Source organism: Streptomyces sp. NPDC093065 (assembly GCF_044754585.1).
Taxonomy (GTDB): Bacteria; Actinomycetota; Actinomycetes; order Streptomycetales; family Streptomycetaceae; genus Streptomyces.
This window is the reverse complement of record NZ_JBIVPJ010000016.1, coordinates 1-57,671: the sequence shown is the minus strand read 5'-3', so window position 1 is coordinate 57,671 and position 57,671 is coordinate 1. Positions and strand designations below refer to the sequence as shown.

The following is a 57,671-nucleotide window of genomic DNA, read 5'->3' as shown; positions in this document are numbered from 1 at the left end:
CGAGGCCGTGGCCGAGAACCTGTGTCCGGGACATCTGCCCGATTCGCTGCTGCGGCTGCGCGAGCGCGGGGTGACCGTCGTGCCGCACGGGGTCTCGCTCGGGCTCGGGGGCGCGGACCGGCCGGACGCGGGGCGGCTCGCGGCGCTGGCCGGGCGGGCGGAGGTCCTGGGGTCGCCGCTGGTCACCGAGCACATCGCGTTCGTCCGCGCGGGCGGGGCGCTGACCGCCTCGCAGTCGCTGGAGGCGGGGCACCTGCTGCCCGTGCCGCGCACCCGTGACGCGCTGGACGTGCTGTGCGAGAACGTGCGCGTCGCGCAGGACGCGCTGCCCGTGCCGCTCGCCGTGGAGAACATCGCCGCGCTCGTCGCCTGGCCGGACGAGGAGCTGACGGAGGGGCAGTTCCTGTACGAGCTGGCCGACCGGACCGGGGTGCGGCTGCTGATCGACGTGGCGAACCTGCACACCAACCACGTCAACCTCGGCGCGGACCCGGCCGAGGCGCTCGCCGAACTGCCTCTGGAGGCCATCGCCTACGTCCATGTCGCGGGCGGTTTCGAGCGGGACGGCGTCTGGCACGACAGCCACGCCCACCCCGTTCCGCGGCCGGTGCTGGACATCCTGACCGACCTCGCCTCGCGTGTCGCACCGCCGGGCGTGCTGCTGGAGCGGGACGAGAACTTCCCCGACGGCGACGAGTTGCGCGGTGAGGTGGAGGCGATCCGCACCGCCGTCGCGAAGGGGCGGGCGGGGAGTACGGCAGCCGTCGGGACCGGGTCGGCGGCGCGCACCTCGGGCGTCGGGCCCGGGTCCCGGTCCAGTTCCGGTCCCGGGTCCGGGTCCGGTTCCGGTTCCGGTTCCGGCGACGCCGTACGGCAGCGGCTCGGGCTGGCGCAGGCCGCGCTGCTGTCCGCGCTGGTCGCGGGGACGCCGGTGCCCGAGGGATTCGACCGGGTGCGGCTGGGGGTGCAGGCACGGGCGCTCGCCGGGAAGCGGGCCGACGTGGTCGGGAAGGTCGCGCCCGAGTTGCCGGTGATCCTGGGCGCGCGGTACCGGCCTGCCTTCCTCGCCTACGCGCAGGGCTCCCCGATGACCGGCGGCTACCGGCGGGACGCCCTCGGCTTCGTCGAGCACGTGCTGCGGACGGCGCCGGGGGACGCGGACCCGGCCGTGCTGCGGGAGTTGCGGGAGTGGTGGCTGGACCGGTCGGGGCCGGTGCCCCGCTCCAGGCGTCCCGGGGCCCGTCTGGCCCGTGCGACCAGGCGCGTTCTGCTGCGCCGCTGAACCGGGACGGCGTCGGGGGACAGCACCGAACGGAACGTCACATACCCACGACACTGCGTCCCGGAATGTGAACAGGGCATGGCGCCGGCGCAGGCCTTTGGCATAGAAGTACGGCATGTTCTGGGTCCTTTTCCTCCTGTCGGCCTGGGTCGTCGCGGGCCTCGCGTGTCTGCGGCTGTGCCTGGCCGCCGTGCGCGCGGCGGACGTCGGCCCGCGCGCCGCGGCTCCCGCGCACACGCTGACGCTGTACGAGGCGGCGTTCCTGTCCGGCGGCCCGCGGCGGGTGGCCGACCTGACCCTCGTCTCGATGGCGCGCCAGCGGCGGCTGCTGCTCGCGCACACCGGCTGGGCGACGGTCGTGGACCCCGACGGCCGGGACGACATGGAGCGGTCGGTCATAGGGGCGATAGGGCCCCAGGGACAGTCCCGGATAGCGCCGGTGCGGGCCGCCGCGGCCGCCGCCGACGCGGTACGGAGCCTGGCCGACCGGCTGGTCGGAGCGGGCCTCGCGGTACCCGACGGCGGCACCGGCGGTGTCGCGGCCGGGGTGCGGCGGGTGCGGGTCGCCGCGGTGACCGTGTGCGCGCTCGGCCTGGTCGCCCTGGCGCTGCCGCTGCCCGCCACCGAGCCGCGGCTGCTCATCGCCCTCTGGTTCGCGCTGCCGCTCGCCCTGACGCTCGGGTGCCTCGCCATCACGCGCATGGAGATCCACCCGTACGCCCGCTGGGCCTCTCCGGCCGGGCAACGGCTGGTCGGTGCCCTCGTCCGGCAGGCCGACGGCACGGCGGACGACCGGACCTTCCTCACCTCGGTCGCCGTGCGGGGCGTCCACGCGATCGGCGAGCCGGACCTGCGTGCGGCCTTCGCCCACCGCGAGAAGTACGCCGGCGACCACTGGGAGCGCCGGGCCTGACGCGCCGGGGGCGTACGGGGGCACTCGGCGCCGACACCCGCCGGCGGTGCTTGCCCCGCACGGCCGCCGCACCAAACATCCCTTGTGTCACACCGTGCACCGAAGGGATACGCGATGCGAGCTGCCGCCCTCTACTCGGCCGCCGGGTCCTTGCTGCTGAGCACCCTCGCCGCCGCCCCGGCCCAGGCGCTGCCCGCGGCAGGACCCGGGTCCGCCGAGGCGCACGGTACCGCCGTGGCCGCCCGGCGTGCGGCGGCGGCCGGGATCGAGTTCGGGGCGTGCCCGAAGGCGGAGGAGCTGCCGGGCGCCATGCGCTGCGGCACGGTCTCCGTGCCCCTGGACTACGCCCACCCCGACGGGAAGCGGATCGAGCTCACCGTCAGCCGGGTGCGGGCCACCCACAAGGACCCGGACGACGCCGGGCGCGAGGTCCCCGGACAGGGCGCCCTCCTCTACAACCCGGGCGGACCCGGCGCCTCCGGGCTGTACTTCCCGCTGGTCGGCATGGTGCCCGAGTGGAAGCGGCTCGCCGCCGCCTACGACCTCGTCGGCTACGCCCCGCGCGGTGTCGCGCCCTCCGCGCCGCTGTCCTGCCAGGACCCCGGCGACTTCTTCAAGGGCCCGCGGCCCGCCCCGACGCAGCCCTCGGCCGCGTACAAGAGGCAGCGCGCCGCCGAGGCCGAGGCGTACGCGCGCGACTGCGCGGAACGGGGCGGGGACGCCCTGCGGCACTACCACTCCCTCAACAACGCCCGGGACCTGGAGGTCGTCCGCGCCGCGCTGGGCGAGCGGCGGCTCACCTTCATGGGCGCGTCGTACGGCACCTACCTCGGCGCGCTGTACGCCGAGCTGTTCCCCTCGCACGTACGGCGGATGGTGTTCGACGCGGTGGTGGATCCGGACCCCGAGCAGGTCTGGTACCGCAACAACCTGGAGCAGTCGGAGGCGTTCGAGGACCGCTGGGACGACTTCAAGGAGTGGGTCGCCGAGCACGACGACGTGTACGGGCTCGGGGACCGGCCGCGGAAGGTGCAGGACGCCTACGAGGAGGCGAGCGCGCGGCTGGCGGCGGAGCCGGCGGGCGGGACGGTGGGCCCCGCGCAGTTGCAGGGGGCGTTCCTGAAGGCCGGGTACTACGACGACTACTGGCCGCACCGGGCCGAGGCGCTGTCGGCGTATCTGAAGGGTGACCCGCAGCCGCTGATCGACCAGGCGGGCACGCGGACCGAGGAGGGCGCGGTCCAGTCGGAGAACTCCAACGCCGTGTACACGGCCGTCGAGTGCAACGACGCGCCCTGGCCGGCCGACTTCGAGGTCTGGGACCGGGACAACACCCGGCTGGCCCGCCGGGCGCCCTTCGAGACCTGGGACAACGTGTGGACCAACCTGCCGTGCGCCTACTGGCGGGCGCCCCGGCAGAAGCCGCTCGACGTGCGCACCGCACCGGGTGAGCTGCCGCCGACGCTGATCCTGGCCGCCGAACGGGACGCGGCGACCCCGTACGAGGGCGCGCTGGAGCTGCGGCGGCGGCTGTCGGGCTCGGTACTGGTGACCGAGCGGGACTCGGGGACGCACGGCATCGCGGGCGGGCCGAACGCCTGCGTCAACGAACACCTGGAGGCGTACCTGCTGGACGGCCGCCTCCCGGCGCGGGACACGTCGTGCGCCCCGCGCCCGGAACCGAAGCCGAGGGCCTGACGGATCAGGCGGGATCGACCGGGCCGTCGACTAGGCGAGCCCGGCGACCAGCTCGCCGAGGTCCTTGCGGCGCCCGGTGAAGAACGGGATCTCCTCGCGGACGTGGCGGCGGGCCTCGGAGCCGCGCAGGTGGCGCATGAGGTCGACGATGCGGTGCAGCTCGTCGGCCTCGAAGGCGAGGATCCACTCGTAGTCGCCCAGCGAGAACGAAGCGACCGTGTTGGCGCGCACGTCCGGGTAGCCGCGGGCCATCTTGCCGTGGTCGGCGAGCATGCGGCGGCGGTCCTCGTCGGGCAGCAGGTACCAGTCGTAGGAGCGCACGAACGGGTAGACGCTGATGTAGTTGCGCGGCGTCTCGTCGGCCAGGAAGGCCGGGATGTGCGAGCGGTTGAACTCGGCGGGGCGGTGCAGCGCCATGTTCGACCAGACCGGCTCCAGCGCACGGCCGAGCTTCGTGCGGCGGAAGAGATTGTACGCCTCCTGGAGCTGGTCGGCGGTCTCGGCGTGCCACCAGATCATCAGGTCGGCGTCGGCGCGGAGACCGGAGAGGTCGTAGGTGCCGCGGATCGTCACGTCCTTCGCGGCGAGCTGGTCGAACAGCTCCTGGACCTCGTCGGCGTACCCGGCGCGGTCCTCGGGGAGGGTGTCCTTGAGCTTGAAGACGGACCAGAGGGTGTAGCGGATGACCTCGTTGAGGTCCTTGGCCAGCTTGCCCTTGTTCGGGATCCGCTCGGCGGCGGGGGTGGAGGCGTCGTCACTCATGGCCCTATTCTCCCGCTCCGCCGTGCGGACTCTGCACCGGGTGGGCCGTGAGCTGCTGCACACCGCCGAGGTCGCCCCGGATCCGGTCGACGGCCGCGTAGGCGCTCGCGATGCTCGCCGGGATGCCGACGCCGTCGTACGCCGCACCGCACACCGCGAGGCCGGGGAGCTCCGCGACGTGTTCGCGGGCGCGGGCCACGCGCGCGTGGTGGCCGACGGGGTACTGCGGCAGGCCGTCCCGCCAGCGGGTGACGCGGGTGGCGACCGGCGCGGCGGTCAGGCCGGTGGCCTCGCCCAGGTCGTGCCGGGAGACGTCGACGAGGCCCGCGTCGTCGCGGCCGAGGATCTCCGTGTCGCCGTACCGGCCCACCGAGGTGCGCAGGACGACCAGGTCCGGGTCCTCGTCGGCGATCCAGCCCCACTTGCAGGAGGCGAAGGTGGACGCCTTGATGGTGTGTCCGTCGACCGGCGGCACGAGGAAGCCGCTGCCCTCGGGGAGCTCGGCGGCGTCCGAGCGGCGGTAGGCGAGGGTGATCAGGGCCATCGAGGCGTACTCGACGGCGGACAGCTCGGCCGCGGCGGCGGGCGCCTCGGCGCGCAGCAGCTGGGCGGCGGGCCCGGCCGGGACGGCGACGACGACCGCGCCGGCGTGCAGCACCCGGTCGCCGGCGACGATCCGCCAGCCGTCGGACGCGGTGCGGCGCAGCTCGGTGACGGGCGCGCGGGTGACGATCTCACCACCGAGCGCGCGGACGGAGTCGGCGACGGCGGGCGGGAGGGTGCCGATGCCGCCCTCGATGCCCATGAACACCGGGCCGCTCGGAGGGGAGGTGGCCGCGCGGCCCTGGAGGGCGCGGACCGCCTCGGTGAGGGAGGTGTGGGTGCGGGCGGCCTCGAAGAGCTGCGGCACGGCGGAGCGCAGGGAGATGCGGTAGGCGTCGCCCGCGTAGACGCCGCCCAGCAGAGGCTCCACGAGCCGGTCGACGACCTCGCGGCCCAGGCGCGCGGCGACGTACTCCCCCACGGCCACGTCGTCGCCGACCTCGGTGCGGGGCAGTTCGGCGTCGCGCTCGATGCGGGCGAGGCCCTTCTCGGAGAGCACGCCGGACAGGGCGGCGGCGGTGCCGGGGACGCCCATGACGTGGCCCTTGGGCATGGGGCGCAGGGCGCCGCGGGTCCACAGGGAGGCCGTCGCGGTGGACGGCGGCTGGAGGCGGTCGGCGAGCCCGGCGGCGCGGGCCAGGCCGACGGCCTCGGGGCGGCGGGCCAGCATCGACTCGGCGCCGAGGTCGACGCGTACGCCGGCGATCTCGCCGGGCAGCAGCTTGCCGCCGACCCGGTCGGACGCCTCCAGGACGGTCACCCGGGCGCCGCCCTCCAGCAGGCGGTGGGCGGCAGCCAGTCCGGCGATGCCGGCTCCTACGACGACTACGTGTCCGGGTCCCTGTTCCGGGGGGAACTCGCCCGCTGAGGTCTCGCTTGCGCTCATGACCCCAGCGTCTCAGACCCCGCCGGCGCCTCTCCGGGGCCGGGTGGCCCCGGCCCCGGGCCCACAGGTCCCGCGCAATCCGTGCGGGCCCCGCGCAATCGGTGCGGCCGTGCGGCCGCCTCCGGCCCGCGAGTCCGGACCGTGATCTCTTCGGAACCGTTCCGCGCCGTCGTACGCGGCCCCTCGCGCGTCGTAGAGACATCAGTTGCCACAACCCCGGGGGGACCCACGATGCAGGCACGACGACGACAGGCGACAGGACGACCGGCGGCCCGGAGGTCCGCTCCACCCGCCCGTGCCCTGGCCGGCCTGCTGCTGGTCACGGCGCTCGCCCTCACCGGCTGCAACGCCTCGGACGGGGGCTCAGACGCGGGCGGCAAGGCGGCCGCGCCGCAGAGGGACTCGCAGGCGGAGGGTTCGAAGGCGGAGGGCTCGCAGGCCGACGGCAAGCCCGGCGCGGCCGGTGAGGCAGGTGAGGCCGGGGCCGACGGCGCCGGCGCGAGCGCGCCGCCGAAGATCGCCCCGGCGCACATCATCCGCACCGTCTCCCTGAGCGTCCAGGTCAAGGACACGTCGAAGGCGCTCGACGCGGCCCGCACCGCGACCGAGAACGCCGGCGGTTACGTCGGTGACGAGAACACCACCCGGGACACGGAGGGCCACGAACAGACCCAGGTGACGCTGCGGGTGCCGGTGGAGCGTTACGAGGACGTCCTCGACAAACTGGAGGGCGCCGGGAAGCTGCTCCAGCGCAACGCGACCGCCGAGGACGTCACCGACCAGGTGGTCGACGTGGAAAGCCGCGTGAAGTCCCAGCGCGCCAGTGTGGCCCGGGTGCGCGAGCTGATGGACCGGGCGACGGAGCTGGACGACGTGGTGACCCTGGAGGGCGAGCTGAGCACCCGTCAGGCGGAGCTTGAGGCGCTGCTCGCCCGGCAGGCCTCCCTGAAGGACCGCACGAGCCTGGCCACCGTCACCCTCTCCCTGACCGAGACGCCGGCGAAGCCGGCCGAGAAGAAGGAGGAGGAGGACGGGGACCCGGGCTTCACGGACGCCCTGGCCGGCGGCTGGAACGCCTTCGTGACGATGCTGCGCTGGGTGGCGGTGGTGCTCGGCGCGCTGCTGCCGTTCGCCGCGGTGGCGGCGCTGCTCGGGCTGCTGTGGCTGCGGGTCGTACGCCCCCGGCTGCCGCGTCGCCGGACCCCGGCCCCTGCACCGGTGCCGGCACCGGCACCGGCACCGGCAACCGCGACGCCGCGTGCGACGACGGCACACGGCGAGCAGGGCGGCGGGCAGGACTGAAAAGCCCCGCCCACGTAGCGTGTTCGCATGAGCATGAGCATGAGCGAGGGCGCCGCGGGCGGTACGAGGGAACGGCTGGTCGTCGTCGGCGGCGACGCCGCGGGGATGTCCGCGGCGTCGCAGGCGCGCCGGCTGAAGGGCCCGGACGAGCTGGAGATCGTGGCGTTCGAACGCGGTCACTTCAGCTCGTTCTCGGCGTGCGGTATCCCGTACTGGGTCGGCGGCGACGTCACCGAGCGGGAGGCGCTGATCGCGCGCACGCCCGAGGAGCACCGCGCCCGGGACATCGACCTCAGGATGCGCACCGAGGTCACGGAGATCGACGTGGCCGGCGGGCGGGTACGCGCGCGTGACGTCGATTCCGGGGCGGAGTCCTGGACGTCGTACGACAAGCTCGTGCTCGGGACCGGGGCGCGGCCGATCCGGCCCGAGCTGCCGGGCATCGACGCGCCCGGCGTGCACGGGGTGCAGACACTGGACGACGGGCAGGCCCTGCTCGACACGCTGGCACGCACGCGTGGCCGTCGCGCGGTGGTCGTCGGCGCCGGGTACATCGGCGTGGAGATGGCCGAGGCGCTGATCAACCGCGGCTACGAGGTGACGGTCGTCAACCGCGGCCGGGAGCCGATGTCGACGCTCGATCCCGACATGGGCCGCATGGTGCGCACGGCCATGGAGGGTCTCGGCATCACCATGGTGAACGGCGCCGAGGTCACCGAGGTGCTGACCGGGGACGACGGCCGGGTCGCGGCGGTGGCCACCCGGGACGCCGAGTTCCCGGCGGACGTGGTGGTGCTCGGCGTCGGTGTGCGTCCCGAGACGGGGCTCGCCCGGGCCGCGGGGCTGCCGCTCGGCGCGCACGGCGGGCTGCTGACCGACCTGGCGATGCGGGTGCGCGGCCACGAGAACATCTGGGCGGGCGGCGACTGCGTGGAGGTGCTCGACCTGGTCTCCGGTCAGGAGCGGCACATTCCGCTGGGCACGCACGCCAACAAGCACGGGCAGGTCATCGGCACCAACGTGGGCGGCGGCTACGCCACGTTCCCGGGTGTGGTCGGCACGGCGGTCAGCAAGGTGTGCGACCTGGAGATCGCGCGGACCGGTCTCAGGGAGAAGGACGCGCTGCGGGCGGGGCTGCGGTTCGTGACGGCGACCATCGAGTCCACCAGCCGCGCGGGCTACTACCCGAACGCCTCCCCCATGACGGTGAAGATGCTGGCGGAGCGGCGCACCGGGCGGCTGCTCGGCGTGCAGATCGTCGGCCGTGAGGGCGCGGGCAAGCGGGTCGACATCGCCGCGGTGGCCCTCACGGCCGGAATGACGGTCGAACAGATGACGGCCCTGGACCTCGGTTACGCGCCGCCCTTCTCCCCCGTGTGGGACCCGGTGCTGGTGGCCGCCCGCAAGACGGTGCGGGCGGTCGAGCAGCGGGGCTGAGGGGGGCGCCGGGCCGCTGGTGCACGGGCCGGGCCCTACGCCGTCCCGTTGATGCGGTCGATGGCTTGGCGCGCCTGCTCGGCCGGGGGTCTGGCCGGCAGGGAGGACACCGAGGCCGGAGCGGTCGCCGGCACCGGGGCGCCCACCGCTGGCGGCTGCTCACCGGCCGGCCGGGCGTGCGTCGCGGACCGCGTGGAGCGCAGCCGGTGGCTCACCGCCTCGTCCAGTGTCACCGGCCGCTGTGTCTGCGCGGCCAGCCGCCCCGCCTCCTGGCCGAGGCGGGCGACGTCCTCCCAGGGCAGCCGAAGCACGAGGGCGACCTCGGCCTCGCCGTCGGGCAGGGCGTGCAGCGCCGGAGCCGGTGTGACCCGTTCGTTCATCGCCTGTTCCTCACGTCGTCCCCGCGCCCCGCCTTCCCCGGGAAACGGGCGGTTGAGAGGGCATACGTACACACGGACGGGGGCGTTCAACGGGCGAACCGATTCACCGCCCGCCGGGCGGGCAGTAGTCTCCCGTGGTCATCCCCGTCCATGACGTGAACCCGGCGCGCCGCACCCCGTGGGTGACGTACGCCCTGATCCTCGCGAACGTCCTGGTGTTCGTGTTCACCCCCGGCATGACCGGGTCGGCGGCGGGTGACGGCAGCCTGGCGCAGATGTGCGACCTCCAGGCGTTCCTGGACCACTGGGCGGCGGTGCCGCGGGAACTGCTCCAGCACCGGATGCCGCACCTGGTGCCCACGGGCGCCGTCGGGATCGGCCCGCGGGGCCCAGGCTGCGTGGTCGCCCCGCCCGGTTACGACAAGTCGCCGGAGCTGAGCGTCCTGACCGCGATGTTCCTGCACGGCGGCTGGCTGCACCTGCTGGGCAACATGCTGTTCCTGTGGATCTTCGGCAACAACGTCGAGGACCGGATGGGCCACGTCCCCTTCCTGCTCTTCTACGGCGTCTGCGGCTACGCGGCGACCTACGGCTTCGCGCTTGTCGACGCCGACTCGGGCGCCCCGCTCATCGGCGCGTCGGGCGCGATCGCCGGGGTGCTCGGCGCCTATCTGGTGCTGTATCCGAGGGCCCGCGTCTGGGTCCTGGTGCCCTTCCTGATCTTCCTGCCGCTGCGGCTCCCGGCCTGGCTGGTGCTGGGCTTCTGGTTCGGGCTCCAGGCGGTCTACTCCTCCGGCGGCGCCGTGTCCGACGCGGGCACGGTGGCGTACGCGGCCCACGTCGTCGGCTTCGTCGTCGGCATGCTGATCGCGTGGCCGCTGAGGCGGGGCACCCCTCCCCCGCCGGAGCCGCGCGGGCTGCTGTTCGGCAGGCGGGCGCGGCCCGGGTGGTGAGCGGTGCCCGCGGTCCGCTCAGGCAGGAGCCGCCTCGCTGCGCGCGGCGGGGGCCGGGTCGGTCCAGCGGATGCGGGTGCTGCACAGCGCGACGGCACCCGCCGAGGCGGCCACGGCTCCCATGCCCCAGGCCAGGCTGCTCGCACCGGCGATGAAGCCGATGAGCGGCGGGCCGGCCAGCAGCCCCGTGGTGCCCATGGCGGCGACCAGCGTCAGCGCGTCCGAGCCCTGCCGGGCGGCGGCGGCGTAGACGCAGGGGGTCACGGCCGCGATGCCGAGGCCCATGCAGGCGAAGCCCGCGAGGGCCGGTGCGACGCCGCCGCTGACCAGGGCGACGGCGAGACCGGTACCGGCCACGGCGCTGCCCAGCAGGACGACCCGGCCGTCGCCCCAGCGGCTGCGCCAGCCGTCGGCGAACAGGCGGGCGAGGACCATCATCCCGGACACCACGGCGATGCCGAGCGGGGCGAGTTCCGCCGACGCCTCGGCGACGTCCTTGAGGTAGAGGGCGGACCAGTCGTTCATCGCGCCCTCGGCGACCGTGCCGAAGACCATGGCGCAGCACATCCACAGGGTCAGCCGGGAAGGGACGGTCCAGCGACGGCGGGCGGGCTTCGGGTCGGCGGGGGTCTCCGCGGCGGCCGGGTCCGTCCCGTCGGGCGCGGCCCCCTCGTCGAGCAGTCCGGTGCGGGCCGTCGCGCCCAGTACGACGAGCAGGGCCACGGCGACCGCGAAGTGCGCCGCGACCGATCCGGTGGCGGCGGTCATGCCGGAGGCGAGCAGGGCCGCGAGCAGGGAGCCGGCGCTGAAGACGGCGTGCAGCCTCGCCATCGTGTTGCGTTCGTGCCGCGCCTCCAGGGCCGCCCCCTGCGCGTTCATGGCCACGTTCAGGCAGCCGACGAGGACGCCGTCGACGCACATCACCAGCAGGGCAACGGGGTAGTCGGGTGCCGCCGCCAGGGCGAGCAGCAGCAGGGCCAGGCCCAGTTGGGACAGCAGGGACAGCCGGCGCGAGCCCATGCGGCGCATCAGCCAGGCGACCGCGGGGAAGGACACCGCCGCGCCGACGCCCGCGGCCATCAGGAGCACCCCCACCTCGGCCGCGCTCAGGTCGAGGTCGGACTTGATGGCGGGGATCCGAGCGGCCCAGGTGGCGTACTGGAAGCCGAGGGACAGGAACAGCGCACCGATCGCCAACTGGCCGCGCAGGAAGGGGTCGTTCGGACGGGACACGCGCAATCAGCTCACTTCGCGCAGGGTGGGGGCGGGCGGGGAGGGGGACGGACGGGCGCGGGTCTTCCGGACGGGCGCCACCGGCTTGGACATGTACACGGCTCCGCCGCCGTACTCGCCGGCCGGCACCACCCCCGGCTCGGGCACGAAGCCGCGCGCCGACCAGAAGGGTTCGGTGCCGCCCACGGCGACCAGGGAGATCCGCTCGTCGCCGCGCGCCCGGGCGGTGCCGGTGAGGCGGTGCAGGAGGTGCCGTGCGAGTCCCCTGCGGCGCAGACCCGGTGCGACGACGATGTCGTGGAGGTGGAGGTTGCCCGGTGGGCAGGCGGGCGCGGCCGGCTCCTCGGCCCGCGTCAGGTCCGGGTAGCGGTGCGGCGGGCAGGGCAGCGCGAGCAGGTAGCCGGCCGTGCGGGCGCCGACGTCCACGACGAAGCAGGTGCCCGGCGACGCCGCCGCCCTGGACTGCAGCGCGGCCCGGCCCTCCGACAGGCCGAGGCCGGTGTAGGCGTCCCGCTCCAGCGCGACGACCGCGTCCCAGTCCCCGTCGCCGAGGGGGCGTACGCGCACGGTGTCAGCCATCGGCGCCGGTCCCTTCCGGGCGGCCCGCGAAGGCGTACGGGAGCGGGGCGAAGCCGTTGAAGCCCAGGGTCGTGTAGCTGGTCGCGTAGGCGCCGCAGGACAGCACCCAGACCGGGTCGCCCGAGGCCAGTGCCTTGGGCACCGGGACCAGTCCCTCCTCGTGGGAGTAGGCGTCGTCGCTGTCGCAGGTGGGTCCGGCGACGACGGCCGGGACGTACGGGCCGCCGGTGTGCCCGGGGAAGACCAGCCGGTACTGCAGGGCGTCCATCTCGTACAGGCCGTTGAACTTGCCGCAGCTCAGGTACAGCCAGTGCTGCCGTGCGCCGTCGGCCGCCCGGCGCTCGGCGAGGCGGGCGACGTGGGCGCGGATCGCACCGTGGTCGGCGACGAGGTGGCGCCCGGGTTCGACGACGAAGTCCAGGGGGCCGCCGTGGATCCGGCGCAGCTCGTCCATGCCCTCCCGGATCACCGCGAAGATCTTGTCCAGTGGCGGGTCGAGGGGGTTGCCGCGCCGGTCCCGGTAGCCGAGCGCGGGCAGTCCGCCGCCGAGGTTGACGTGGTCGACGCGGACACCGCGCCGGCCGAGGGCGCCGAGGACCTCGCCCAGGTCGTCGACGGCGCCGTGCCATGCCTCGCCCGTCATCTGCTGGGAGCCGACGTGCACGGACAGGCCCGCCGGCACCAGTCCGGCGTCCCGGGCCTCCTCCAGCACCCGGACGGCGTCGCCGGGCGGGCAGCCGAACTTGTTGCTCAGCCCCCACACCGCACCCGCCCCGCCGGTCGCCACCCGGCAGAACACGCGGGCGCCGGGGGCGTGTTCGGCGAGGGCGGCCACGTCCTGGAGGCTGTCGGTGGCGAAGGTGCGCACGCCGAGCCGGTACGCCTCGGCGATGTTCCGGTCGGACTTGACGGTGTTGCCGTAGTGCACGCGCCCGGCCGGCATCCCGGCCCGCAGCGCCTGCTCGACCTCGCCGGGGCCCGCCGCATCAGCCCCGGCACCCCGCCGGGCGAGGGTGGCGAGGACCTCGTCGACCGGGCAGGCCTTCATCGCGAACCGCACCCGCACACCCGGCAGTTCGCGCAGCAGCGTGTCGTGGCGCTCCTCGATGCCGGCGAGGTCGTACACGAGCCGGTCCTCGGTGGCGGCGGCGAGGGCGGCGGCGAGGGGTTCGCCGAGGCCCGCACCGGTCACCGCGCTCACCGCCGCTGTCCCGTGGGCGGAGCGAGGGGGGTGGCCTTGGCGGCGGTCACCATGCCCTCCCACGCCTCCGTGAGCAGCGCGAAGTCCGCCATGTCGCCGCGTGCCTCGTCGAGCAGGCGTTCGCGGCGGCCGGCCAGGTGGTCGGCGAAGCCGGCGTATCTGCCGCCGAGCCGGCGGTAGGCGGTGTCGAGGGCGTCGAGCCTGCGGACGTTCTCCGCGGTGTCGAGGCCGGTGCTCTCGCGGGCGAGAGCGGCGACGGCATCGGAGCGGGCCCGGCCGTGCTCGTCCAGCAGCGTGTCGCCGGCCTCGGCCAGGCGGTCGTAGACGTGGTGGAAGTAGAGCATCGACAGCAGGAACTTGGCGAAGCGGGTCTGGTAGGCGAGGAAGCCGGGCCCGGTCCTGCGTTCGCCGGTGTAGTAGTTGACGATGTTGCGGTTGTGCAGCACGCCGGGCAGCCGGGCGTCGTGCACGAGGTGGATGAGGAAGTAGTCGCTGCCGATGGTGTCCCGGGCGGGCGGCAGCGGCACGCGCTCGCTGACCGTCGGGCCGTGGAAGGCGATGTTGCACATGTCCACGCGCATCGGGTCGACCACCGTCAGCAGCGCGTGGTCGGCCGTGAAGGGTTCGGTGCCGGCGCCGGTGAAGGACTCCTCGGCCAGTTCCCGCTTCTGTGCGGGGGACCAGTGCTCGGGTGCCCAGAGGGAGACGACGTCGCGGTAGACATCGGGGTCGGCGTCCCGTATCTGCGCGATGTCGACGGAGAGTTCGCCCACGAAGGAGCTGCCCACCATGGCGACGCGCCGCTCCAGCAGGGGGCCCGGCAAAGTCGACTCGGTGACGTGGGGCACGGCGTCGGCGGCGCGCTCGCCGAGGGACAGCAGCTCGTGGTGGACGGGGAAGACCGTACGGCCGTCCACGCTCTGGTAGCGGCTGTCGGAGTCCCTGCGGTGGACGGACTCGCAGCCGAGCGCGGCCGCGATCAGGAAGGCGCGGTTGGTGCAGGCGCCGTAGGACAGCCCGTCGGGGAGCATCAGGTCGAGGAGCAGCTCGGGCTTGGCGCTGCCGGAGCGTGCCGTCACCCGGGTCAGGAAGTCGCGCTGGGCGGCCTCGTCGAGGTGGTGGACGGTGATCCGGGGGTGGCCGGGCAGCTGCCGTAACGCGTCGGCGTGGGCGGCTCGGTCCCCGGCCGGGCAGGAGTCGAGGAGCAGCAGGTGGACATCGATGTCGAAGTGTTCGGCGGCGTAGGCCGCTTCCTCGCCGAGGGCCGTGATCGTGTCCGGGCAGCGCCGGTTGGTGGGAAGGGTCAGGCAGATGCTGCGCATGCGGCGTCCCCGGTGGCCTCGTCGGTCGCCTCGTCCGTGTCGCCGCCGTCGGTGCCGGCGTCCGCGTGCCAGGGCGTGAGACCCAGCAACCTGGCGCCCAGTTCCGTCAGTTCGGCGGGCCCGTAGCGCTCGGACTCGGGCCGGCGGGCGTCGCCGAGGAGGGTGGCGTTCCAGTCCGGGGTGGCCAGGGTGCGCCAGGAGTCGACGCGGGAGTCGCGCAGGGTGCGGTGGGTCTCCAGCGCGGGCATCATCGACAGGTACTGGACCGCGCGCACGCCCTCGCCCGAGATGTTGGGCGCGACGCCGTGGGCCAGCAGGCCGTTCCAGATGAGCAGGTCGCCCGCCTCCAGGTCGGGCCGTACGACGGGCATGTCCTCGCGGTCGACCGCGGGCCGGATCGGGTCGCGGTCGTCGGGCTGGAGGGCCTTCCACCGGTCGAAGCGGCGGAACAGCTCGGGGCAGCACTGGAAGCCGCCGTGGTCGGGCTTGGTGTCGTTGAGGGCGATGATGCCCTGGACGCGCTGCGGCAGCACGCCGAGGGAGGTGTCCACGTCCCAGTGCAGCTCGATGTCGAAGCCGCGGTCCGGCTTGTCGATGAGCGCGCGGTCGCGGTTGCCCACGTTGGGCGGGTTGAGGTTGAGCCGGTCCAGAGTGACCCACAGCTCCTCGCAGTCCCACACGTCGACGAAGGCGTCGTAGACGCGCTGCGTCTGGCGGCTGTCCCAGATGAGCTGGTGGTGGTAGGCCTCGACGAAGCCGTAGATGTGCAGCTCCCGGTCGAGGTCGGAGCGGTACTCGCGCTCCTGGTACCAGGTGTCGGGGCGTTCGGGGTCCAGGCCCTGGAACTCCCAGGCGAAGTCGAGCAGCCGGCGCGCGGACTCTGCGGGTATCGCCTCCTTCACGACGACGTAGCCGTAGGTCTGCCAGTGGGCGAAGTCCTCCTCGGACAGCACCCGCAGCGGACGGGTCTTGTCGAGATCGCGCAGCTGGGTGCGGGCCAGGTAGGTGTCGGCGTCCGCGCTGAAGTAGGGCAGGTCCGACGGGGCTCGGTGGAGGTGGGAATCGGGCGTTGCCATGTGGTGCTCCAGATCCTCGCCGTCCCCGTGCGGGCAACGGCGGTGCGCACGACGGTGGTCGGCCGTCGCACATGAGGTCGGTGGTGGCAGCGGGAGCCCGCTCGCGGCACGGGGCGGGAGCGGGGCGACGGGGGCGGATCGGACGGACGGGGTGCTCCCCGCCCGGGGTTGGCCCGTTCGGGGTCGGCCCGCTCGGGGCTGCTCACCCACTCGGGGCTGCCCCTGCTCGGAGGTCGCCCCGGTCCGCGCCCCCGTCCGGAATGGTCGTCTCGTCCGGGGTGGTCGTCACGGAAGTCGTCGTACGGAAGTCGTCACCACGGCAACGGGTGCGCAGTCCGGCCGCGGCTGGTGTCCGGCGCGGTAACTGGAGTCACATGTGCCCCTCGCCGAACTTGCGCCTCACAATGGACTAGACCAAGGGAAGGTGTCAACACCCCTCCGGACTAGGCAAGTTGTTACTTCCGAGTTCGACGGCGGCGCCCTTGACACGCCTGGTTAACCTGAACGCGCACCCTCTTGGTCTATACCAAGAAACCACCCGAAAGGCGCGGCCGATGTCCTCCAGCAAGCACAGCAGCGAGTTGCGTCGGCTCGCGCTCTCCGTCCTCCAGCCGGGCTTCGTGGGCACCGAGGCCCCCGACTGGATCCTGCGCGACATCGGCGACGGACTGGCCTCCGTCGTGCTCTTCTCCCGCAACATCGTCTCCACCGAACAGGTCGCCCGGCTGACCGCGAGGCTACGCGCGGAGAACCCCGACCTGATCGTCGCCATCGACGAGGAGGCGGGCGACGTCACCCGCATCGAGTCCGCCACCGGCTCGTCCCGGCCGGGCAACTTCGCCCTCGGCACCGTCGACGACGCGGAGCTGACCGAGGCCGTCGCCGCCGACCTCGGCCGGCAGCTGCGCACCGCCGGGGTGAGCCTCGACTACGCACCGAGCGCGGACGTCAACTCCAACCCGGACAACCCGATCATCGGCGTACGCTCCTTCGGTTCGGACCCCGACGTGGTCTCCCGGCACACCACCGCGTGGATCCGCGGACTGCAGTCCGCCGGCGTCGCCGCCTGCGCCAAGCACTTCCCCGGCCACGGGGACGTCGCCGTCGACTCCCACCACGACCTGCCCTCCTACCCGGCCGGGCGGGACGAGATCGCCGCCCAGGCGCTGCCCCCGTTCCGGGCCGCCGTCGCGGCCGGGGTGCGCGCGGTCATGAGCGGCCACCTGCTGGTGCCCGCCTACGACCCCGACCTCCCGGCCACGCTGAGCCGGCCAATCCTGCAGGGCCTGCTCCGCGAGGAGTTGGGCTTCGACGGCCTCGTCGTCAGCGACGCCATCGAGATGGGCGCCGTCACCCGCCGCTACGGCATCGACGGCGCCACGGCGAGGGCCGTCGCCGCCGGGGTGGACGCCGTCTGCGTGGGCGGCGAGAGCGCCGAGGAGGCCACCGTCGCGCTGCTGGTCAAGGCGCTGGTGACGGCCGTGACGGGCGGGGAGCTGACCGAGGAGCGGCTGGCCGGGGCGGCGGGCCGGGTACGGGAGTTCGCCCGCTGGTCGGCCGGGCTGCGGGCGGCCGGGGACGCCGGTGAGCCGGCCGGGGACGGCATCGGGCACGTCGCCGCACGCCGGGCCGTGCGGCTCACCGGCGCCGCGCGGGCCGCCCTGCCGCTGACGGCCGCGCCGCACGTGGTCGAGCTGGCCCCGGTGACCAACATGGCCGTCGGCGGGGAGACCCCGTGGGGCGTGGCCGACCCGCTGCGTCAGCGGCTGCCCGGCACGACCTCGGTGCGGCTGCGCGGGCAGGAACTGGAGGAGGAGGGGACGGCGGCGCTGGAGAGCCGTGCCCTCGAACCGGCCGCCGGGCGCCCGCTGGTGATCGTCGCCCGCGACGCGGCCCGGCACGCGTGGATGAGCCGTGCCGTGACCGGTCTGACCGCCGCCCGCCCGGACGCGATCGTGGTGGAGATGGGCCTGCCGGGCACCACCACCGCCGCGGTGGCCCAGATCTTCACCCACGGCGCGAGCGCGGCCTCGGGGGTGGCCGCGGCGGAGGTGCTCACGGACGTGTCCGCGGGCTGAGCCGGCGCCTGGGAGCGGAGTGCGTCAGCGCGCGGTCCGCGTGTGGACGTACTCCGCGAGGCGGGTCAGCGCGTCCGGGTCGGTGGTCGGCAGGACGCCGTGGCCGAGGTTGAAGACGTGGCCCTCCAGTCCCGCCGCCGCGTCCAGGATCTCGCGGGTCTTGGTCTCGACCGCCTCACGGCCGGCGAAGAGGACGGCCGGGTCCAGGTTGCCCTGGAGCGCCTTGCCGGGGCCGACGCGGCGGGCCGCCTCGTCCAGCGGGACGCGCCAGTCGACGCCGACGACGTCCGCGCCGGCCTCGCCGAGGAGGCCCAGCAGCTCACCGGTGCCGACACCGAAGTGGATGCGCGGCACGCCGTACCCGGAGACGGCCTCGAAGACCTTGCGGGAGGCGGGCAGCACCGAGCGGCGGTAGTCCGCGGGGGACAGCGCGCCGACCCAGGAGTCGAAGAGCTGGACGGCGCTCGCACCCGCCTCGATCTGCACCTTGAGGAAGGCGGCCGTGATGCCGGCGAGCCGGTCCAGGAGGTCGGCCCACAGCTCGGGGTCGCCGTACATGAGGGCCTTGGTGTGCTCGTGGTTGCGGGACGGGCCGCCCTCCACGAGGTAGCTGGCGAGGGTGAACGGCGCGCCCGCGAAGCCGATCAGCGGGGTGGCGCCCAGCTCGCGGGTGAGCAGGCCGAAGGCCTCGGTGACGTAGGTGACGTCCTCGGGGGTGAGGTCGCGCAGCCGCGCCAGGTCCGCGCGGGTGCGGATCGGGTCGGCGACGACCGGGCCGACACCTGGCTTGATGTCGAGGTCGATGCCGATGGCCTTGAGCGGGACCACGATGTCGCTGAAGTAGATCGCCGCGTCCACGCCGTGCCGGCGCACCGGCTGGAGGGTGATCTCGGCGACCAGTTCCGGCCGGGTGCAGGACTCGAGCATCGGGATGCCCTCGCGCACCTTGAGGTACTCCGGCAGTGAGCGCCCGGCCTGCCGCATGAACCACACGGGCGTGTGCGGCACCGGCTCACGCCTGCACGCCTTGAGGAACGCGGAGTCGTACGTGGCGGTCGGCTGCTGGCCCGCGGGGCTCTGGTTGGCACTCACACGGGCAAGTCTCGCATGCCCTCCGGACACCGCCGGACCTCGGGTGGAGGGGTCACGGAGCGCGGCTGAGACGGGCGGGGCGGCCCCCGCGCGCCCCCGCGGGACCGCGTGATCCGGACATCGCGTCCGCACGCGGGTGTCCCTCCCTGCACCGGGCCGCCGTTCCGCTTAATGTTCCCCGCATGGCTGCGGCTCAGGGACGACTGTCGGACGGCGCTGGCGGAATGGACGACGCGAAGAGGACCGAGGAAGAGGCCCGGCACAAGGAGAGTCACAACGGAAACAACGGGAGTACGGCACCGCCCGCCTTCACGGCCGCCGTGGAGGCGCTGCGGGCCGCGCGGCTGCGGCCGCAGATCGAGGTGGAGGCGACCCGCGCACCGCAGCGGCTCGCCCCGCACGCGTACGCGCTCGAGGCCGCGGTGGTCGACGGCGACGAGGACCTGGCGGACGGGCGGCTGGTGCTGCTGCACGACCCGGCCGGGCACGAGGCCTGGCACGGGACCTTCCGGCTGGTGACGCTGGTGCGGGCCGAGCTGGAACCGGAGATGGCCGCGGACCCGCTGCTGCCGGACGTATGCTGGTCCTGGCTGACCGGCGCGCTCCAGGCGCGCGGGCTGACGTACGGCGAGCCCAGCGGCACGGTCACGCGTGCGAGTTCCCACTACTTCGGCGGGCTCTCGGCCCGGCCGTCGGCCTCGCAGATCGAGATTCGGGCGTCGTGGACGCCGCGCGAGGGTCTGGGCGGCGTCCCGGACACGGCGGCGCACCTCTCCTCGTGGTGCGACCTGCTGGCCCAGGTCGCGGGCCTGCCGCCGGCCGCGCCGGGCGACGCCTCGGTCGTGACGCTGCCGCAGCGGCGCGGCCCGCAGTCGCGCTGACGCTCCACCAGTCGGCGTTCATCGTTCCGGGCGTGGGGTGCGCACGCCCGGAGGAGGTTCCGTCACTTTGTCGACACGGCCACTTTCGGCCTCGTATCGACAAAGTGCGAAACCGTTCGATCTTCGAATGATCGACAGCGTGTCCGAATTGCTCGGATTGTTACTCACCAGATCGTGATCATTCTCTAAAGGCGGACGCGTTCGGTGCCGAAGACGACTGTGACCTTGAAAGCACGGTTCGTCCCGGCTTCACCCCCATGAGCCGGCTCCGTCCCCGCACCCCAGGAGGCCTGGTGTCCGTTCTCCTCGAGCAGCCTGCAAGCCTGGTCGCCTACCGCCCGAACAAGCCGACCGCCATGGTGGTCGTGGCCGACCCGCGCGTCCGTTCCACCGTCACCCGCCATCTGTGGGCGCTCGGTGTGCGCGACGTCATCGAGGCCTCGTCCGTCGCGGAGGCTCGTCCCCGCATCGGCAACCCCCGCGACATCTGCGTCGCCGACGTCCATCTCCCCGACGGCTCCGGCCTGACCCTCCTGTCCGAGACCCGCGCCGCGGGCTGGCCCAACGGGCTGGCACTGTCCGCGGCCGACGACATCGGCGCCGTACGCAACGCCCTGGCCGGCGGCGTCAAGGGCTACGTCGTCACCGGCACCCGTACCAACGTGGGGCTCCCCACCCGGCCGGGCGCCGCCCCCATCGGCGCCGCCGCCCGTCTGCACCGCCGTCCCCCGGGCGCCCCGAGCCACCCGGGCGGCTACCGCGAGCTCTCCGGCCGCGAGGTCGAGGTGCTGCGGCTGGTCGCGGAGGGCCAGTCGAACAAGGCGATCGGCGTCTCGATGGGCCTGTCCGCCCTCACCGTCAAGAGCCACCTGGCCCGCATCGCCCGCAAGCTCGGCACCGGCGACCGCGCCGGGATGGTCGCCGTCGCCCTGCGCACGGGCATCATCCACTGACCGCTCCGGTCTTCCGCTCCCACTCCCCACTCCCCGCCCGAACCTCCCTGACGACGCCCCGTGAGGCCCGTCTTTCACCGACCTGACTGGTTTACGACCCCCCGGCGCCCGCCGACGGAACGTTCCGTCGGCGGGCGCCGTCGATCCACCGATACCCTTGACAGGTGACCGACGCCCACGAAACCGCAGCAGACCGTCCACTGCGAACCACCGGAGGCGCCCCTCCGGAAGACGCCGGATCTTCTGTGAGCCGGGCGCCGATCCCCTTGCTCGAACCGCGCGAGGGCATTCCGCCGGTGATCGCCGACGCGGACGCCCTCGCCGAGGCGACCGCCGCCTTCGCCGCCGGGAGCGGCCCCGTCGCCGTAGACGCCGAGCGCGCCTCCGGGTACCGCTACGGGCAGCGCGCGTATCTGGTGCAGCTGCGCCGCGAGGGCGCGGGGACGGCGCTGATCGACCCGGTGGCCTGCCCCGACCTCTCCGGTCTCGGCGCGGCGATCGCCGACGCGGAGTGGGTGCTGCACGCGGCGACCCAGGACCTGCCGTGTCTGCGCGAAATAGGGATGGTGCCCACCCGCATCTTCGACACCGAGCTGGCCGGGCGCCTCGCCGGGTTCCCGCGTGTCGGCCTCGGCGCGATGGTGGAGAACGTCCTGGGCTTCGTCCTGGAGAAGGGCCACTCCGCCGTCGACTGGTCGACGCGCCCGCTGCCCGAGCCCTGGCTGCGCTACGCCGCGCTCGACGTCGAGCTGCTGGTCGACCTGCGGGACGCCCTGGAGAAGGAGCTGGACCGCCAGGGCAAGCTGGAGTGGGCCCGGCAGGAGTTCCACGCGATCGCCTCGGCCCCGCCGCCCGAGCCGCGCAAGGACCCGTGGCGCCGTACGTCCGGCATGCACAAGGTGCGCCGGCGCCGTCAGCTCGCCGTGGTGCGGGAGCTGTGGCAGACCCGGGACCGGATCGCGCAGCGCCGGGACGTCTCCCCCGGCAAGGTGCTCGGGGACGCGGCCATCGTCGAGGCGGCGCTCGCGCTGCCGCCCAACGCGCACGCGCTGGCCGCGCTGAACGGGTTCGGGCGGGTGAACCGCCGGCAGCTGGAACAGTGGCAGGTGTCGGTCGACCGGGCCAGGGCACTGTCCGAGTCGCAGCTGCCGCAGCCCGGCCAGCCGGTGACCGGCCCTCCGCCGCCGCGCGCCTGGGCCGACAAGGACCCGGCCGCCGCGGCCCGGCTGACCGCGGCGCGCGCGGGAGTGACGGCGCTGGCCGAGCGGCTGAACATGCCCCAGGAGAACCTGATCACCCCGGACACCGTGCGCCGGGTCTGCTGGGAACCGCCCGCGACGGCCGACGCCGAGTCGGTGAGCACGGCCCTGGCAGGACACGGGGCCCGTCCCTGGCAGGTGGAGCAGGTGACGCCCGTGCTGGTGGCGGCGCTGAGCGGTCAGACGTCGTAGCGGCGGCGCGGCGCGGCCGGAGCACGCCGCGGCCGGAGCACGCCGCGGCCGGGACACGCCGCGGCGGGGCGCGGCGGCGGGTTCCGGCCAGATCCTGGGACGAGCGGTGCGCAGTGGGCCGGGCCGGCCACGACGGCCGGCCCGGCGGTGCTCCGGTGGTGTGACGGCCGGTGTGACCTTCGCCGCTCCCGCCGGGGGGACTGGGCAGCTACGTTACTCATAAGTAGCATGGGGCTGAGCGCACGCTCAGTGCATGCGTGCCGCAGCAGTGCCATCCCGCACCCTGGAGGAGAGCCATCGTGCCTCGTACCGTCAGGGACGTCGTCTTCGTCGACGGCGTCCGCACCCCGTTCGGCAAGGCGGGCCCGAAGGGCGTCTACCACGAGACCCGCGCCGACGACCTGGTCGTGAAGGCGATCCGGGAGCTGCTGCGCCGCAACCCCGGTCTCGACCCCAAGAAGATCGACGAGGTCGCCGTCGCCGCGACCACGCAGATCGGCGACCAGGGCCTGACCATCGGCCGCACCGCCGGCATCCTGGCGGGCCTGCCCACCTCGGTCCCGGGCTACTCCATCGACCGCATGTGCGCGGGCGCCCTGACCGCGGTCACCACGGTGGCCGGCTCGGTCGCGTTCGGCGCGTACGACGTCGCCGTCGCGGGCGGTGTCGAGCACATGGGCCGCCACCCGATGGGCGAGGGCGTGGACCCGAACCCGCGGTTCGTCAGCGAGAAGCTGGTCGACGAGTCCGCCCTGTTCATGGGCATGACCGCCGAGAACCTGCACGACCGCTACCCGGGCATCACCAAGCAGCGCGCCGACGAATACGCGGTGCGCTCGCAGGAGAAGGCCGCCAAGGCGTACGCCAACGGCCAGATCCAGGCCGACCTGGTGCCGGTCTCGGTGCGCCGCACCAACGAAGAGGCCGGCGAGACGGGCTGGGGCCTGGTCACCGCCGACGAGCCGATGCGCCCCGGCACCACGCTGGAGAACCTGGCGGGCCTGAAGACGCCGTTCCGTGTGCACGGCCGGGTCACCGCGGGCAACGCGGCCGGTCTGAACGACGGTGCGACCGCGTCGATCATCGCGAGCGAGGACTTCGCCCGCGAGAACAACCTGCCGGTCAAGATGCGCCTGGTCGCGTACTCCTTCGCGGGCGTCGAGCCGGAGGTCATGGGCTACGGCCCGATCCCCGCCACGGAGAAGGCCCTGGCCCAGGCCGGGCTGTCCATCGACGACATCGGCCTGTTCGAGATCAACGAGGCCTTCGCCGTCCAGGTCCTCGCCTTCCTGGAGCACTACGGCATCGCCGACGACGACGCCCGCGTCAACCAGTACGGCGGCGCCATCGCCTTCGGCCACCCGCTGGCCTCCTCGGGCGTCCGGCTGATGACGCAGCTGGCCCGCCAGTTCGAGGAGCAGCCGAACGTCCGCTACGGCCTGACCACCATGTGCGTCGGCTTCGGCATGGGCGCGACGGTCATCTGGGAGAACCCGCACTTCGAGGGGGACAAGTGAGCACCACCGCAGAGCTGCTGAAGGGTGCGGCCGAGCTGTTCCCCGGCGAGGTCGTCACGCAGGCGCACGTACGCCACTTCGACCTGCCCCTCGGCGCCGGGCGCTTCGCGCTCGTCACGCTGGACAACGGCCACGACCACACCAAGCCGACCACCCTCGGCCCGCAGTCGCTGGCGAACATCGACGCCGCGATCGACCAGGTCGAGAAGGAGGCCGCGGACGGCGACATCGTCGGCGTCGGCGTCACCGGCAAGCCGTTCATCTTCGCCGTCGGCGCCGACCTCAAGGGCGTCGAACTGCTGAAGCGCCACGAGGACGCGCTGGCCATCGGCAAGGGCGGCCACGACGTCCTCAAGCGCCTGGCGAACCTCGCGGTGCCGTCCTTCGCGTACTACAACGGCGCGGCCATGGGCGGCGGCGTGGAGATCGGCCTGCACTGCACCTACCGCACGGTGTCGGCGGCCCTGCCCGCCTTCTCCCTCCCCGAGGTCTTCCTCGGCCTGGTCCCCGGCTGGGGCGGCTGCACGCTGCTGCCGAACCTGATCGGCGCCGACAAGGCCGTCTCGGTGATCATCGAGAACAGCCTCAACCAGAACAAGCAGCTCAAGGGCGCACAGGTCCACGAACTCGGCATCGCGGACGCGATCTTCGAGGGCGCCGACTTCCTGGAGCAGTCGCTGCTCTGGACGGCGTCCGTCCTCAAGGGCGAGATCACCGTCGAGCGTCCGCTGATCGACCGCGGCGAGGCCTGGGACCAGGCCGTCGCCAAGGGCCGCTTCATCGCCGACGGCAAGGTGCACGGCGCCGCCCCGGCCGCCTACCGCGCCCTGGACATCATCGCCGCCGCCAAGAACGGCGACCTCCAGCAGGGCTACGACGCCGAGGACCAGGCCCTCGCCGACCTGATCATGGGCGGCGAACTGCGCTCCGGCATCTACGCCTTCAACCTGGTCCAGAAGCGCGGCAAGCGCCCGGCGGGTGCGCCCGACAAGTCGCTGGCCCGCCCGGTCACCAAGGTGGGCGTGGTCGGCGCCGGCCTGATGGCCTCCCAGCTCGCGCTGCTCTTCCTGCGCCGGCTGGAGGTCCCGGTCGTCCTCACCGACATCGACCAGGAGCGCGTCGACAAGGGCGTGGGCTACGTCCACGCCGAGATCGACAAGCTGCTCGGCAAGGGCCGTGTCAACCAAGACAAGGCCAACCGCCTCAAGGCCCTGGTGACCGGTGTCCTGGACAAGGCCGAGGGCTTCGCGGACGCCGACTTCGTCATCGAAGCGGTCTTCGAGGAGATGGGCGTCAAGCAGAAGGTCTTCGCGGAGGTCGAGGCGGTCGCCCCGGCGCACGCCATCCTGGCCACGAACACCTCTTCCCTCTCCGTCTCGGAGATGGCGTCGAAGCTGAAGCACCCCGAGCGGGTCGTCGGCTTCCACTTCTTCAACCCGGTCGCGATCCTCCCCCTGCTGGAGATCGTCCGCGGCGAGCAGACCGACGAGGCCGCGCTGGCCACGGCGTTCGGCGTCGCCAAGAAGCTGAAGAAGACCGCGGTCCTGGTCAAGGACGCCCCGGCGTTCGTGGTCAACCGCATCCTGACCCGCTTCATGGGCGAGATCCAGAACGTCATCGACGAGGGCACCCCGGTCGAGGTCGCGGAGAAGGCGGTGGAGCCGCTCGGCCTGCCGATGTCCCCGCTGGTCCTCCTCGAACTGGTCGGCCCGGCCATCGGCCTGCACGTCTCGGAGACCCTCAACCGGGCCTTCCCCGAGCGCTTCACGGTCTCCCCGAACCTGAAGGCGGTCGTCGAGGCGGGCAAGCGCGGCTTCTACGTCTACGACAGCGGCAAGCCCGAGCTGGACCCCGAGGTCGCCGCCCTCCTCAAACAGGGCGACTCCGTCCTGACGGAGGAGCAGGTCCGCGACCGCGTCCTGGACGCGGTGGCGCGGGAGATCGGCCTGATGCTCGACGAGGGCGTCGTCGCCGAGGCCCAGGACATCGACCTCTGCCTGATCACCGGCGCCGGCTGGCCCTTCCACCTGGGCGGCATCACGCCGTACCTGGACCGCGAGGGCGTCTCGGAGCGGGTGAACGGGAAGCGGTTCCTGGAGGCGGGGGTGGCGAGCGTGCCCGCGTAGGCACAGGCTCGCTGCCCGAAAGGGGCGTGGGGGGGGCGGGGGGCGGGGGGGGGGGGGGGGGCCGCGCCCCCCCCCCCCCCCATTTTAGCCGCGGCCTCAAAGCACACGCCCCGGGGGTTGGGGGGGGGGGGGGGGGGGGGGGGGGCGGGGGGGGTGTGGGGGGGGGGGGGGCCGCGGGGGGGGGGGGCCCCCGGGGGGGGGGGGCGGGGGGCCCCCCCCCCCCCCACGCCCCCTCTTTTTCGCCGGTCCTACACGTCCGACGCCGCGAGCTGGGCGATCGCGGCCGTGGCGCGGGCGCAGTTGTCGCGGTCCTCGAAGGCGAAGAAGGCGCGCGCCCGGTAGTCGTACTCCGGTTCGCGGACACACCCGTTGCCCAGGTAGCGGATCACTTCGGTCACCACTTCCTCGACGTTGCCGCACACCGGTCCGAACCCGTCGTACTCGGCTTCGAAGTACCCCTTCCTGGCGTGCTTCGCCCAGTACTCCTCCGGGTCGAACCGGGCGTAGACGAGCGGCGTGCCGAGATAGGCCATGTCGAAGTGGACCGAGGACCAGTCGGTGATGAACAGGTCGCACTGGCGCAGGGCCGTCTGCACGCCGACCTTCGTCTGGTCCAGGCGCTGCACCCGGGGGTGGTCCGGTACGACCCCGTCGATCATGTTCCGCATCTCGTAGTGCGGAAGGAAGTCGAGCACGTAGTCGTAGTGCTCCAGCGCCTCCATCAGCTTCGGGTGCCGCAGCAGCTGCACCATGAACTCCCGGTAGGCCGACTCCCGGAAGATCTCGTCGACCGCGTTCCGGTCGGCGCCGTCCTGCTGGAGGTAGGAGGGGATCGTCAGGTACTTGCGCCAGGTGGGCATCAGCAGGACGCGCCGTCGGCCGCGGTCCGGCTGGAGGGCGTCGAAGCGCGGGAAGCCCAGCGCCTTGGCCTGCTCGCCGTAGTGCATGTGCTCGGAGAAGTACTGGGCCTCCCGGTCACTGGTCGCGAACACCAGGTCCACGCCGGTCCGGTTGCGGTGCAGTGCCTTGCTGCCGTCCTCGTCGGTGACCCCGTGCTGGAGGAAGACCCGCCGGGCGCCGATGCGCCAGTTGAGGTGCTTGAGGTACTTCGTGCGGTCCCAGCCGTCGGGGAGCATGTACGAGTCGATGTCGTAGGCGTTGACGAGCAGCGACGCGTGCAGCATGAGCAGCTTGTGCTTCCAGGAGCTGTGCGCCACCACGTTCCCCAGGCGCTTGAGCTTGGCCCGGTCCGCGCTGCCCTTGTCGATGACGTAGTAGGCCTTGCGGCGGCGCTCGTGCTGACGCAGGTACGTGAACAGGTGCAGGCTGTTGTCCTGTGCGGTGTCCTTGCGTTCGCCGATCAGCCAGATCTCCTTGCGGCGGTAGAACCGGAGTGTGGCCCGCCGGATGGCGCGGGCGCGCCAGAAGGGTGCCTTGCGCTTCTTCTGGTCCCGGTCCAGTCCCTCCAGGAACTCCTCCCAGTCCTTGTCACCGTCCCGGCCGACCGCTTCCCGTACGACGAGTACGGCGTTGTCCTTGCCCTTCGACAGCGGCAGGATCCAGCGGTCGGCGACCTTCATGGGCCGGGCGCCGCGCAGCATCGCGGTGGTCGTCATGCAGGGGCGGGAGACATCGCGGCCGGAGGTGCACACGACCAGTTTCAGCGGGAACTCGCCGTCCTTGAGGGCCGCTGCGGGGACGACCGCCTCGAATCCGCCCCAGGCGAGATCCTCACGTGTGGCCAGCAGGTCACTGCGCCAGACCTGCCGCGCGGGCACCATCTGGCCGCTCTTCTCCACCCACAGCTGCAGTCGATTGCGCATGGGGCGGCCCATCGGGAGTCCGTTGAGGACGAACCGGCCGGCGACGAGGACCCCGCCGGACTCAGGGTCCGCCTGAATCCGTTCCACGTGGACGCTGGTGGCGGAGACCTTCGTGAGCGGGAGCAGGGCGCTCGGGACCGTGACGTCGAGGTAGAGGTCTCCGCCCCGTCCGTACACGCCGCTGATCGCCTGGTCCGGGCGGGCGAAGAGCTCGTACCAGTTCATGTACATCGCCAGGAACGGCAGCCGGTGGCGGGCGTCGTGGGTGGAGGCCACGACGGCGTCGGGGGTGACCAGCGTGTAGACCGCGCGGGCCCGCTGGAAGAGCCGGAAGAGTTCGTCCTCGGGCAGGACCTGCGGCGCGCGCAGGGCGAAGCCCTGGTAGCTGCGCACCAGGAACCGGTTGAGGACCTCCTGCCGGTGACCGGAGAGACGGGAGCGCAGGGTCATCAGGTACTCCTCCAGAAGGAGGTGGTCCCAGTAGTTCTCCGTGCGCTCCCACAGCTTGTCCATCGTGGAGTCCTCGGCAGCGCGCTTGCGGTACTTGTAGACCGTGTCGGGCACCATGGCGATGCGGTCCGCGAGCAGCATGGCGGGAACCGAGAAGAACGCGTCCTCGAAGTGCACGCCTTCGCGGAACCTGATGTTGTTGGCACGGATGAACTCGAGGTCGAAAAGCTTGTGGCAGGCGCTTCCGCCGTGGATCATCTCCGGGATGTTCTCGATCCCGGGGTGCACCTGCACCTGCTTGCCGAAGTAGCGCAGCCAGGGCCAGTTGGTCTCCTCCGGGAACGTCTCCATCCGTCCGACGGTGAGCGGCACCCGCTCTTTCACCGCCGTCCGCCACATCGTTTCCAGGGCGTCCTCGGGCAGTACGTCGTCGGAGTCGCAGAAGGTGATGTAGCGGGCGCTGACCAGGTCCATCCCCGCGTTCCTGGCCCCGCCGGCCTTGCCCTCCGCGTGCACGAACGCCCATACGTTGGGATGCTGGGCGGCGAATTCCGCGGCGATCTCGGCCGAGCCGTCGCTGCTGCCGTTGTCGACCAGGACCACCTGGCAGCGGTCGAAGATCGTCTGGCGTGCCAGTGAGTCCAGGCACTCCGGGAGATATCTCTCCACGTTGAAGATCGGAACGACGACGGCGACGGCGTAGAGGGGATCGAACACGAATGACTCCTGTTTTCTGACGAATACCCCATTTCTGGAGTGGACGCTGATCAGTGCCGGGCGGACTCGACGACCAGCTGGGCGTTCCCGCCCTCGGCGGTGATCCGTGCGAGGCCGTGGAATCCGTTGACGGGCGGGTGCTGGGCCAGGGCCGGGGAGACGGTGCAGGGGCGCGAGACGTCCCTGCCCCGGGTGCACACCACCAGACGCACCGGGAAGGAACCCGCCGGGAACTGCCCGGGATCGACGGCGACGCTGAAGACGGCACCCGGCTGGTCGGGCCGGTCGTGGGAGTGCCCGTGGTTCACCGCCGGGAGGGTCTGGCCGCTCCGTTCGAACCAGACCTGCAGTTCCAGCTTGTCCAGCAGCTCGTCGGGGATTCCGTTGACCGAGAAGCGGCCGTGGATCACCGCCGTGCCCCCGTCGCCCGCGGAGACGCCCTCGATCCGGGCCGGGACGGACGTGACCTTCGTGAGCGGCAGCCCCCACGACGTCCCCGGATAGTCGACGTAGAGGTCGCCCTCACGGCCGAAGACCTGGCCGAGGACGGCGGCCGGGCGGTAGAAGAGGTCGAAGTCCCCGAAGTGCAGCGCGAGATAGGGGAGCCGGTGCCTGGTGTCGTGCGTGCTGCGGGCGAACTGCTCGGAGGTGATCCCCCAGTAGAGCGTGCGGCAGCGTTCGAAGAGCTGCCGGCAGTCGGCCTCGCCGAAGACGCGGGGCGCCCTCAGCAGAAAGCCCTGCATGCTGCGGACGAGGAACCGCTCCAGCGTCTCCTGCTGGTACGGCGTGAGCGACTGGCGCATCGCCGCGAGGTACTCCAGCATCACCAGTTGATCGGCGTAGTTCTGCGGGAGATCCCAGATGGTGTCCATGACGGAGGTGCCGTCACCGCGCCTGCGGTACTCGTAGACGGGGGCGTCGACCAGCGCGATGCGCTCCGACAGCAGCAGCGCGGGCAGCGAGACATAGGCGTCCTCGAAGGCGGTGCCGGTGCCGAACCGGATGCCCTGGGAGCGCAGCAGGTCGAGGTCGAAGATCTTGTTCCAGCAGGACGCCGAGTGGATCAGGTCGGGAACGTCGACGACGCTGCTCACCGTCTTGACGTGCTTGCCGAAGTACTTGTGCCACGGCGACTTGACCGGCTTCGGGACATGCTTCTCGCGGCCCACGACGACCGTGGCCCGGGTCTTGACGATGGTGTTCCTGAGCACTTCCAGGGACCGCTCGGGCACGACGTCGTCCGCGTCCCAGAAGACGATGTACGGCGTGGTGGCCATGTCCATGCCCATATTGCGCGCGTCGCCGGCCCGGCCCTCGGGCTGGGAGACCAGGTCGACGTTCGCGTACCGCCCGGCGAATTCGCTCGCGATCGCCACCGACCGGTCGCTGCTGCCGTTGTCGACGAGGATCACATGAGCACGCGCCAGAGCCGTCTGCGCGGCCACCGACTCCAGAAACTCGGCGAAATGGTTCTGGACGTCGCGGAACGGCACGACGACGGTCACGTCACGGTTGGCTTGGGACATACTTCCTCCTGGAACACCACATCAATGATTCGACCCCCGAACGAGGCGATCGATCGCTTCCGAGGCCCTCACATTGTTCTGCCGGTCCCGGTACTCGAAGAACTTCTCCACCCGCCGCAGGTACTCGGGTTCCCGCACGCAGCCTTCCCGCAGGTAGCGGACCACCTCGCCGACGACCTCTTCGGCGGTCTCGCAGACCGGCCCGAATCCGTCCCTGCCGGCATCGAAATAGCCCTTCCGGTAATGCCCGGCCCAGTATTCGTCGGCGTCGAACTGCGCATAGACCAGGGGAGTTCCCAGGTATGCGACGTCGAAGGCGGTGGAGGACCAGTCCGTGACGAAGAGGTCGCAGCGCCGCATGGCGTCCTGCACGCCGACCTCGTTCTGGTCGAGGACCCGGACCCGCTCCCGGTCCGGCACCATCTCCCCGACCATCGCGCGCATTTCGTAGTGCGGCAGGAATTCCAGCGTGTAGTCGTACCGCTCCAGGGCGACCGCCAGATCCGGGTCGTTCAGGAAGCGGATCATGAATTCCCGGTAGCCGGAGGCGAGGAACCGGTCGCGCGCGGCCTGCCGTGCCTCGCGGCCACCGCCGTCACGGCTGTACGAGGCGACGGTCAGGTAGGCGCGCCACGTCGGCATGAACAGGATGGTGCGCCGGCCCCGGGCGGGGGTCAGCGCGTCGAAGCGGGGGAAGCCGATGACCTCGGTCTGTCCCTCGTAGCCGAGTTCCCGCGAGAGGAACCGCCCCTCGTCCCGGCTCACCGCGAAGATGAGGTCGACGCCGGTGCGGTTGCGGTGCAGGCCCTTGCTGACGTCCTTGTCCGTCACCCCGTGCTGCAGGAAGACCCGGCGGGCGCCCACGCGCCAGTTCAGGTGCTTGAGGTAGCGGGTCCGGTCCCAGCCGTCGGGCAGCATGTAGGTGTCGATGTCGTAGGCGTTGACCAGTACCGACGCGTGCAGCATCAGCAGCTTGTGCTTGGCGGAACTGTGCGCGACGACGTGCCCGAGTCCCGCCAGGTGGGCTCGGTCCGGGCTGCCGGCCCGGATGACGTAGTACGCCCCGCGCCGCTTTCCGGAGGTGCGCAGGTGCCGGAACAGATGCCGGCCGTTGTCCTGCGCGGTGTCGCTCCGCTCGCCCAGCAGCCAGATGTCCCGTCCCAGGAGCAGCGTCTTCAGCGGCTTCGTGAGCAGCCGGATCAGGCGCTGCTTCCAGAACGGCCGGCGGCGCAGTACGTGTTTGACGTCCTTGGCGAGGAGGCCGCCCAGGACGGCGTGCCTGCCGAGGACCATCAGGATCGCCCGGTTCCTTCCCTTCCAGTGCGGCACCACCCTGGTCCCGCCGTGCTCCGCGGCACGCGCCCCGCGCAGGTAGCCCGCGGCGACCAGGCACGGGGTGACCGCCTGGCCGCCCTCGGCGTCGACGACGAACTCCAGGTCGTGGACCCCCCGCCGCAGGGCGTCCATGGGCAGGTCGGCGGTGAAACCGCCCCATTCCGTGTCGGCCCGCGTGTTCTTCAGGTCCCGTCGGCGGACCTGGGTGGCGGGGACGCTGAGGCGGCTGCCGCGTACCCGCAGGCTCAGGTGCCCGGCCAGGGGCCGGACCAGGGGCATCCCGCCCACTTCGAACCGTCCGGAGAGCCTCAGCGTCCCGGTTCCCGGCAGCCTGCGGACGTGCTCCAGGTGCGCGGTGAAGGGCGTGGCCCGTGCCAGCGGGGACAGTTGGTCCGGAAGGTCGCCGAAGAGGTACGGGCCGCCGTCCCGCACGGAGAGCTTGTGCAGGTGGGCCGCCCGGTCCGCGAAGAGACCGAAGTCGCCGGTGAGGAAGGCGAGGTAGGCCACCCGATGGCGCGCGTCGGCGGTGGCCCGGACGACCAGGTCGGATGCCACGTCTCCGTAGACCGCGCGGCACCGGGTGTAGATGTCCTCCAGTTCGGCGCCCCGGAAGAGGTCGGGTGCCCGCAGCGCGAAACCCTGGTAGCTCCTCACCAGGAAGAGGTCGAGCACGGCCCGCGAGAGGTCCGGGAGGCCGGCCCGCATCCGGTGCAGGTACTCCACCAGCTGGAGGTGGTCCCAGTAGTTCTGCCGCCGCGTCCAGATGGCGTCCATGGTCGAGTTCCCCGCGGCGCGCTTGCGGTACTGGTAGACACACGCGTCGACCAGGGCGAGGCGGGTGGCGAGAACGAGTGCGCGGACACCGACGTAGGCGTCCTCGAAGTGGACGCCTTCGGCGAAGCGGATGCCGTGGGAGCGCAGGTAGGCCAGGTCGAAGAGCTTGTTGCAGGCGCTCGCGCTGTGGACCAGTTCGGGCATCTCCGCGACGCTGCCGAAGGTCTGGTCGCCCTTTCCGAAATATCCCTTCCAGGCCCAGTCGGTCGGCTTGGGGAAGGTCTCCATCATCCCCACCACGACCTGTGCGCCGGTCGTGGTGGCGGCGTCGAGCATGCGTTCCAGCGCGGTGGGCGGCAGGACGTCGTCCGAGTCGCAGAAGGCGATACGGGAGCCGGTCGCCCGGTCCATCCCGAGGTTGCGGGCCGCGCCCGCGCCCCCGCCGCGACGCACCAGCACCGTGGTGTTGCCGTGCCGGCGGGCGAACTCGGCGCAGAGCCGGTAGGAGCCGTCGGTGCTGCCGTTGTCGACGAGCAGGACCTCGCAGCGCTCGAACACCGTCTGTGCCTCGATGGAATCCAGGCACTCCTGGAGATACTGCTCCACGTTGTACACCGGCACGACCAGCGTGACGTCATAGGAATTCATGTGCGGTGGGGCTCACTCGCGGGCTCGATGGCGTTCTGGTGGTCCGCGGTCTCATAAGGACTGGGCACCGGGAAATAGGCTTCGAGGAAACGATTCAGCATGTCTCGCTGCGCTTCCGGGTCGGCCGCTTCCACCGTGTCGTTGAGACAGAAGGTGTCCATGTTCCTGTTGGCCAGGAGCGTGTTCAGGCGCCGCTCGGCCAGCTCCGCCGACAGGTCGATGTAGCGGTACTGGATCTCCCCCACCGTGGCCCGGGCCGAGTGGTAGGCGAAGTAGTGGTGCAACGACGAGGCGATCGGCACGTCGTCGGGGGAACGGAAACGTGCGTGCTGCGTGGTGGTGTGCTCCTCCGAGAAGGTCTCCTCGATCTCCCGCAGCACACTCCTGCGCAGCGCGTGCGGCGTGTGCTTCATCTTCTGGGAAATGGCGGTCCCGAATTTCTGGGCGATGAGCCAACGGCTGTTCTTCCCCGCGGCATTGACCGGGAGGTCGTCCGGGGAAGCGGCACCTCCCGGTATCAGGGCGGCCGAGGTGAAGAACTTGGTGATGCCGTTCGGGTGGAAGAAATGCGCAGGCGTGACCGGCCGGCCGAAGAAGACGTCGTCGTTCAGATAGAGGAAGCACTCCGACAGGTCCGGCACATGGTGCAGCTGGCTCTCGATGGCGTGGGAGTTGAACGTCGGCAGAGCGGTGGCCGCCGCGGAGAAGATCTCCCGGTGGTCCACCACTCGGAGGTTCGGGTGCTGCGCATGGAGCCAGGACGGCACCTGTCCCGCCGTCACCAGATGGACGTTGCGCACCCAGGGCGCGTTCTGATGGAGCGACCGCAGCGAGTAGCGCAGCTCGTCTCGGCTGGTGAACCGCGAGTCGTTCGCCGCCTGCTCGTGCAGAGGGTCCCCGGAGAGCTCCTGGCGCGCACGGTCGCGCGACGCCCGCCAGACCGGGTCCGAGTCGTCCACCCAGGTGTAGACGACGTCGATGGGGAACTGGTGGTCCTCGGGGAGCGGCACGGCGAACTCGGCCAGCGTCCGGGCCTTCCCGGTGCGGTACGCGGAGGGTATGGGACTGAACAGGCTCTGCGGTGCCGACTTGCGCGCTGCACCCGCCGGAACCGCGTCGATGACCCGGTTGGGCCGCGGAGCGCGCAGTTCCCCGTCCCGCTCCGTCCACATCTCGATGTCGCAGCCGCTGGCCGCCCCGAAGACCAGTTGCTGGGTCGGGTCGCACACGTACCAGGCCACGCGCAGCACCTTGTGGTTGCGCAGCTGCCGCCAGGACCGCTCCTCGTCGCCGGGTTCCATCCGGGCCTCGCCGCCGCCGGCCGGTCCCACATAGCCCGGGGCCTGCGCGAAGGCCAGCCGGAGCATCTCCTCCACCAGCGGGCGGGAGGCGGTGGGGACGGCGACGGCGGGCAGTCCGCTGTTCGTGCCGCGGACACAGAAGTAGTCGATGCCCGCCGACTCCAGGACGGAGACCACGATGTTGAGATTGCGGGCCCGGGCGGCCCAGTCCGTCGCGCCCTCGACCAGCAGCGCACGCATGTGGCGGCGGCCGACCCGGACGACTCGCCGACTGTGCGCGGGGCTGTGCCGGGAGGCGTTGCGCTTGCCCCCCATCGCCCAGACCACGGCGGCGGAACGCACGGAGTCGGCGGCGGTGAGGGAGGACTTCACGGCCTTGCGCACCGGGGTCGGCACCCCGCGGACGATGCGCCGCCGCGCGCCGGTGGGAACCGCGGACCGGTACGCCGAGATCAGCGCTCCGGCTTCAGGGTTGTCCGAGCCACCCACGAGGCATCCACCATCCGTACCCAGCAGCTCTGCCCCTCCGAGGGTGTCCACACCTCGCTGTGTGGGCCTCGGATCAGAAGAAGCACGCATTCCCTGACACGGGGGCTCATCACCCCCGGTTCCACTCCGATCGCCGCACACCGGCAATCCATCAAACTTTCACATAATGGTTTCCTAAAAGTCCAGATCAAGACAGCCGGCAGACAGCTTGCGGCACGTGATGATCACCACAGGCAACGGGTACAACCATTTGTCGCTCTGGACTTTCAGCGTGATGTGCGGTAATGACGTGCCGTCAGTCGCCCGGCAGGCGGTCCCAGTCGGACAGGGTGAGTCCGGGTTCCGGCCGCTGCCTGTTGACCAGGACGGCGCCGTCCGCGGCCACCGCCGCCATGACGATCCGGCCGTGCCCGTCCAGCGCCAGCGCCGGAGTGCCGGCGCAGGCCAGCCCGGTGTCGGTCCACCACAGCCCACCGGACTCCGAGCCGGTGCCGCACACCCCGAGCACGGCTGTCCCCGCAGGCCCCCGGTGGGCCAGGACCGTGCAGTCGTAGCCGTCGACGCCGGCACGGAGGGTGGCGTGAGGCCCCTCCCCCGGGGCTCCGCCGGCGGGGAAGGCCCATTCGCCGGGCCGCTGCGCGTAGAGGCCCGTCCCGCTCTGCTCGGACCAGTACGCGGTGAACACCCCGGGCGCGGTCTCGAGCAGGGAGGCCGAGCCGGGTGCGGGAGCGGGCGTGAGGTCCTGTGCCCGGCGCAGGTCCGCGCCGGGTTCCGTCTGCACCCACCGCATGACCGAGCGGTGCCCCGGCGCGAGCAGTTCGACCAGTCCGGCGGCGGTCGCCGCGGCGCTCAGTCCGCCCGCGACCGTACCGCCGCGCAGGTCCTTCCACGCCTCCCACGCCCCGCTCCTGGCCTCGCGGCGCAGCATCACCCCGCCGGGACCGCCGGAGACGAAGACGTGGACCGTGCCCTGTCCGTCGACGGCGGCGGTCGGCGCACCGAGGGTCGCCGCCTCCCGCGGGTCACGGAACGGATTGCCGAGGGACCTCCAGTCCCCCAGCGTCCGCCCCGACTGGTACTGCACGGCGTAGAGCAGATCGGCCTTCGGTCCTTCGCCGTCCGTGGGCCGCTCCCTGCGCCCGATGAAGTGCGCGTAGCGGTTGGCCCCCTGGACCACGGCGAGCCCCGTCAGCCCTTCGACGGGGAAGAGGTCGGGCCCGCTCCACCGGCCGCTGCCGACCGCGGTCTCGGTCCAGCGACGCACACCGCCTTCGACGAGCACGTACACACTGAGGCGGTCGTCGCCGCCACGCAGCAGCCACGACCCCGTGGGCGCGGCCGGCACGGAGACGCGCCGGGACCGCGCCCCGGTCCCGACACCGGATCGGAGCCCCCGGTCCACCGCCTGCGCACCTCTGCCGCGCATGTGTGCCGTCCCCTCCCACGCCAGGCCCGGTGTCCACAGATGACTCCAGAATTCGCCACATCATACGCACGACCGAACAGGTGTCCCGGCGTCCCGCCGGCACCGCCCGGACCTCGGGCGAGCGCCTCCCGCACACACGCAGCGGGCACACAACGGGCACATCGCTCGTACGAGTGCTCGACCGCGTGTCTATAGTTCAATGCCAGCCAAGCGTCAGCCGAGCAGCACCGACCCGGCCCCTCACGGGAGCGGCCTGCTGCTCCTGCCCTCTCCGGGCACGAGTTGCGAGGACCCGCCGTGAGCCACGACCTGAGTACCCCCATGCCGCCTGCCCCCGAGTCGCCGCGCGAGGGGCGCGGGAGCCGAAGAGCCGGGAAGAACGGGAAGAAGAAGAAACGCCGCACGGGCCGGAACATCCTGATCGGTGTGGCCGTCCTCGTCGTGGCCGCGGCCGGCACCGCCTACTGGCTCTACAGCGACCTCAACGGCAACATCAACGGCGTCGACATCAACGACGCCATCGGCAAGGACCGCCCGGAGAAGCTCCCCACCTCCGGGCAGAACATCCTGATCCTCGGCTCCGACTCGCGCGCGGGCGACAACGCCGAACTCAACACCGGCAAGGTCGCGGGAGCCCGTTCGGACACGGCGCTGGTGATGCACATTCCCGAGGGGCGCAAGGAGGCCGTCGCCGTCAGCATCCCGCGGGACACGCTGGTGACCCGGCCGGAGTGCACCAAGCCGGACGGCTCCGAGGTGGCCCCGGCCGAGCGCGTGATGTTCAACTCGGTCTATTCACAGGTCGGTCCGGCCTGCGTGGTCAAGACGGTGGAGAAGATGTCCGGGGTCCGCATGGACCACTACGTCGAGATCGACTTCGCGGGCTTCAAGGACCTGGTGGACGCGATAGGCGGCGTCACCGTCACCGTCGACCAGGACATCCACGACAAGTCCAGCGGGCTCGACCTGACCGCCGGCACGCACAGGTTGAACGGAACGGACTCGCTGGCCTTCGTGCGCACCCGGCACGGCATCGGCGACGGCAGCGACCTCGGGCGGATCGGCCTCCAGCAGGAATTCATGATCGCCCTGCTGAGCGAGATCAAGAAGCAGGACCTGCTGGGCAGCCCCACCAAGACGTACAAGATCGCCGACACGCTCACCGCGGCCCTGACCACCGACTCCGAACTCGCCTCGCTCACCGCCCTGGCGGACTTCGGCCGCAGCCTGAACGGGGTCGACCCGTCCACCATGGAGACCATCATGCTGCCGGTGGCGTACGACAAGATCGACCCGAACCGGGTCGTGGCGGCGGAGCCGCAGGCGTCCACGCTGTGGAAGGCGGTCCGCAGCGACGACGAGATCCCGGAGTCGGCGAAGAAGTCCCCTGCGGGCGGAGGCAAGACTTCCTGACGCCCCCGCTGACACACCCCGGGGGAGAGAAGGGCCTCCCCCCGTGCTCACCGCGCCCTCAGACCGCCCCCCAAGCCCCCAGCGCCAGCCCCGCCTCGTCGTCCTTCCGTCGGCTCAGCAGCAGTTGTCCGGTCGACGGGGACAGGGTCGCCGCCGTCAGGCGGCCGTCGGCGTCCAGGGTCACTGAGACGGTCGCGTCGGACGGGAGGGCGGGGCCCGACTCGGTCCAGGCCGCGCCCATCTCCTCCAGTTCCGAGGGGTAGGCGGCGAAGGCGACGCGGCCGCTGCCCGCCGAGCGCTGGGCGAGAAGCGTGCAGTCGTGGCCGTCTATGACGGTGCGGACGGCGGACACGGGGCCGGGGCCGGCGGCGGACACCAGGGGTACGGCCTTTCCCCCGGGGCGCCAGGCGCACAGCTCACCGGTGGTGTCGTCGGTGAAGAAGACCGTGGTGTGCTCCGCGGAGGTCGCCAGGGCGCGCAGGGTGCCGGGGCGGACCACCGCGTCGAGGCGCTCCCCCAGGGTCGGCCGCGCGCCCGGCTTGTCCTGGCTCCAGTGCACGATGCCGCCCTCGACGGGCGCGTACACCTCGACCAGGCCGGAGTCGGCCGTCACGGCCGCCGGCGCCTCCCGGACGCCGCGGCCCTTCAGGTCCCGCCACGGCTCCCAGCCGCCCTTCTCCTGCTGGGCCACCATGCTCAGGCCGCCGCCCCCGTTGCGGACGAAGACGTGGGCACGCCCCTGCGCGTCGACCGCGACGGCGGGGGTTCCGGTGCGGTCGCCCTGCTTGTTGGGGTGGCCGGCGGGCTGCCAGTCCAGGGGCGCGAGCAGCGGCCGGAAGTGCGTGGTGTGCACGAGGGCACAGCGGCCGGCGCCGGTGGGGCGCCAGGCGACCAGATGGGTGTAGCCGTCCGGTCCCCGGCCGGCCGCGAGGCCGCCGTCCGGGCGCAGTTCCTGGTCCCCGCCGATGCGGCGCGGAGGCTCCCAGCGTCCGGCCGGGGCACGTTCGGCACGCCACAGGGCGGCGTCGTTCGACGGGAGGTACACACTGAGGCGGCCGTCGCGGCCGGTAAGGAGCCAGTCGCCATTCACCGGATCACTCTAAGCGGGGGCCTCGGCTCCGTGTCGGCCGGGTACGGCTCTCCCCGGTCCTTCCTGGTCCTCCCCGGTCGACGGCGCGGGGCCGGTGGAGGCGTGCGAACCTGACGGGATGGAAGACAACGTGCCTCTGCTCGTGGTCGTCGACGCCGCGAACGTCGTCGGCTCGGTGCCGGACGGCTGGTGGCGGGACCGGCGCGGGGCCGCGGAACGGCTGCGGGACCGGCTGGCGGCGGACGGGGTGCCCGGGCGGGACGGGCCGCTGGAGGTCGTGCTCGTCGTCGAGGGCGCGGCCCGCGGGGTGGCGTCCGTGCCCGGCGTACGGGTGGAGTCGGCAGCCGGCAGCGGGGACGACCACATGGTCGAGCTGGTCGCGCGGGCGGCGGACGACCGTACCGTCCTGGTCGTGACGGCCGACCGCGAGCTGCGCCGCCGGGTGACGGAGCTGGGGGCGGAGGTGGCGGGCCCGAGGACGGTGCGGCCCGTGTGACGGCCGGAGCGCGCGAACGGTCCGACGAGGTCACACGGGCCACCGGGTCACACGAGTCACCGGGTCACAAGGCCGGCGGGATCACCCGGCCCGGCGGCTCACACGGTCCGGCGGCTCACACGGTCCTGCGGGCTACGGACCGTTCGGGGCGGACGACTCGGCCGGTGCCGCCTCGCCCCGGGCCAGGCGGCTGTGGGTGCGGCCGTAGAAGAAGTACACGACGAAGCCGATCGCCATCCAGATGCCGAACCGGACCCAGGTCTCGGCGGGCAGGTTCAGCATCAGCCACAGCGAGGCGGCCACGGACACGACGGGCAGCAGCGGGACCAGCGGGGTGCGGAAGGCGCGGGGCAGGTCGGGCCGGGTCCGGCGCAGGATGATCACGCTGATCGCGACGACGACGAAGGCGAAGAGCGTGCCGATGTTCACCAGTTCGGCCAGTTCGCTCAGGCTGGTGAAGCCCGCGACGATCGCGATGATCACGCCGAGCAGGATGGTCGGCCGGTAGGGCGTCCGGAACTTCGGGTGAACGTGGGAGAAGAAGCGCGGCAGCAGTCCGTCCCGGCTCATCGCGAAGAACACGCGGGTCTGGCCGAGGAGCAGGATCATGCAGACCGTGGTCAGGCCGACCGCGGCGCCGAAGCTGATCACGCCCGAGAAGAAGGGGTGCCCGGTGGCCTTGAACGCGTCGGCGAGCGGGGCGTCGATGGACAGCTTGGTGTAGTGCTGCATGCCGGTGACGACGATGGACACGGCGACGTACAGGACGGTGCAGATGGCCAGCGAGCCGAGGATGCCGCGGGGCATGTCGCGCTGCGGGTTCTTGGTCTCCTCGGCGGCCGTGGCGACGATGTCGAAGCCGATGAAGGCGAAGAAGACGACCGAGGCGGCCGTGAAGATGCCCATGACGCCGAAGTTGGAGGGCGCCCAGCCGAACATCAGCTGGATCAGAGGTGAGTGCAGTCCCCCGCCCGCTTCCACCGGCTGCGCCTTCGGGATGAACGGGTCGTAGTTGGCGCCCTTGATGAAGAAGGCGCCCGCGATGATCACGATGAGGACCACGGCGACCTTGATGGCGACGACGAGCGAGGTGATCCGGGCCGACAGCTTCATGCCGAGGACGAGGATGGCGGTGAGCACCAGCACCAGGGCGGCGGCGAGGATGTCGAAGCCGAAGCCCTCGGCGCCGTCCCTGCCGCCGAGCTCGGCCGGCATGTGCCAGCCCGCGTTGTCCATCAGCGAGCGGATGTAGCCCGACCAGCCCACGGCCACCACCGCCGTGGCGAGCGAGAACTCCAGGACCAGGTCCCAGCCGATGATCCAGGCGGGCAGTTCGCCGAGTGAGGCGTACGAGAAGGTGTACGCGGAACCGGCCACCGGGACGGTGGAGGCGAACTCCGCGTAGCACAGCGCGGCGAGCGCGCAGACGGCACCGGCGACGGTGAAGGCGAGGGCCACCGACGGCCCGGCGTTGTTCTTGGCGACGGTGCCGGTCAGCACGAAGATGCCGGTGCCGATGACGACGCCGATGCCGAAGACCGTCAGATCGAGTGCCGACAGGGACTTCTTGAGCTGATGCTCGGGTTCCTCCGTGTCACGGATCGACTGTTCGATCTTCTTGGTCCGGAAGAGGCTGCTGTTGCTCACGGGTACCTCCCACGCTTGTCGTCCCCGACATGATCGAGAGGGGGCGTACTGCGTATGCCCGGGCATGGCCGATTTCACGCGGATGGGCCGGTTCCACTACTGCAACGAGTGGTGGAACCGGCCCATACGGCTCAGCGCGGGGTGCGCGGCGTCAGTCGCGCGCGGCCTCCACCTGGTCCACCCCGGCGCCCGTGCGGTCGTACCTGCCGTCGAGCCTGGCGACCAGACCGGTGACCTGGCGCGCGATGTCGGGCGCGGTGAGCCCGATCTCGGCCAGGACCTCGGCGCGGGAGGCGTGGTCGAGGAAGCGCGGCGGGATGCCGAAGTCGCGCAGCGGCACGTCGACGCCGGCGTCGCGCAGGGCCTGGGCGACGGCGGAGCCGACACCGCCGACACGGGAGTTGTCCTCGACGGTGACGACCACGCGGTGGCGCTCGGCGAGCGGGGCCATGGCCTCGTCGACGGGCTTGACCCAGCGGGGGTCGACGACGGTGGTGGAGATGCCCTGCTTGTTCAGCAGGTCGGCCACCTCCAGGCACATCGGCGCGAGGGCGCCGACCGAGACCAGGAGCACGTCGGGGGTCTCGGTGCCGGGAGCGCGCAGCACGTCCATGCCGCCGACGCGGCCGACGGCGGGCACGGCGGGGCCGACGGCGCCCTTGGAGAAGCGGACCACGGTCGGCGCGTCGTCCACCTCGACGGCCTCGCGCAGCTGGGCGCGGACCTGGTCGGCGTCGCGCGGTGCGGCGAGCCTGAGGCCGGGGACGACCTGGAGGATCGACATGTCCCACATGCCGTTGTGGGAGGCGCCGTCGGTGCCGGTGACGCCGGCGCGGTCCAGCACGAACGTCACGCCGCACTTGTGCAGGGCGACGTCCATCAGGACCTGGTCGAAGGCGCGGTTGAGGAAGGTGGCGTACACGGCGAAGACGGGGTGGACGCCGCCGTGGGCGAGGCCGGCCGCGGAGACGGCGCCGTGCTGCTCGGCGATGCCGACGTCGTAGACGCGGTCGGGGAAGGCCTTGGCGAACTTGTCGAGGCCGACCGGCTGCAGCATGGCGGCCGTGATGGCGACGACGTCCTGCCGCTCCTTGCCGAGCTTGAGCATCTCGTCGCCGAAGACGGACGTCCAGTCGGCGCCGGAGGTGGAGATGGGCAGGCCGGTGTCGGGGTGGATCTTGCCGACGGCGTGGAAGCGGTCGGCCTCGTCCGCCAGGGCGGGCTGGTAGCCGCGTCCCTTCTCGGTGAGGCAGTGCACGATGACGGGGCCGCCGAAGCGCTTGGCGCGGGTGAGGGCGGACTCCAGGGCCTCGAGGTCGTGGCCGTCGATCGGGCCGACGTACTTCAGGCCGAGGTCCTCGAACATGCCCTGCGGGGCGATGAAGTCCTTCAGGCCCTTCTTGGCGCCGTGCAGGGTGTCGTAGAGGGGTCGTCCGACGACCGGGGTGCGCTCCAGGACCTCCTTGGTGCGGGCCAGGAAGCGCTCGTAGCCGTCGGTGGTGCGCAGGGTCGCCAGGTGGTTGGCGAGGCCGCCGATGGTGGGCGCGTAGGAGCGCTCGTTGTCGTTGACGACGATGACCAGGGGGCGGTCCTTGGCGGCGGCGATGTTGTTCAGCGCCTCCCAGGCCATGCCGCCGGTCAGCGCGCCGTCGCCGATGACGGCGACGACGTGGTCGTCGCGCTCCAGGACCTGGTTGGCCTTGGCGATGCCGTCGGCCCAGCCGAGGACGGTGGAGGCGTGGCTGTTCTCGATGACGTCGTGCTCGGACTCTCCCTGCGAGGGGTAGCCGGACAGGCCGCCCTTCATCTTCAGCTTCGAGAAGTCCTGGCGTCCGGTGAGCAGCTTGTGCACGTAGGACTGGTGGCCCGTGTCCCAGAGCACCTTGTCCTTCGGCGAGTCGAAGACGCGGTGCAGGGCGAGGGTGAGTTCCACCACGCCGAGGTTGGGGCCGAGGTGGCCGCCGGTCTTGGAGACGGCGTCGACGAGGAAGGTACGGATCTCCTCGGCCAGCCGAGTCAGCTCTTCCAGGCTGAGCCGGTCCAGATCGCGCGGTCCCGTGATGCGGGTCAGCAGCGGCACCCGTGCCTCCTTGCAGTAGAGCTGTTGCCGGGCTCGTCGAGTCTAATGTTCCGCTCCGGCGGAACGTGTCCGGGCGGTGCGTCGTACGTCACGCGTTCGGCCTTACCCAGCGGCGGGCCCTTCTACGTCTTCCCGGCCGGGTCCACGTCATCCCGGCCGGGAGTGTCCGGCTGCCCGGTCGCAGGGGTCCGGCTGCCCGGTCGCAGGTGTCCGGCTTGGGGACACCTTTACCCGGGTGGTCCAGTCCGTCCGGGCGCACGGTGTCCAGGCCCGGTGGTGACCGGCCGGGCAGATTGGTCTAGTCCCATTCTGGTCCAGACCATTGCGTCCCCCGGTGCTCCGGCGATATTCCCGTACCCGGCAACACCCCAGCACAGCACGGGAATCGACGTTCCACCCCACACACACCGGGACTGACATGAGACGCATGCGTTCCATCCGCGCGGCCGTCACCGCGGCCGCCACCGCCGTGGCCGCGATGGGCCTCGCCCTGTCCGGCACCGGCGCGGCCCAGGCGGCGACCCCGCTGCCGGACCGGGTCTTCGCCCCCTACTTCGAGGCCTGGACCGGCGAGAGCCCGGCGGCGCTGGCCGCCCAGTCGGGCGCCAAGCACCTGACCATGGCCTTCCTCCAGACGGCGACCGCGGGCTCCTGCACGCCGTACTGGAACGGCGACACGTCGATGCCGATCGCCCAGTCGACCTTCGGTGCCGACTTCGACACCATCCAGGCGAACGGCGGCGACGTCATCCCCTCGTTCGGCGGCTACACGGCCGACACCACCGGCACCGAGATCGCCGACAGCTGCACCGACGTCCAGCAGATCGCCGCGGCCTACGAGAAGGTCATCACGACCTACGACGTCACCCGGCTCGACATGGACATCGAGATCGACTCGCTGGACAACACCGCGGGCATCGACCGCCGCAACAAGGCCATCAAGCTGGTCCAGGACTGGGCCGCCGCGAACGGCCGCGACGTCGAGATCTCCTACACACTGCCCACGACCACCCGCGGCCCGGCGAGCAACGGCGTCGCCCTGCTCGAGAACGCCGTGAAGAACGGCACCGAGGTCGACGTCGTGAACCTCATGACGTTCGACTACTACGACAACCAGCAGCACGACATGGCCCGGGACACCCGGACGGCGACCCAGGGGCTGCACGACGTGCTGGCCCGGCTCCACCCGGACAAGTCCTCCGCCGAGCTGTGGCACATGATCGGCGTCATCGAGATGATCGGCGTCGACGACTTCGGACCGGCGGAGACCTTCACCCTGGACAACGCCCGCACGGTCTACGACTGGGCCCTGGACCAGGGCATCAACACGCTCTCCTTCTGGGCGCTCCAGCGCGACAACGGCGGCTGCGCGGGCGGCGGCGCGGCCGACAACTGCTCGGGCATCCAGCAGAACACCTGGGACTTCTCGCACGTCTTCGCGCCCTTCACGAGCGGCAGCACCGCCCCGGAGAACGACTTCTCCCTCTCCGCCACCCCGGCCTCCGGCACGGTGACCGCGGGCTCCCGGGCCACCACCACGGTGAAGACCGCGGTGAAGTCGGGTACGGCGGAGACGGTGCGGCTCAAGGCGAGCGGGGTCCCGGCCGGCATCACCGCGTCCTTCAGCCCCGCCTCGGTCACGGCGGGCGGGCAGTCGACGCTGACCCTCGCCACCACCGGCCAGGCGGTCTCGGGGACGTACTCCGTCACCGTCACGGGCACCAGCCCGTCCGGCAGCCGCAGCACCACGTACGCGCTGACCGTCACCGGCGGCAACGGCAGCCAGTGCACGGCCGCTCCGTGGAGCTCGGGCGCGATCTACACCGGCGGGCAGCAGGTGTCCCACGAGGGGCACAACTGGAAGGCCAAGTGGTGGACGACCGGCGAGGAGCCCGGGACCACCGGCCAGTGGGGCGTCTGGCAGGACCTCGGCGCCTGCTGACGACAAGACGGACGCACTGAACGGGAAGGGCGCACCGACACGGCACAGCGGTCCGCCCGCCGGCCCAGGGCTCAGCTGGGCGGGCGGGCGGACCGTCGTCGGCCGTGCGGGAGGTTATGCGCGGCCGGCCGTCTTCTGCGTCTTGCGGGTGATCGCGTCGATGACGACGGTCGCCAGCAGCACGCCACCAGTGATCATGTACTGGACCGGCGAGGCGATGCCCTCCAGGGCGAGGCCGTACTGGATCGAGACGATGACCATCACACCGAGCAGCGCGTCCCAGGTGCGGCCGCGGCCGCCGAACAGGGACGTACCGCCGATGACGGCCGCGGCGATGACGTTCATCAGGAACTCGCCGGTGCCCGCGCCCTGGTTGGCGGAGGCGATCTTGGAGGCCACGAAGAGGCCGCCGATCGCGGCGAAGCCGCCGGCGATCGCGAAGACCGAGATCCGGATCAGCTCGACGTTGATACCGGCACGGCGGGACGCCTCGACGCTGCCGCCGAGCGCGAAGATCTTGCGACCGTAGGCGGTGCGGCGCAGGACGAAGTCCGTGAGCAGCAGGAACGCCAGGAAGATCACCACGGCCAGCGGCAGGCCCTTGTACTGGTTGAAGACGATCGCCACGACGAACGCCAGGATCGCGAGCAGCACCGTGCGCACGACGATCTCGCTCAGCGGCCGGGAGGGCACCCCGACGGACTCGCGGCGGCGGTTGTCGAAGAACGCGGTGAGGAAGTACCCCGCGGTCACGACGATCGCCAGGCCGTAGGCGGCGGCCACGTCGCTGAAGTAGTAGCTGGTCATCTTCACGACCACACCCTCGGAGTCGAGGTTGATCGTGCCGTTGCTGCCCAGGATCTGCAGCATGAAGCCCTGCCAGAACAGCAGTCCGGCCAGCGTCACGGCGAAGGCCGGCACGCCGATGCGGGCGAAGACGAAGCCGTGGATCGCGCCGGCCACGGTCCCGGTGAGGACCGACAGCAGCAGGGCGAGCCACTCGTTCATCCCGTGCGTGACGCTCAGCACCGCGAAGGTGGCGCCCGCGACACCGCTGACCGAGCCGACCGACAGGTCGATCTCGCCGAGCAGCAGGACGAAGACGATACCGACGGCGATCATGCCGGTGCCGACCATGGCGACCGCCATGTCGGAGATGTTGCCGGCGGTGAGGAAGTTGGAGTTCAGGCTGGTGAAGATGGCCCAGATGATCAGCAGTCCGACGACGACCGGTATGGACCCGAGGTCACCGGCCTTCATCTTCCGCTTGAACTCGCCGAGGTAGCCCGCGAAGCCCTGCTCGCGCACCAGCAGCCGCGGGTCGACCACGGTGGCCGCGCCGGAGGCCGCGGCGGGGTTCTCCACGGCGTGGTCCTCGGCGGGGGTGGAGGTCTTGTCGATGCTCACTTCTTGATCTCCCCATTGGTGCGCGCCGCACGACGGGTCACGGCGTTCTCCGTGGCGCCCGTGATGGCGGAGATGATCTCTTCCTGCGAGGTCGACTTGACCTCGAAGACGCCGTTGTTGCGCCCGAGGCGCAGGACGGCGACCTTGTCGGCGACCGCCTTGACGTCGGCCATGTTGTGGCTGATGAGGATGACGGCGTGGCCGCGCTCGCGCAGCCGCTCCACGAGGTCGAGGACCTGCGCGGTCTGCTCGACGCCGAGGGCGGCGGTGGGCTCGTCGAGGATGACCAGCTTGGGCTCGCCGAGCATGGACCTGGCGATCGCCACCACCTGGCGCTGACCGCCGGAGAGCGAGGCGATCGGGATGCGGACGCTCGGGATGCGGATGGACAGCGTGTCGAGGAGCTCGCGGGAGCGGCGCTCCATCTCCACCTCGTCCAGGACGCCGCGCCTGCGGATCTCCCGGCCCAGGTAGAGGTTGCCGACGACGTCGATGTTGTCGCACAGCGCGAGGTCCTGGTAGACGGTCGCGATGCCGAGGCTCTGGGCGTCGTGCGGCCTGTTGATCGAGACGGCCCTGCCGTCCCACTCGATGGCGCCCTCATCGATGGGGTGCACGCCGGCGATCGTCTTGACCAGCGTGGACTTTCCGGCGCCGTTGTCGCCCACCAGGGCGACCACCTCACCGGCGTGGACCTCAAGCTCTACGTCGGTGAGCGCCTGGACGGCACCGAATCGCTTGGAGACCCCGCGCAACGCCAGCACGGGCGTAGCGGACACGTGAACCATCTCCTTCGCCGCCTGACCCGGCGGGAGGTTGTGCAGAAGTTTGCTGGGGGGTTGTTCCGTCCGGCGCCCCGCGTAGCTTGCGGGGCTGATGAGTGCGGGGCGCCGGAGGAGCTGGGGCGGCCGGTCCCGGGCGGCTCAGCCGGCCCGGGACGCGGGTCCGCTTACTTGAGGCCGATCTTGTCGCAGGCGGCCTTGTACTTGTCCGTGCAGATCTCGTCGACCGTGTAGAAGCCGTCCTTGATGACGGTCTCCTTGATGTTGTCCTTGGTCAGCGAGACCACCGGGACGATGACCGCGGGAACGCCCTTGGTGGTGGCGCTGTCGACCTTGTCGTTGGCGATGGAGTCGAGCGACTCGCCCTTGGCCAGCGCGACGGCCATCTCGGCCGCGGTCTCGGCCTCCTTCGGGTACGACTTGAAGACGCTCATGTACTGCTCACCGGTGACGATGCGCTGCACGCCCGCGAGTTCGGCGTCCTGGCCGGTGACCGGGATGTTCGTGATGCCGGCCCGCTTCAGGGCGGTGATGGAACCGCCCGCCATGCCGTCGTTGGCGGAGTAGACGCCCTGGATCTTGTCCTTGCCGAGCGCGGAGATCGCCGCGTCCATGTTGGCGTTGGCGTTCTCCGGCTTCCACTCCTTGGTGTCGTACTCGCGGCCGATCTTCACCTTGCCGTCGAGGACGGAGTGGGCGCCCTCCTTGAACTGGGCGGCGTTCGGGTCGGTGGAGGACCCGTTCATCATGACGATCTGGCTGTCCTTGGCCTTGTCGCCCAGCGCCTTCAGAAGCGCCTCGCCCTGCGTCTTGCCGACCGTGACGTTGTCGAACGAGGTGTAGGCGTCGATCGGGCCCTCGGCCAGGCGGTCGAAGGCGACGACCTTGATGCCGGCGTCGTGGGCCTTCTTCACCGAGCCCGCGATGGCCTTGTAGTCCACCGCGTCGATGATCAGCACGTCCACCTTGTTGGTGATCATCGTCTCGACCTGCTGGTTCTGCAGGCTGGCGTCCTGCTTGGCGTTGTTGTAGACGACCTTGCCCTTGTTGTTCGTGAGCTCCTTGACCTTCTTCTCGATCATGGGCTTGTCGAACTTCTCGTACCGCGCGGTCTGGTTCTCCGGAAGGAGCAGGCCGACCGTGATGTCGTCGCCCTTCTTCGCGGCCGAGTCGGACGAGTCGTTGTTGTCGCCGGACTCCTTGGCACTGCCACAGGCGGCGAGAGAGACCGCCATGGCACCGGCGGCGAGGGCAACGGCGGCGCGACGCATACGCGTGTTCACTTCACAAACCTCCCTGACGAGGCCGCGACGTTGCGGCCGAGGTGGCTGGAAGTCAACTCGGCCACACGTGCGACGTCAAGAAGTAAATCCTTAACGAGATGACAACGGTGCCATCCGTGCTCTAAGTGAAGGCAGGCGTGGCCGCCGGCAGAGCGCCGGTCGCAGATCCGTCCAAGAGCGTCGAATCGCCCATCTCGCTCAGGGCCAGGGCGAGTGCCCCGAGCACCTCCGCACGGCCCCCAAGAGCCCCGGGAAGCACGGAGAGTTGGCGCGCCGCGCTGGGGATGGCATAACGGCCGACGGACTCCCTTATGGGCCCGAGCACGAGCTCGCCGGCCTCGGCGAGATCGCCGCCGAGGACGACTCGGCTCGGGTTGAGCAGGTTGCAGAGGTTGGCGACTCCACTGCCGATGTGGCGGCCGACGTCGGCGATCACCCGACGGCAGCCCGGGTCACCGTCCCGCGCCAGCCGCACCACGCCCTCCATCGTCAGATCGGTGCCGTGGCCGGGCTGGAGGAGCGGAAGCACATAGCGTGCTGCCGCGAAGGTCTCCAGGCAACCCCGGTTGCCGCACCGGCAGACGGGACCGGCCTCATCGAGGGTGATGTGTCCGATTTCGCCCGCTGTGCCGCCGGGTCCGCGATAGATCTTCCCGTTGATCACCAGACCGGCGCCGACGCCGCTGGCGACCTTGATGTACGCCAGGTCCCGCACCCCGCGGCCGCTGCCCCAGACGAGCTCGCCCAGGGCGCCGAGGTTGGCGTCGTTGTCCACGTGCACCGGCACGCCGAGCCGCCCCCGCAGCTCCTCGGCGGGCCGGGTGCCGCCCCAGCCGGGCAGGATGGCGGTGGAACCCAGCGTTCCGGACTCCACGTCGATCGGTCCCGGTACGCCGAGACCCACTCCGGCGATCTTGGCGCGGTCCACGCCGGTGGCCGCGATCAACCGGCTGACCAGCTGTTCCGCCCGGTCGAAGCCCTGGGCCGCGGACGCGTCGACGTCCAGGGGCTCGGACTCCTCGGCGAGCACCTGGTGGGCGAGGTTGCCGACCGCGACGCGCAGGTGGGTGTGCCCGAAGTCCACCCCGATGACGATGCCGGCGTCGCCGCTCAGGGAGACGCTGCGGGCCCGCCGCCCGCCCGCGGAGGTGGGTGTGACCTCGACCGTCCCGCCGTCCTTGAGTTCCCGGACGATGTTCGAGACCGTGGCCGCGGACAGGCCCGTCGTCCTCGCGATCTCCGCCTGCGTGAGCGAACCGGCGAGCCGCACCGCCCGTACGACTCGTTCCAGGTTGGCTCGGTGCAGCGACGACTGCGACCCCGGAGTCTCCACGACGACCTCCTGCGCGCGGGGCCGCTTCGGCGAGGCCCCTTCCATGTGCAACTAGTGAACTCTAAGCAGAGCCGTTCGGGTCACCTACCGTCAAGAGGTTGAACCGCATCCGGGTGTCCCGTGTGAGCCTCCCCGCGCACATGAGCATGCCGCCCCCGGGTGTCCGGGAGCGGCATGCGGGTGAGGTGTCCGGGGTTTCCGGGGCCGGGAGGCGCTACTTCAGCGCACCCGCCGTGAGTCCCTGCACCACCTGGCGCTGGAAGATGATGTACGCGGCCAGCACCGGCAGCATCGCCATGACCAGGCCGGCGAACAGGCCCGACCAGTCGCCCTTGTACCCCTGGCTGACCGCCAGCTGCACCAGGCCCTGGGTGAGGACGTGCTTGTCCGGGTCGGTGTTCAGCACGGTCGGCAGCATGTACTGGTTCCACTGACCCAGGAAGTTGAAGATCCCCACGCTGATCAGGCCGGGCTTGGCCATCGGCAGCATGACCTGGAAGAACGTCCGGCTGTGCGAGGCGCCGTCCACGAAGGCGGCCTCGGCCACCGAACTGGGCAGGGTTCTGAAGAAACCGGTCAGGAAGAACACCGTGAACGGCAGTGAATAAGCGATGTAGACCAGAATCAGCCCGTGGATGGTGTTCAGCATTCCCATGTTGTCCACGACGTAGAACAACGGGACCAGGGCGAGCATGATCGGGAAACTCATGCCGGCGATGAACAAGTAATAGATGAACCGGTTGCCCGGAAAGTCGAACCGGGCCAGTACGTAGGCCGCCATGGAACCCAGCACCAGGGTGCCGACGAGCGAACCGCCCACCACCAGAATGGTGTTGAGGAAGTAGTCGCTCATGTGCGCCTGGGACCAGGCCCGCGACCAGTTGTCGAAGTTCAGTTTGTCGGGCAGCGACCAGGGCGAGCCGAAGATGGAGGCGTCGTCCTTGAAGGAGGTCATCACCGCCCACACCAGCGGCATGCCGACCATGATCGCCCAGATGACGAGGACGCCGTGGGAGAAGACGTTGAGGGTGGTGCCCTCCTTCTTCCCCTCCTTGAGTCCGCCGGGGGCGGCCTGGGCCTTCAGGACGGGCGTGCCGGGCTCGGCGGGCACGGGGGCGGGGGTCTCGGTCGTCTTCATTGATCAGTACTCCAGCCGCTCGCGCCGGCCCAGCCGCATCACGACGGCGGCGAAGGCCAGCGTGACGACGAGCAGGGCGACGCCGATGGTGGTGGCGTAGGCGGCCTGACCGTCACGGAACGCCTTCTGGTACACGTACAGGACCATGACGGTGGTCGAGTAGTCGGGTCCGCCGGGTCCGGTCGTCATGATCTGCACGACCGCGAAGGACTCGGCGCCCAGCGCGAGGATGCCCATGTAGACCCAGCCGGACTGCACGGTGTCCCACAGCAGCGGCAGGGTCACCTTGAAGAAGGTGGTGGCGCGGTTCGCCCCGTCCAGCAGCGCGGCCTCGTAGAGCTCCGCCGGGATGGAGGCCATGCCCGCGGAGAAGAGGACCACGAAGAAGCCGACCGTCGACCAGACGAGCACCGCCATCACGCACCACAGGGCGATGTTGGGGTCGCCGAGCCACAGCGGCTGGAGGGAGTCGAGGCCGATGCCGCGCAGCAGGGAGTTGATCGCGCCGCTGTCCGGGTTGTACGCGAACTGGAACAGCAGGGCGACGATCGCGATGGACAGGACCTGCGGGAAGAAGTACACGATCTTGTAGAAGCCGGAGCCGCGCACACCCGTGACGGCCGGGCCTCCCCGGCGGCGGCGTCCGCCCACGTTGATCATGAAGGCGAAGAACAGCGCAAGGCTGAGTGTCACCAGCGGCACCAGCAGCGCGAACATCACGCTGTGCTGCAACGACTTCCAGAAGATGTCGTCGTCGAGCATCCGCGAGTAGTTGTCGAATCCGACCATCTTGTACTCGGGGCTCAGCCCCGTCCAGTCCGTGAACGAGTAGTAGATGGACTGGATGAACGGCCAGATGACGAAGAGCGCGTACAGTCCCAGGGGTACCGCCAGGAACCCCACGATGAACCGGTACTTGCCGTGCTGCATTGCTACCGACCCCGATCTGCGCGCGGGTGGCGCCGCCAGGGCCCGCCCGGCGCGGTGGCGCCGGACAGGCCCTGGTGACGCGTCCTCACTGGTGCTTGTAGTGCTTGATCGACGAGTCCTTGGCGGCTTCGTCGGCGTAGCCCTGGATCTTCTTGATGGTCTCGGCCGGGGTCATCCGGCCCGCCATCATCTCGCCCAGGCAGGAGACGCCGATCTTCTCCTTCTGGAGCTGCACGTACCAGTCCTGCATACGCGGGTTCACCACGTTGTCGCCGGCCAGTTCCAGCGCCGCGACACCGGACTTGAGGCCGGGGGTCAGCTCGATGCCGTCGGTGCCGCCGTTGTAGGCGCTCAGCGACTTCACCTTGCTGGTGAAGTTCTTGGAGGACGCCTCGCTCAGCATGACGCGCAGCTGCTCCATGCCGCCCGCGCCGTTGGCCGCCTTGGCGGGGACGATGAAGGGCTCGCCGCCGGACGCCCAGATGGTGCCGAAGGGCATCTTGTCGGAGTCGTCGATGCCGGGCGGCGCGGAGACGGCGAGGTCGAAGTCGGCGGGGATGACCTTGGCCGACTCGTTCTCCACCCAGGAGCCGTTGGGGATGAACAGGGCGTTGCCCTTGGCCCACGCGGTCTGCGACTGGATGTGGTCCAGACCCGGGGTGCCCTTGAGGACGTAGCCCTTCTTGTACAGCTCGTACCAGGCCTCGAAGACCGTCTTGACCGCCGGGTGCTTCCAGGCGTTCGGCTCCAGGTTGTCGATGGCGTCGAGCACATCGCGGCCGCCGACCTTGGCGATCATCGGGGACATCGAGAAGGGGATGTAGTACGGGTACTTGCCCGCGTACGTCCAGCCGGCCATGCCCTTCTTCTTGGCCTTGGCGCAGACCGCGAGCATCTCGTCCCAGGTCTTGGGGTACTCCGCGTCCAGGGAGTCCAGCGCCTTCTTCGAGTACCAGTTCCCGTACACCGTGTAGGCGTAGTACAGGATCCAGACGGGGTCGCCGTCGAACTGGCCCATCTCCACGATGCCGGGGCGCAGCGTGTCGCGGACCTTCTTGTTCGGGTCGTCGTAGGACGGCGCGTCGAGGAGCGGGGTGAGGTCGGCGAGCTGCTTCTTGCCGACCAGGACGCCCATGTCCATCTGCTCGGCGCCGGAGTTGTCGACGAGGTCGGGCGGGTTGCCGCCGTTGAAGCGCGGCTGCAGGGTGGACTGGATCTTCTGGGTGGCCGCGAACTTCACCTTGGCCTTCGGGAAGGCCTTCTCGTACAGCTTCACGGCGTCCTCGGCGTATTCCTTGCCGAAGCCTCCGTCGAAGAGGACGAACTCCATCTGGGCGCTCTCGTTGACCGCGAGCGGGTTCTTGGCGGACTTCTCGCCCGCCTTGGCCTTCTCCTGGTCGTCCCCGCCGCCGCTCGCGCAGGCGGACAGGAAGCTCATGGTCGGTACGGAGATCAGGCCGAGCGCGGCGGACCGCTTGATCAGATCGCGGCGGCCGACGCCCTTACCGTTGTTCTCGGCGGAAGTGGATCCCATGCTCAAGTCCTCGCCTTCTCCAGGACTCAGGCGGTGAACCGGATCCTCCCCGGCACCGCGATCGGGTCACGCTGGGTCGTGCTGGTTGCTGCTGGGCCGTACAGGAAAAGCGGGTACTGCTGTGCGGTCACGGATGCCGTCACCGCTGTTCGGGCGCTTGGGCGGTTCCTCGTCGCGGTTCCCCCCGTATCCCCCGGTGGCCGACAGGTATAGTCCACTTTCCGTCGGCGGAGCAAGATCGAATGCAAGGTTCCCGGTACGTCTTTTCCGAGTTGAGACCTCCCGGAAATATGAGTGCCCTGTGCATCGCATGCCGTGGGATTCCCCGCCATAACCCCCGAACGCCACATCCAACACCCTTGACATCACTTGCCACTTGACCCCTACTGGTCCTTGCGCAGTTGAATTGACAACGTTGTCCCCAGCGCTGGGAGGGTGGCCAGGACATGCAGTACAGAGTTCGGCACAGATGGGGTCCGGCGGTCGTGACGGCGACCGCCTTCGCCTTGGCGGTGGGCTCGCAGGGGGCGGCGGTCGCCCTGCCCGGCGCGCCCGCGAAGGCCGACCGGGAGTTCGCGTCGTCCTTCGAGGCCGGCGACCCGGCCCCGGACTGGACCGACACCGTGGACACCGGCGCGGACGGCGGCAAGCGGGCCTCCGGCGTGGACGGCGGCTTCAGCACCGGCATACCGGGCAACGTCACGGAGAACGTCACCGATGTGCGGGCCAGCGCCGAGAACACGGGCGGCGGGGAGGTCAAGGAGAACCTCGTCGACAACGAGCCGGGCACCAAGTGGCTGACCTTCGCCCCGACCGGCTGGGTCGAGTTCGACCTGGACGCGCCGCAGAAGATCGCCAAGTACGCGCTCACCTCGGCCAACGACCACGACGAACGCGACCCGGCGGACTGGACACTGCAGGGCTCGGCCGACGGCGAGAACTGGCAGACCCTGGACACCCGCTCGGGGGAAAGCTTCGGCGAGCGTTTCCAGACCAAGACGTACGAACTGGCGAAGACCGCGGAATTCCAGCATTTCCGGCTGGAGATCACCAAGAACAACGGCGCCGGTGACGCCCTCCAGCTCGCCGACGTCCAGCTGGCCACCGCCGACACCGAGGTCCCCACCCCCGAGGACATGCTCTCCTCGGTCGACGAGGGCCCGGCGGGCTCGCCGACCGCCAAGGCCGACGCGGGCTTCACCGGCACCCACGCGCTGCGCTACGCGGGCCGCCACACGGCCGACGGCCGGGCCTACTCGTACAACAAGGTCTTCGACGTCGACGTGAAGGTCGACCGGCGCACCGAGCTGTCGTACAAGATCTTCCCGTCGATGGCGGACGGCGACCTCGACTACGACGCCACGAACGTCTCCGTCGACCTCGCCTTCACCGACGGCACCTACCTGAGCGACCTCAGGGCCACCGACCAGCACGGGTTCCCGCTGACGCCGCGCGGTCAGGGCGACGCCAAGGTCCTCTACGTCAACCAGTGGAACAGCGTCGAGTCGGGCATCGGCTCGGTCGCGGCCGGCAAGACCGTCGACCGGATCCTGGTGGCGTACGACTCCCCCAAGGGCCCGGCGAAGTTCCGCGGCTGGCTGGACGACGTGGAGATCGGGCGGGCCGCGCCCGAGCGCCCCGAGGCCCACCTGTCCGACTACGCGCTCACCACCCGCGGCACCAACTCCAGCGGCAGCTTCTCGCGCGGCAACAACTTCCCGGCGACCGCCGTGCCGCACGGCTTCAACTTCTGGACGCCGGTGACCAACGCCGGTTCGCTCAGCTGGCTCTACGAATACGCGCGCGGCAACAACGACGACAACCTGCCCACCCTGCAGGCGTTCAGCGCGAGCCACGAGCCGAGCCCGTGGATGGGCGACCGGCAGACCTTCCAGGTGATGCCCTCGGCCGCCTCCGGCACCCCGGACACCGGCCGGGAAGCCCGCGAGCTGGCCTTCCGGCACGAGAACGAGACCGCCAGGCCGTACTACTACGGCGTGCGGTTCGAGAACGGCGTCAAGGCCGAGATGGCGCCGACCGACCACGCGGCGATGATGCGCTTCACCTACCCCGGTGACGACGCGAGCGTGATCTTCGACAACGTCGAGGACCAGGCCGGCCTGACCCTGGACAAGGAGAACGGCACCTTCACCGGCTACTCGGACGTCAAGTCCGGCGGCTCCACCGGCGCCACCCGCCTCTTCGTCTACGGCGAGTTCGACAGCAAGGTCACCGGCGGCGACTCCAGCGGCGTCAAGGGCCACCTGCGCTTCGACGCCGGCCGGGACCACGCCGTGACACTGCGCATCGCGACCTCGCTGATCGGCGTCGACCAGGCGAAGGACAACCTGCGCCGGGAGATCCCGAAGCGCGCCTCCTTCGACAAGGTCAAGCGCGACGCCCGGAAGCAGTGGGACGCGATCCTCGGCAAGGTCGAGGTCGAGGGCGCCACGCAGGACCAGCTGACCACGCTGTACTCCAGCCTCTACCGCCTGTACCTGTACCCGAACTCGGGCCACGAGAAGGTCGACGGGAAGTACAGGTACGCCTCCCCGTTCTCCAAGGCGGTCAAGGAGGACACTCCGACGGAGACCGGCTCGAAGATCGTGGACGGCAAGGTCTACGTCAACAACGGCTTCTGGGACACGTACCGGACCACCTGGCCCGCGTACTCCTTCCTCACCCCCTCCCAGGCCGGTGAGCTCGTCGACGGCTTCGTGCAGCACTACAAGGACGGCGGCTGGACCTCGCGCTGGTCCTCCCCCGGCTACGCGGACCTGATGACCGGCACCTCCTCCGACGTGGCCTTCGCGGACGCCTACGTCAAGGGCGTCGACTTCGACGCGAAGGCGGCGTACGACGCGGCCCTCAAGAACGCCACCGTCGTGCCCCCGTCCTCCGGTGTGGGCCGCAAGGGCATGGACACCTCGCCCTTCCTCGGCTACACCAGCACCGAGACCCACGAGGGCCTGTCGTGGGCGCTGGAGGGCTACCTCAACGACTACGGCATCGCCAGGATGGGCGAGAAGCTCTACAAGGAGACCGGCGAGAAGCACTACAAGGAGGAGGCCGCCTACTTCCTCAACCGCGCCCAGGACTACGTCAACCTCTTCGACGCGAAGGCCGGCTTCTTCCAGGGCAAGGACGCCAAGGGCGACTGGCGCGTGGACTCCGAGAAGTACGACCCGCGCGTGTGGGGCTACGACTACACGGAGACCAACGGCTGGGGCTACGCCTTCACCGCCCCGCAGGACAGCCGCGGCCTCGCCAACCTGTACGGCGGCCGAAAGGGCCTCGGCGACAAGCTCGACGAGTACCTCTCGACGCCGGAGACGGCCTCCCCGGAGCTGAAGGGCTCCTACAACGGCGTCATCCACGAGATGGTCGAGGCGCGCGACGTCCGCATGGGCATGTACGGCCACTCCAACCAGGTCGCCCACCACGCCCTGTACATGTACGACGCGGCCGGCCAGCCGTACAAGACGCAGAAGAACATCCGCGAGGTGCTCCAGCGCCTGTACACCGGCAGCGACATCGGGCAGGGCTACCACGGCGACGAGGACAACGGCGAGCAGTCGGCCTGGTTCCTCTTCTCCTCGCTCGGCTTCTACCCGCTGGTGATGGGCAGCGGCGAGTACGCCGTCGGGTCCCCGTTGTTCACCAAGGCCACGGTCCACCTGGAGAACGGCCGCGAGCTGGTCGTCAAGGCGCCGAAGAACAGCACGAAGAACGTCTACGTGCAGGGCCTGAAGGTCAACGGCAAGCGCTGGAACTCCACTTCGCTCCCCCACTCGCTGCTCGCGAAGGGCGGCGTCCTGGAGTTCGACATGGGGGCGAAGCCCTCCTCGTGGGGCACCGGCAAGAACGCGGCGCCGCCGTCGATCACCGAGGGCGACGAGGTGGCGACCCCGCGCGCCGACACGATCACCGGCGAGGGTGCCCTGTTCGACAACACGTCGGGCACGGACGCGAAGGTGACGTCGGTGGACCTGCCGGTGTCCGGCAAGGGCGTCAAGGCGGTCCAGTACACGCTCACCTCGTCGGCGGACCACACCGCGGCACCGGCCGGCTGGAAACTCCAGGGCTCGGCCGACGGCACGACCTGGAAGACGCTGGACCGGCGTGCGGGCGAGTCCTTCGCCTGGGACCGGCAGACGCGGGCGTTCTCGGTGAAGTCCCCGGGCTCGTACGCCAAGTACCGGCTGGTCCTGGACGGCGAGCACACGCTGGCGGAGGTGGAGCTGCTGGCGTAGGCGACGTACCCCGCCGACGAACGGGCGGGGGGGGCGGGGCGCGGCCCCCGCCCCCCCCCCCCCGGGGGGGCCCCCCCCCCCAACCCCCAGCCCCCCCCGGGACCAAAAAAAGGGGGGGCCCCCCGCCCC

At 71.3% G+C, this 57,671-nt stretch carries 40 protein-coding genes (1 of these 40 running past the window's edge); 16 read left to right on the top strand and 24 right to left on the bottom strand.

All coding sequences use genetic code 11. The annotated features are described in order from the left end of the window. The 3 genes from ACIQFU_RS25490 to ACIQFU_RS25480 all read left to right on the top strand — a co-directional run. Window positions 1-1,282 carry the 3' portion of a DUF692 domain-containing protein gene (locus tag ACIQFU_RS25490; RefSeq protein WP_402554480.1) on the top strand. It extends 80 nt beyond the left edge of the window, so the window shows 1,282 of its 1,362 coding nt (coding positions 81-1,362); its start codon lies off the left edge, out of view; it ends in the stop codon at window positions 1,280-1,282. Window positions 1,283-1,397: 115 nt separating this feature from the next. Then, entirely contained in the window at window positions 1,398-2,195 is a 798-nt protein-coding gene (locus ACIQFU_RS25485; RefSeq protein WP_402554479.1) for a TIGR04222 domain-containing membrane protein, read from the top strand. 114 nt (window positions 2,196-2,309) lie between these two features. After that, window positions 2,310-3,893: an alpha/beta hydrolase gene (locus ACIQFU_RS25480; RefSeq protein ID WP_402554478.1), complete on the top strand. Its 1,584-nt coding sequence runs from the start codon at window positions 2,310-2,312 to the stop codon at window positions 3,891-3,893. 30 nt (window positions 3,894-3,923) lie between these two features. Here ACIQFU_RS25480 and hemQ read toward each other — a convergent pair whose 3' ends face one another. Both hemQ and hemG read right to left on the bottom strand, forming a co-directional pair. After that, a complete protein-coding gene (gene hemQ, locus ACIQFU_RS25475; protein WP_402554477.1) occupies window positions 3,924-4,655 on the bottom strand; it encodes a hydrogen peroxide-dependent heme synthase in 732 nt (243 codons plus the stop codon). A gap of 4 nt (window positions 4,656-4,659) precedes the next feature. After that, entirely contained in the window at window positions 4,660-6,144 is a 1,485-nt protein-coding gene (hemG, locus tag ACIQFU_RS25470) for a protoporphyrinogen oxidase (protein ID WP_402554476.1), read from the bottom strand. A gap of 231 nt (window positions 6,145-6,375) precedes the next feature. On the opposite strand from hemG, the gene ACIQFU_RS25465 reads away from it, so the two are divergent. Then, window positions 6,376-7,446 (top strand): DUF4349 domain-containing protein, encoded by a 1,071-nt coding sequence (locus ACIQFU_RS25465; protein ID WP_402554475.1) that lies wholly within the window; start codon window positions 6,376-6,378, stop codon window positions 7,444-7,446. Between the two features lie 33 nt (window positions 7,447-7,479). Then, complete coding sequence (locus ACIQFU_RS25460; protein WP_402554621.1) at window positions 7,480-8,883, top strand: FAD-dependent oxidoreductase; 1,404 nt, start codon at window positions 7,480-7,482, stop codon at window positions 8,881-8,883. A gap of 35 nt (window positions 8,884-8,918) precedes the next feature. Here ACIQFU_RS25460 and ACIQFU_RS25455 read toward each other — a convergent pair whose 3' ends face one another. Continuing rightward, the gene (locus tag ACIQFU_RS25455; RefSeq protein WP_402554474.1) at window positions 8,919-9,263 is read right to left on the bottom strand and encodes a hypothetical protein; all 345 of its coding nucleotides are present in this window, start codon (window positions 9,261-9,263) and stop codon (window positions 8,919-8,921) included. A 134-nt stretch (window positions 9,264-9,397) separates the two neighbouring features. Between ACIQFU_RS25455 and ACIQFU_RS25450 the strand changes: the two genes are divergently transcribed. Further along, window positions 9,398-10,216: a rhomboid family intramembrane serine protease gene (locus ACIQFU_RS25450; protein ID WP_402554473.1), complete on the top strand. Its 819-nt coding sequence runs from the start codon at window positions 9,398-9,400 to the stop codon at window positions 10,214-10,216. Window positions 10,217-10,234: 18 nt separating this feature from the next. On the opposite strand, the gene ACIQFU_RS25445 is transcribed toward ACIQFU_RS25450, so the two are convergent. The 5 genes from ACIQFU_RS25445 to ACIQFU_RS25425 are packed head-to-tail and all read right to left on the bottom strand — an operon-like array spanning window position 10,235 to window position 15,627. Further along, entirely contained in the window at window positions 10,235-11,449 is a 1,215-nt protein-coding gene (locus tag ACIQFU_RS25445) for an MFS transporter (RefSeq protein WP_402554472.1), read from the bottom strand. A gap of 6 nt (window positions 11,450-11,455) precedes the next feature. Further along, window positions 11,456-12,028, bottom strand: coding sequence for a GNAT family N-acetyltransferase (locus tag ACIQFU_RS25440; protein ID WP_402554471.1), 573 nt, complete (start codon window positions 12,026-12,028; stop codon window positions 11,456-11,458). Then, on the bottom strand, window positions 12,021-13,229 hold the full coding sequence (locus ACIQFU_RS25435; RefSeq protein ID WP_402554470.1) for a type III PLP-dependent enzyme: 1,209 nt from the start codon (window positions 13,227-13,229) through the stop codon (window positions 12,021-12,023). The genes ACIQFU_RS25440 and ACIQFU_RS25435 overlap by 8 nt, the downstream gene beginning before the upstream one ends. Continuing rightward, window positions 13,226-14,551 carry a DUF6271 family protein gene (locus ACIQFU_RS25430; RefSeq protein WP_402554469.1) on the bottom strand — a complete coding sequence of 442 codons (1,326 nt, stop codon included), beginning with the start codon at window positions 14,549-14,551 and terminating at the stop codon, window positions 13,226-13,228. Before ACIQFU_RS25430 ends, ACIQFU_RS25435 begins: the two co-directional genes overlap by 4 nt. Beyond that, the gene (locus ACIQFU_RS25425) at window positions 14,533-15,627 is read right to left on the bottom strand and encodes a phytanoyl-CoA dioxygenase family protein (protein ID WP_402554468.1); all 1,095 of its coding nucleotides are present in this window, start codon (window positions 15,625-15,627) and stop codon (window positions 14,533-14,535) included. The genes ACIQFU_RS25430 and ACIQFU_RS25425 overlap by 19 nt, the downstream gene beginning before the upstream one ends. A gap of 554 nt (window positions 15,628-16,181) precedes the next feature. On the opposite strand from ACIQFU_RS25425, the gene ACIQFU_RS25420 reads away from it, so the two are divergent. After that, window positions 16,182-17,705 carry a glycoside hydrolase family 3 protein gene (locus ACIQFU_RS25420; RefSeq protein ID WP_402554467.1) on the top strand — a complete coding sequence of 508 codons (1,524 nt, stop codon included), beginning with the start codon at window positions 16,182-16,184 and terminating at the stop codon, window positions 17,703-17,705. 24 nt (window positions 17,706-17,729) lie between these two features. On the opposite strand, the gene hemE is transcribed toward ACIQFU_RS25420, so the two are convergent. Then, a complete protein-coding gene (hemE, locus tag ACIQFU_RS25415) occupies window positions 17,730-18,797 on the bottom strand; it encodes a uroporphyrinogen decarboxylase (protein WP_402554466.1) in 1,068 nt (355 codons plus the stop codon). A gap of 182 nt (window positions 18,798-18,979) precedes the next feature. Between hemE and ACIQFU_RS25410 the strand changes: the two genes are divergently transcribed. The 5 genes from ACIQFU_RS25410 (at window position 18,980) to ACIQFU_RS25390 (ending at window position 25,725) form a co-directional block, all read left to right on the top strand. After that, window positions 18,980-19,678 (top strand): DUF3000 domain-containing protein, encoded by a 699-nt coding sequence (locus tag ACIQFU_RS25410; protein ID WP_402554465.1) that lies wholly within the window; start codon window positions 18,980-18,982, stop codon window positions 19,676-19,678. A 293-nt stretch (window positions 19,679-19,971) separates the two neighbouring features. After that, window positions 19,972-20,631, top strand: coding sequence for a response regulator transcription factor (locus ACIQFU_RS25405; RefSeq protein WP_043378652.1), 660 nt, complete (start codon window positions 19,972-19,974; stop codon window positions 20,629-20,631). Between the two features lie 164 nt (window positions 20,632-20,795). Beyond that, the gene (locus ACIQFU_RS25400; RefSeq protein WP_402554464.1) at window positions 20,796-22,082 is read left to right on the top strand and encodes an HRDC domain-containing protein; all 1,287 of its coding nucleotides are present in this window, start codon (window positions 20,796-20,798) and stop codon (window positions 22,080-22,082) included. 299 nt (window positions 22,083-22,381) lie between these two features. Then, window positions 22,382-23,599, top strand: a complete 1,218-nt coding sequence (locus ACIQFU_RS25395; protein ID WP_402554463.1) for a thiolase family protein — start codon at window positions 22,382-22,384, stop codon at window positions 23,597-23,599. Beyond that, window positions 23,596-25,725 (top strand): 3-hydroxyacyl-CoA dehydrogenase NAD-binding domain-containing protein, encoded by a 2,130-nt coding sequence (locus ACIQFU_RS25390; protein ID WP_402554462.1) that lies wholly within the window; start codon window positions 23,596-23,598, stop codon window positions 25,723-25,725. Before ACIQFU_RS25395 ends, ACIQFU_RS25390 begins: the two co-directional genes overlap by 4 nt. Window positions 25,726-25,973: 248 nt before the next feature. On the opposite strand, the gene ACIQFU_RS25385 is transcribed toward ACIQFU_RS25390, so the two are convergent. From ACIQFU_RS25385 to ACIQFU_RS25365, 5 genes are all read right to left on the bottom strand, one after another. Beyond that, window positions 25,974-28,715 (bottom strand): CDP-glycerol glycerophosphotransferase family protein, encoded by a 2,742-nt coding sequence (locus ACIQFU_RS25385; protein ID WP_402554461.1) that lies wholly within the window; start codon window positions 28,713-28,715, stop codon window positions 25,974-25,976. A gap of 50 nt (window positions 28,716-28,765) precedes the next feature. Beyond that, the gene (locus ACIQFU_RS25380; RefSeq protein WP_402554460.1) at window positions 28,766-30,241 is read right to left on the bottom strand and encodes a glycosyltransferase family 2 protein; all 1,476 of its coding nucleotides are present in this window, start codon (window positions 30,239-30,241) and stop codon (window positions 28,766-28,768) included. 21 nt (window positions 30,242-30,262) lie between these two features. Next, complete coding sequence (locus ACIQFU_RS25375) at window positions 30,263-32,998, bottom strand: glycosyltransferase (RefSeq protein ID WP_402554459.1); 2,736 nt, start codon at window positions 32,996-32,998, stop codon at window positions 30,263-30,265. Next, window positions 32,995-34,788: a stealth family protein gene (locus ACIQFU_RS25370; protein ID WP_402554458.1), complete on the bottom strand. Its 1,794-nt coding sequence runs from the start codon at window positions 34,786-34,788 to the stop codon at window positions 32,995-32,997. The genes ACIQFU_RS25375 and ACIQFU_RS25370 overlap by 4 nt, the downstream gene beginning before the upstream one ends. A 295-nt stretch (window positions 34,789-35,083) precedes the next feature. Beyond that, a complete protein-coding gene (locus ACIQFU_RS25365) occupies window positions 35,084-36,214 on the bottom strand; it encodes a hypothetical protein (RefSeq protein ID WP_402554457.1) in 1,131 nt (376 codons plus the stop codon). A gap of 321 nt (window positions 36,215-36,535) precedes the next feature. Between ACIQFU_RS25365 and ACIQFU_RS25360 the strand changes: the two genes are divergently transcribed. Next, entirely contained in the window at window positions 36,536-37,627 is a 1,092-nt protein-coding gene (locus ACIQFU_RS25360) for an LCP family protein (protein ID WP_402554620.1), read from the top strand. A gap of 58 nt (window positions 37,628-37,685) precedes the next feature. On the opposite strand, the gene ACIQFU_RS25355 is transcribed toward ACIQFU_RS25360, so the two are convergent. Beyond that, the gene (locus ACIQFU_RS25355) at window positions 37,686-38,717 is read right to left on the bottom strand and encodes a hypothetical protein (protein ID WP_402554456.1); all 1,032 of its coding nucleotides are present in this window, start codon (window positions 38,715-38,717) and stop codon (window positions 37,686-37,688) included. Between the two features lie 118 nt (window positions 38,718-38,835). On the opposite strand from ACIQFU_RS25355, the gene ACIQFU_RS25350 reads away from it, so the two are divergent. Beyond that, window positions 38,836-39,213, top strand: coding sequence for an NTP pyrophosphohydrolase (locus tag ACIQFU_RS25350; protein ID WP_402554455.1), 378 nt, complete (start codon window positions 38,836-38,838; stop codon window positions 39,211-39,213). A 132-nt stretch (window positions 39,214-39,345) separates the two neighbouring features. On the opposite strand, the gene ACIQFU_RS25345 is transcribed toward ACIQFU_RS25350, so the two are convergent. Both ACIQFU_RS25345 and dxs read right to left on the bottom strand, forming a co-directional pair. Then, window positions 39,346-40,860, bottom strand: a complete 1,515-nt coding sequence (locus tag ACIQFU_RS25345; protein ID WP_402554454.1) for an amino acid permease — start codon at window positions 40,858-40,860, stop codon at window positions 39,346-39,348. Between the two features lie 151 nt (window positions 40,861-41,011). Next, window positions 41,012-42,940 carry a 1-deoxy-D-xylulose-5-phosphate synthase gene (dxs, locus tag ACIQFU_RS25340; protein WP_402554453.1) on the bottom strand — a complete coding sequence of 643 codons (1,929 nt, stop codon included), beginning with the start codon at window positions 42,938-42,940 and terminating at the stop codon, window positions 41,012-41,014. A gap of 418 nt (window positions 42,941-43,358) precedes the next feature. On the opposite strand from dxs, the gene ACIQFU_RS25335 reads away from it, so the two are divergent. Further along, window positions 43,359-44,882 (top strand): glycosyl hydrolase family 18 protein, encoded by a 1,524-nt coding sequence (locus ACIQFU_RS25335; RefSeq protein ID WP_402554452.1) that lies wholly within the window; start codon window positions 43,359-43,361, stop codon window positions 44,880-44,882. A gap of 114 nt (window positions 44,883-44,996) precedes the next feature. Here the strand turns inward: ACIQFU_RS25335 and ACIQFU_RS25330 are convergent, their stop codons facing one another. The 7 genes from ACIQFU_RS25330 to ngcE all read right to left on the bottom strand — a co-directional run bounded on the left by ACIQFU_RS25330 (window position 44,997) and on the right by ngcE (window position 53,289). Then, the gene (locus tag ACIQFU_RS25330; protein WP_402554451.1) at window positions 44,997-46,289 is read right to left on the bottom strand and encodes a sugar ABC transporter permease; all 1,293 of its coding nucleotides are present in this window, start codon (window positions 46,287-46,289) and stop codon (window positions 44,997-44,999) included. Then, a complete protein-coding gene (locus ACIQFU_RS25325; RefSeq protein ID WP_393633034.1) occupies window positions 46,286-47,077 on the bottom strand; it encodes an ATP-binding cassette domain-containing protein in 792 nt (263 codons plus the stop codon). Before ACIQFU_RS25325 ends, ACIQFU_RS25330 begins: the two co-directional genes overlap by 4 nt. A gap of 161 nt (window positions 47,078-47,238) precedes the next feature. After that, complete coding sequence (locus ACIQFU_RS25320; RefSeq protein WP_402554619.1) at window positions 47,239-48,342, bottom strand: sugar ABC transporter substrate-binding protein; 1,104 nt, start codon at window positions 48,340-48,342, stop codon at window positions 47,239-47,241. Window positions 48,343-48,475: 133 nt separating this feature from the next. After that, window positions 48,476-49,687 (bottom strand): ROK family protein, encoded by a 1,212-nt coding sequence (locus ACIQFU_RS25315; protein ID WP_402554450.1) that lies wholly within the window; start codon window positions 49,685-49,687, stop codon window positions 48,476-48,478. 214 nt (window positions 49,688-49,901) lie between these two features. After that, complete coding sequence (locus ACIQFU_RS25310) at window positions 49,902-50,825, bottom strand: carbohydrate ABC transporter permease (protein WP_402554449.1); 924 nt, start codon at window positions 50,823-50,825, stop codon at window positions 49,902-49,904. 3 nt (window positions 50,826-50,828) lie between these two features. Beyond that, complete coding sequence (locus ACIQFU_RS25305; RefSeq protein ID WP_402554448.1) at window positions 50,829-51,755, bottom strand: carbohydrate ABC transporter permease; 927 nt, start codon at window positions 51,753-51,755, stop codon at window positions 50,829-50,831. 85 nt (window positions 51,756-51,840) lie between these two features. Further along, the gene (gene ngcE / locus ACIQFU_RS25300; protein WP_402554447.1) at window positions 51,841-53,289 is read right to left on the bottom strand and encodes an N-acetylglucosamine/diacetylchitobiose ABC transporter substrate-binding protein; all 1,449 of its coding nucleotides are present in this window, start codon (window positions 53,287-53,289) and stop codon (window positions 51,841-51,843) included. 446 nt (window positions 53,290-53,735) lie between these two features. Between ngcE and ACIQFU_RS25295 the strand changes: the two genes are divergently transcribed. Next, window positions 53,736-57,542: a GH92 family glycosyl hydrolase gene (locus tag ACIQFU_RS25295; protein ID WP_402554446.1), complete on the top strand. Its 3,807-nt coding sequence runs from the start codon at window positions 53,736-53,738 to the stop codon at window positions 57,540-57,542. The last annotated feature ends 129 nt before the right edge of the window (window positions 57,543-57,671 follow it).

Coding starts and splice junctions, on each gene's coding strand:
- ACIQFU_RS25485 (WP_402554479.1), top strand. CDS start 1,398: ATGTTCTGGGTCCTTTTCCTCCTGTCGGCCTGGGTCGTCGCGGGCCTC.
- ACIQFU_RS25480 (WP_402554478.1), top strand. CDS start 2,310: ATGCGAGCTGCCGCCCTCTACTCGGCCGCCGGGTCCTTGCTGCTGAGC.
- hemQ (WP_402554477.1), bottom strand. CDS start 4,655: ATGAGTGACGACGCCTCCACCCCCGCCGCCGAGCGGATCCCGAACAAG.
- hemG (WP_402554476.1), bottom strand. CDS start 6,144: ATGAGCGCAAGCGAGACCTCAGCGGGCGAGTTCCCCCCGGAACAGGGA.
- ACIQFU_RS25465 (WP_402554475.1), top strand. CDS start 6,376: ATGCAGGCACGACGACGACAGGCGACAGGACGACCGGCGGCCCGGAGG.
- ACIQFU_RS25460 (WP_402554621.1), top strand. CDS start 7,480: ATGAGCATGAGCGAGGGCGCCGCGGGCGGTACGAGGGAACGGCTGGTC.
- ACIQFU_RS25455 (WP_402554474.1), bottom strand. CDS start 9,263: ATGAACGAACGGGTCACACCGGCTCCGGCGCTGCACGCCCTGCCCGAC.
- ACIQFU_RS25440 (WP_402554471.1), bottom strand. CDS start 12,028: ATGGCTGACACCGTGCGCGTACGCCCCCTCGGCGACGGGGACTGGGAC.
- ACIQFU_RS25430 (WP_402554469.1), bottom strand. CDS start 14,551: ATGCGCAGCATCTGCCTGACCCTTCCCACCAACCGGCGCTGCCCGGAC.
- ACIQFU_RS25425 (WP_402554468.1), bottom strand. CDS start 15,627: ATGGCAACGCCCGATTCCCACCTCCACCGAGCCCCGTCGGACCTGCCC.
- ACIQFU_RS25420 (WP_402554467.1), top strand. CDS start 16,182: ATGTCCTCCAGCAAGCACAGCAGCGAGTTGCGTCGGCTCGCGCTCTCC.
- ACIQFU_RS25410 (WP_402554465.1), top strand. CDS start 18,980: ATGGCTGCGGCTCAGGGACGACTGTCGGACGGCGCTGGCGGAATGGAC.
- ACIQFU_RS25380 (WP_402554460.1), bottom strand. CDS start 30,241: ATGTCCCAAGCCAACCGTGACGTGACCGTCGTCGTGCCGTTCCGCGAC.
- ACIQFU_RS25375 (WP_402554459.1), bottom strand. CDS start 32,998: ATGAATTCCTATGACGTCACGCTGGTCGTGCCGGTGTACAACGTGGAG.
- ACIQFU_RS25365 (WP_402554457.1), bottom strand. CDS start 36,214: ATGCGCGGCAGAGGTGCGCAGGCGGTGGACCGGGGGCTCCGATCCGGT.
- ACIQFU_RS25360 (WP_402554620.1), top strand. CDS start 36,536: ATGCCGCCTGCCCCCGAGTCGCCGCGCGAGGGGCGCGGGAGCCGAAGA.
- ACIQFU_RS25350 (WP_402554455.1), top strand. CDS start 38,836: ATGGAAGACAACGTGCCTCTGCTCGTGGTCGTCGACGCCGCGAACGTC.
- ACIQFU_RS25335 (WP_402554452.1), top strand. CDS start 43,359: ATGAGACGCATGCGTTCCATCCGCGCGGCCGTCACCGCGGCCGCCACC.
- ACIQFU_RS25325 (WP_393633034.1), bottom strand. CDS start 47,077: ATGGTTCACGTGTCCGCTACGCCCGTGCTGGCGTTGCGCGGGGTCTCC.
- ACIQFU_RS25320 (WP_402554619.1), bottom strand. CDS start 48,342: ATGCGTCGCGCCGCCGTTGCCCTCGCCGCCGGTGCCATGGCGGTCTCT.
- ACIQFU_RS25310 (WP_402554449.1), bottom strand. CDS start 50,825: ATGAAGACGACCGAGACCCCCGCCCCCGTGCCCGCCGAGCCCGGCACG.
- ACIQFU_RS25305 (WP_402554448.1), bottom strand. CDS start 51,755: ATGCAGCACGGCAAGTACCGGTTCATCGTGGGGTTCCTGGCGGTACCC.
- ngcE (WP_402554447.1), bottom strand. CDS start 53,289: ATGGGATCCACTTCCGCCGAGAACAACGGTAAGGGCGTCGGCCGCCGC.
- ACIQFU_RS25295 (WP_402554446.1), top strand. CDS start 53,736: ATGCAGTACAGAGTTCGGCACAGATGGGGTCCGGCGGTCGTGACGGCG.